This window comes from Luteibacter sp. NPDC104163 (assembly GCF_055584245.1).
The window spans coordinates 1-55,812 of record NZ_JBVJMK010000024.1 but is presented as its reverse complement, the minus strand read 5'-3'; the positions used below and the strand labels follow the sequence as shown (position 1 = coordinate 55,812).

Here is a 55,812-nt window from a genome sequence, read left to right as displayed (position 1 = left end):
GCCTGAGGTCAGTCCGGCATGGTGTTGTCCTCATCCGCCACCATGCCGGACGCCTCTTTTTTGCCCCGTTACCGCAGCCATGCTTTGGGCCTGTCTCCGTTTTCCCGGCCTGGCGTTCTCCGCCGCCTTCGCCGCGATACCGGAGGCAGGCCCCTCTGCACTCCTCGACAGCCACGCCCGCCAGCGGCTGATCGCCACCGCCAACGATGAAGCGCGCGCCCTCGGCATACGCCGTGGGCAAAGCGTGGCCGCCGCGCGAGCGTTATGTCCCGCGCTGGAAGTCCGCCCGCGCGATCGCGATGCCGAGCAACGCTTGCTCGGTGAACTCGCCGCCTGGTGCTACCAGTTCAGTGGGCATGTCAGCCTGGTGCCACCCAATGCCATCCTCATGGAGGTAGGCGCGAGCCTGCGCCTGTTCGATGGCTGGCCTGTGCTGGCCGAGCGCGTTAGCGCCGGGCTGCGTGAGCAAGGCCACGCACACACTTTGGCCGCCACGCCGTTCGCCTCGGCCTCGTGGGTCTTCGCCGCCACCGCCGATGGCATGGTGCTGCCTACGCGTGAGGGCGTCATCCGCATGCTCGGTGCGCTACCGCTCACGCAAAGTGGCCTGCCCTCCACGGCGGTCACCGCGCTGCATGCCATGGGCTTTCGCCGGCTCGACGATATCTTCCGCCTGCCGCGTCCCGAACTGACCCGGCGTATCGGCAAGGCCGGCGTGAACTGGCTCGATCGCATCCGCGGGCAGGCTTCGGATGCCCTGCCCGCCTGGCACCCCCCGGCCAACTTCCAGCAGAAGATCGAATTCGATGCCGAGCTGGATGGCAGCCAGCCGCTGCTGTTCCCGTTGCGCCGCCTTACCCGCGCCCTGGCCAACTTGCTGGCGGCGCGCGATGGCGGCGTGCAACGTTTCACGCTCACGCTCGAACATGCGCGGGGCGAAACCACGCGCATTGTGGTGGCCATGGCCGCTCCCCAGCGCGATGCCGAGCGCCTGTTCGAACTGGCCCGCACACGCCTGGAACGTGCCACGCTGCCCGCGCCGGCACGCGCGATCGAACTGCACGCCGATGAGCTGCCGGTCTTCCGGCCCCCGCTGCGCGACCTGTTCGAACCCATCCGTGGCGATGGCCTCGACTGGCCCACGCTGGATGAACGCCTGCGCGCCCGCCTGGGCGATGCCGCCCTGCGCCAGCTCACGGTGGTGAACGACCACCGCCCCGAGCGCGCCTCGCGTTACGGCACGCCTTCCGCCACCGTCAGCCTGCCGCGTGGGCGGCGCCCGCTATGGCTGCTGCCCAGGCCCATGCCCATGCGTCCCGAACCGGCGGCGGTACTGGCCGGGCCGGAACGCATCGAAAGCGGCTGGTGGGATGGCGCCGATACGCGGCGCGACTATTACATCGTGCGCACGGCGCATGGCCAGCAGGCGTGGGCTTACCTGCCGCCAGGCACGCTGGATGGGTGGATGCTGCATGGCTGGTTTGCCTGACCCGGCGGCGAATGACGGCGATGTCGAGCTCCCCGCCTACGCCGAACTGCATGCGCTGAGCGACTTCAGCTTCCAGCGTGGCGCATCGAGCGCGCGCGAACTGTTCGAGCGGGCGAAGGAGCTTGGCTATACCGCGCTTGCCATCACCGACGAGTGCTCGCTGTCGGGCATCGTGCGTGCGCTCGAGGCCTCGCTGGAAATGGAGTTGCCGCTCATCGTGGGCAGCGAGTTCCGGCTTTCCGACGGCACCGTGCTGATGCTGCTGGTGGAAAACCAGGCCGGCTACACCGAACTCTGCCGGCTGATCACATTGGGCCGCCGGCGCGCCCGCAAGGGCCACTACGAACTGCATCGCAGCGATATCGAAGCCCTGGGCGAAGGCCTGTGCCTGCTATGGGCGCCCGGCCCCTGGCAGGCCACGCCCGCCACCACCCACGACGAGCGCGCCGCCTGGCTGGCAACGCATTTCCCCGGGCGCGCGTGGCTGGCCGTGGAACTGCACCGCGGCCAGCACGATCTCGCCGAACTGGCCGCGCTGCGCGACCTTGCCGCGCGCCACGCCTTGCCTTGCGTCGCGGCGGGTGATGTCCACATGCACCTGCGCCGTCGACGCGCCCTGCAGGATGTCATGACCGCCATCCGCGTGAATCGCCCGCTGGCCGACGCGGGCGCCGCCCTGTTCCCGAACGGCGAGCGCCACCTGCGCCGTCGCGAAACGCTGGAGCGCATCTATCCCCGCGACCTGCTCGAGGCAACCCAGGTGGTGGCTGCGCGCTGCACCGGTTTCGATATCCGCGGCATCAATTATGTGTACCCACGCGAACTGGTACCCGAAGGCATGGATGCCACGGGCTATCTGCGCCAGCTCACCTGGGAAGGCGTCACCACGCGCTGGCCTGGCGGGATCGACGATGAACTGCGCGGGCGCATCGAAAGGGAGCTCACCCTCGTCGCCACGATGAAGTACGAAGCCTTCTTCCTCACCGTGCACGATATCGTCCGCTTCGCCCGTTCACAGGGCATCCTTTGCCAGGGCCGCGGCTCGGCGGCCAACTCCGTGGTGTGTTTCTGCCTGGGCATCACCGAAGTGAATCCCGACCAGATCAGCACGCTGTTCGAACGCTTTATTTCCATCGAGCGTGACGAGCCACCGGATATCGACGTGGATTTCGAACACGAGCGGCGCGAGGAAGTGCTGCAATACGTGTTCAACAAATACGGGCGTGAACGCGCCGCGCTGGCCGCCACGGTCATCAGCTACCGGCGCAAGAGCGCCGCGCGCGATATCGGGCGGGCACTGGGCCTTTCCGAAGACCAGCTCGACCAGCTGAGCCGCGCCTATTCGCATGCCCACGGCGAAGTGCCCATCACCGTGCGCCTCGCCGAGTACGGCTTCGACATCGCCAGCCGAACCATCCGCCAGCTGGTCGTGCTGGTCGAGGAACTCAACGGCATGCCCCGGCACCTTTCCCAGCATGTCGGCGGCTTCGTCATTTCCGATACGCCCCTGCATCATCTTGTGCCGGTGGAAAACGCGGCCATGGATGAGCGCACCATCATCCAGTGGGACAAGGATGACCTGGAAACCATGAAGCTGCTGAAGGTGGATTGCCTGGCGCTGGGCATGCTCACCTGCATGCAGAAAGCCATGGACCTGCTACGCCAGCATGGCATCAGGGATTACCCGCGGCTGGCGGATATCCCCATGGACGACAAGCCCACCTACACGATGATCCAGTCGGCCGATACCGTCGGCGTGTTCCAGATCGAATCGCGCGCGCAGATGTCGATGCTGCCGCGCCTGAAACCCGCGCGCTATTACGACCTGGTGATCCAGGTGGCGATCGTCCGCCCGGGCCCCATCCAGGGCGGCATGGTGCATCCGTACCTCCAGCGGCGGAAACTGCCGCCGGAAGAGATCACCTACGAACACGGCGTGCGGCCCGTGCTGGAACGCACGCTCGGCGTCCCGATCTTCCAGGAGCAGGTGATGCATATCCTGCAGGTGGTGGCCGATTTCTCGCCGGGCGAATCCGATGAACTTCGCCGCTCCATGGCCGCATGGAAACGCCGTGGCGGCCTGCAGAAATTCGAGCCGAAGATCCGCCGCAACATGTCGAAGAACGGCTACACCGCGGAGTTCACCCAGCAGATCATCGACCAGATCCAGGGCTTCGGCAGCTATGGCTTCCCCGAATCGCACGCGGCGGGCTTTGCCCTTATCGCCTACGCATCCTCCTATCTGAAATGCCATTACCCGGAGGTATTCACCTGTGCGCTGCTCAACAGCCAGCCGATGGGTTTTTATGCACCCGCGCAACTGGTGGCCGACGTGCGCCGCCATGGCGTTGAGGTGCGGCCACCGGATGTGACCGCCAGCGCCTGGGATTGCACGCTCGAGCCGCAGGCGAACAAACCCCGCGCGTTTGCCTTGCGGCTGGGGCTACGCATGATCGGCGGGTTGTCGTCCGACCTTGGCGCGCGCATTGCCGCCGCACGTGGCGACGCGCCGTTGCGTGACCTGGCCGACCTCGCCCAACGCGCGCAACTCAACCGCTTCGAACGCGAGCGCCTGGCCGATGCCGGCGCATTGCGTACGCTAAGCGGGCACCGCCATCGTGCGCGCTGGGAAAGCGCCGGCATCGAACGCACCCTGCCCCTGCTCGATGCCGTGCGGGAGGAACGTACGACGCTACGCCCACCCACGCACGCCGAAAACGTTTTCGCCGATTACGCCACGCACGGGCTTTCACTGAGCGGGCATCCGCTGTCGCTGGTTCGCAAGAACTTGCTGTCGCGCCGCGTGCGCCGCGCGCGTGACCTGGAAACGGCACGGAACGGTGCGTGGTTACGCCACGCTGGCCTGGTCACCGTGCGCCAGCGCCCGCAAACCGCCAGCGGCATCACCTTCGTCACGCTCGAGGATGAAACCGGCCAGGTCAACGTGATTGTCCGCCCAAAGGTGGCCGAGGCGTGCCGCCAGGCGTTGCTGGATGCGGTCCTGCTGGCCGTGGATGGGCAATGGCAGTCCATCGAGGGCGTGCGCCACCTCGTGGCGCACCGGCTGCTCGATTTCAGTGACCTGCTGCCCGCTTTTGGATCCGTCTCGCGGGATTTCCAGTGACACCGCAACGCTCACGCGCCGACTTCCTCGTCCTCACTTAACGACATGTAATTTCCACCTGAATGGATGCCTAGGAACCGCAGGACGAGATTCCCTTTATTCATCGAAAAAGGAATAGCTTCTGCACCGACCGCACGTATTCCGGTCTTCAAGCGACACGCCGCCGCGCCCGGCGTAGCCGCCATGAATCCAAGGCGCTCACACGTTCCAGGAGAGATTCGTCATGCGCAACACGAAACTGATCCTCGCCATGCTCGCCGGCTGCACCCTCATGACTGGCGCCGCTTTTGCGCAGGACGCTGCTTCGAAGGCTTCGCCGACGCCAGCCTCCACCGCTGCCACGCCGATGCATTCCAGCTCCGACTCGATGAAGAGCGACAAGACCGGCAATGAAAACGGCTCGATGAAGTCGACCCACAAGAAGCACAAGAAGGCTGCAAGCGGTACCGAAACGGCTCCGGCCAAGTCCTCGACCGCCGGCGGCATGTAATCGCCAGCGCATGAACGAAAAAAGCCGGCGCCGCGAGGCGCCGGCTTTTTCATGCACCACGACGTGGATCAGACCACGCGGATCGTTTCGCCATCGATCGCCACGACCTGCCCCGCCCGGATCTTGCAGGTCTTGCGCAACTCGACCACGCCATCGACGGTGACCAGGCCCTCGGCCACGAGGTGCTTGCCCTCACCGCCGCTGGCGGCGATCCCGGCCAGCTTGAGCAACTGGTTCAATTCAACGTACTCGCCTTCGAGTTCGAACGTTTGCGATGACATGGGTCGGGCATCAGGTAACAAGGGGGGCGCACATTAAAGCGCAATCCGGCCGCCGATGTTCAAAAGCATGAATTCGTCCGCCGCCATGCCCTGAGCGTCGAGCGCCTCGGCCAGCAACCGCGGCGGCTCGTCCAGCTGGTCGTCGGCCAGCTCGAACACACCCCAGTGGATCGCCATGGAACGGCGCACGCCAATCTCCCGGTGCAACTGCACCGCTTGCGCGGGATCCACGTGCTGCCCATGCATGAACCAGCGCGGGGCATATGCGCCAATGGGAATGGCGGCGAGGTCGATCGGACCGGCACGGCGTCCGATCTCGGCGAGCTTGTCGGAATAACCGGTGTCACCGGCGAACCAGAAGCGGAAGCCGGACTGGGCCATCACCCAGCCACCCCAGAGCGAACGGTTGCGATCCCAAAGGGTACGGGCACTCCAGTGCCGGGCAGGCACGAAGGTGAAGACCGCGCCGCCCACTTCAGTGGAGGCCCACCAGTCGAGCTCGCGTACATTCCCGATCCGCTCGCGATCGAACCAGCGTTTCAGCCCCAGCGGCACCAGGAACACGACACCCGGGAAACGCCGGGCGATGGCAAGCACGCTCGCGCGATCCAGGTGGTCGTAATGATTGTGGGAAATCACGACCACGTCGATGCGCGGCAACGCGGCGACTTCCGCAGGTGTCGGCGTACGCCGCAGCGGACCTGCGAACGAGAGTGGCGAAGCCCGCTTGCCCAGCACCGGGTCGGTGAGCACCGTGAGCCCCTGGTGCCGCACGAGCACGCTGGCATGGCCAAGCCACCAGGCGGCGTCATCGCTGCCGGCGAAATCCGCCGGCTGCCACCAGCGGCGGGCGAAGGCTTCGTAACCTTCCGTGGGAGGGCGCGGGAGCTGCTGTTCCTTGCGCTCGCGGCGCCAGCGCTTCAGGCCGCCGGGTTCGCGCGTTTCGGGTTCCAGGTTACGGAAGCCCTCGCGCGCGTGGTGCGCCTTCGTGGCGTCGAAGTACGGATTCGTCCAGGGCATGCCTTGCCTTGATGGTGGGGTCACCGGAAGACCTGCGGCCCCACCACCCCGGCTTCAAGGTCAGTCGACGTCGATGCGCCGTACCTGGGCCAGCCAGTCCTCGAGGTTGTAGTAGTTGCTGACGCGGGTGATCCTGCCGCCGGCGACATCAAAGAACGCCCCGCCGGGCAACACATAGCTCTGACCCTGGGCGAGCGGCAGCCCTTCATCGGTCGCCTTGTATTCGCCATGCACGACGTACTCGGCGGCGGCGCGGTTCCCCGCCTCGTTCGCCATGATCACGATGTTCTTCAGCTGTTCGGAATAACTCGTGTTCATTCGCTCGAGGAACGCCGCGAAGCGCTGGCGGCCGGTCTCGCGGCCGCCCTGGTTCACGTCGTGGGCCACCTGCTCGTCCAGCAGGTCCAGCATGCCCGCCCAGTCACCGCGATTGAACGCGTCGTAATAGCGGCGGATCAGGTCGATCGTCTCGTTCATCGCGGCACTCAATAGATAATGACGGAGCGGATGGCCTTGCCCTCGTGCATCAGGTCGAAGGCGCGATTGATATCGTCCAGCCCCATCGTATACGTGATCATGGGATCGATCTTGATTTCCCCACCCATGTAGCGATCGACATAGCCCGGCAATTCCGTGCGGCCCTTCACGCCACCGAATGCCGAACCGCGCCAGACGCGACCCGTGACCAGCTGGAACGGGCGGGTGCGGATTTCCTGGCCGGCGCCCGCGACGCCGATGATGATCGACTCGCCCCAGCCCTTGTGGCAGCACTCGAGCGCGGAACGCATCACGTCGACATTGCCGATGCACTCGAAGGAATAATCGACGCCGCCATCGGTCAGGTCGACGATCACCTGCTGGATGGGCGTATCCGGGTAATCGCGCGGATTCACGAAATCGGTGGCGCCAAGCATCTTCGCCATCTCGAACTTCGCTGGATTGGTATCGACGCAGATGATCCGGCCGGCCTTCGCCATGACAGCGCCCTGCACGACCGACAGGCCGATACCGCCCATGCCGAACACCGCCACGGTCGCGCCCGGCTCCACCTTCGCCGTGTTGAGCACCGCGCCGATGCCCGTGGTCACGCCGCAGCCGAGCAGGCAGACCTTGTCCAGCGGCGCATCCTTGTTGATCTTCGCCAGCGAGATCTCCGGCAGCACGGTGTATTCGCTGAAGGTGCTGGTGCCCATGTAATGCAGCAGGGTCTTGCCACCCATGGAGAAGCGCGAGGTGCCATCCGGCATCACGCCCTTGCCCTGGGTGACGCGGATCTTCTGGCACAGGTTCGTCTTGCCCGAACGGCAGAACGAGCACTCCCCGCATTCAGGGGTGTAAAGGGGAATGACGTGGTCGCCCGGCTTCAGCGACGTGACGCCCTCGCCCACTTCCTCGACGATGCCGCCACCCTCATGGCCCAGGATGACCGGGAAGGCGCCTTCCGGGTCCGCGCCCGACAACGTAAAGGCGTCGGTGTGGCAGACGCCCGTGGCCACGATGCGCACCAGCACCTCGCCCGCCTTCGGTCCCTGCACGTCGATCTCTTCGATGGACAGGGGCTTTCCTGCTTCCCAGGCAACAGCGGCGCGCGACTTCATGGGTCATTCCTCTAAACGGTGGCGTACGGTACCGGCCGGGGGCCGGATGGACCACGGAGTGTAGCCAGCCCGGGCTGCGTCCGCACGGACCCGTATGGAGACCCGCTCCGACGCCGTTGTCTCCCAACGGCTGGCGGACTTCGCGAACGAAATGTGAACGGAAGCAAACACCGCCATGGCAGCCATCGACCGATTGAGTTAAACTCTGGTTAACGGATCAGCACGCTTCTACGAACGAACGGCTGCAGAAAGGTGTTCGACAGGCCCGATCCATGGGTGCCATCGAAAAAATCTTTGAACCTTTTACTTACGTCCGCTGTCTAACTTTTTAAGCATTGCAGCCCTTGAAAGCGGCCAATAGGCCCCTACTAAGGGTGATACGAAACTCACGGGTTCAGTAATTCGGTACAAAAACCGGCATACGAAAGCCTAACGAGTCGATTGTTCACCAAATGAAACGGATAGGTACGATTTGGCCTTCTACCGGGATTTCCCAGGCCAGCGTAACGTCCCGACCACGCAAGAGACCGGCGGCGTGGTGTTGATTGAAGCAACCGGTCATACAAGAGACTGGGAGACAAGACCATGAACGAACTTCGCAACGATTACGGCATTACCACTTTCGAATACACCGCTGGCGGCCGCATGTCGGACGCGTCCAACGGCCTCGACCTCTTCGGCGGCGAGATGGATGGCTACGACTGGCTGGGCGAAGTCGCCAGCCGCCTCAGCTCCGACGCGCTGTAAGCCGCACCTCGCCGTAGGGCGAGCTGGGCACGCCGCTATCGCGGCACACTACCCAGTCCACGCCTGCCGAAGGCCGCGGCCCACCCCGCTCCTACGAGAGAACGCCACGCGACAAACGAAGGCCCGCCATGTGCGGGCCTTCTGCGTTTCTACGAGGCCTTGCGGGCCCGGGTCTTCGCGGCTTTCTTTGCCGCCGCGGAACGGCCGGCGGCGCCCTTGGTATGCGCGGCCTTCTTCGCTGCCGTCGATTTACTGGCCGACGTGCGCTTCGCCGCGCTCTTCCGGGCCTGGGTGGACAACGCCTTCTTCGACGCGGCCGCCGTGCCCTCGCGCTTGAGCGCCTTGGTCGTCGCGCGCTTGCGGGCCGCCGACTTCTTCGTCGCCGTACCGGATGAACGCTTACGCGCCGCAGCCGTGTCCTGGGCCGCCTTCTTCTTCGTCGCCTTGCTGGCGGTCTTCGATGGCGTGGCCTTTACGCCATCCCGGCGCGCCTTGGACAGGCCAATGGCGATCGCCTGCTTTGCCGAACGCGCGCCGTGCTTGCCTTCGCGAACGTGCTCGATTTCCTCGCGCACGTACTCGCCGGCCTGGGTGGACGCTGATTTGCCCTCGCGCTTGTCGCGGGCAGCCCTGGCAGTGGTTTTCTTCTCGGGCATGAGCGTGGCTCCTCTGGCATGAGGAGCCCGAGACTACCGGTGCGGGCCGTGATGCCCGTGTATGCCGGGCGTCACGCCAGGCCGAAGAACTGCGCCACCAGCCAGCCGTTCGCGGCCGAGATGGTGACGAAGAGTAGCCAGGCGGCGACCGACACGAGCCGCGTGTTGGCGAACGGCCCCATCAGCGCGCGGTCGTCGGTAAAGCGGATCAACGGATACATCGCGAACGGCAGCTGCACGCTGAGCACCACCTGGCTCGCGACGAGCAAGGCACCGATCGCCCGGTCGCCCATCACGACCACGCCAATGAACGCGGGAATGATGGCGAGGCCACGGGTGATCAGCCGACGCTGCCAGCAAGGCAGCTTCATCTGCAGGAAGCCATCCATGATCACCTGCCCGGCGATCGTGCCGGTAAACGTCGAACTCTGGCCGGACGCGAACAATCCAATCGCGAAAGCGATGGAAGCCACCGTCGTGCCAGCGATGGGCGCGAGCAGCTGGTAGGCATCGCCGATGTCCGCCACGTCATGGCGACCGGTCGCATGGAAGGCCCCTGCCGCCACGATCAGGATCGCTGCATTGATCAACAGCGCGAGGCTCAGCGAGCAGATCGTATCCACGCGCGTGAGCCGGATGGCGGCCCACTTGCCCGTCTCACCCGACACCGCGCGCGTCTGCACGATCGATGAGTGCAGGTACAGGTTGTGCGGCATGATCGTGGCGCCGAGGATGCCGATGGCGAGGTACAGCGGCTCGCGGCTGTCCAGCGCATGCAGCGACGGCACGAAGCCCGCCGCCACCGCATGCCAGTCCGGCCCGACCAGGAACAACTGCACGACGAAGCAGATGCCGATCGTGCCGACCAGACCAAGGATGATCGATTCGACGCGCCGGAAGCCCTGGCCCTGCAGGCCGAGCACGATGAAGGTATCCAGTGCGGTCAGCGCGACACCTACCGGCAGCGACACGCCGAACAGCAGCTTGAACGCCAGCGCGCTGCCCAGCACCTCGGCCAGGTCGCAGGAAATGATGGAGAGTTCGGCGAGCACCCATTGCGCCCGGCCCAGCGCTTTCGGGTAACGCTGGCTCGATAGCTGCGCCAGGTCCTTGCGCGTCGCGATGCCGAGGCGTGCGGCAAGGCACTGCAGCAGCATGGCGGCGAGGCTGGAAAGCAGCACGACGAACAGCAGCCGGTAGCCGAAGCGCGAGCCGGCCTCGATATCGGTGGCCCAGTTGCCCGGATCCATGTACCCAACCGAAACGAGAAGACCCGGGCCGGCGAAGCGAAGCGCCTTCTTCCACCACGGAAGATCCTGCGCAACGACGATGGAACCGGCGACTTCGGACGGACAGAACGGCGCCGTGGCCGTCTTGGGTAACGGAAAGAACATGCGACATCCTACCCCGCCGGACGGTAGCGGTGAATGCCACGTCGCGTTCGCTTCACGAAGCTGTAATGGCGGGAACGGGTACACCGTGGACGCTGCGAATGGCGCAGAGTAGCGAGGAAGCCACCATGGACAAGAACCGTACCGAAGGCATGAAACACGAGGTCAAGGGCGCCGTGAAGGAAGCCACGGGCAAGCTGACCGGTAACCACGCGAAAGAAGCCGCGGGCAACATCGAGAAGAACGCCGGCAAGGTCCAGAAGGAAGTGGGCAAGGCCGCTGACCACGCGCGCGATCGCGACCGTCACCACTAAGCAAGGATGGGCGGGGCCGACTGGCCCCGCCCCTTTCGCATCACGCCACGACCGGTGCAGGCGCGGGTTTGAGCAAGCGCCGCCGCAGCCAGTGGTTCGCCGGTTCGGAGAAGTACCGCGCGACCGCGTAGCCCAAAGCCCACGCAAGCAATAGGGCCGGCGCGTACCAGATCCAGCCCCATGCCTTGTCCGTGCCACTCATGCGCGCCACGCCGACCAGCGCGAACACCACGAACATGTGGGTGAGGTAGATCTCGTAACTCGCGCGCCCCATGGCCTGCAGCCAGCCCGTGCCACGCATGCCCGTGCCGCCCTCCGGCGAGGCAAGGACGAGGCACGCCGCGGCCACGATCAGCACGAGCAGGTATGGCTCCTGGATCAGCTGCCAGACCCAACCGCCGGAAAACATGATCGCCACCAGCGCGACACCGCCGATGACGGCGAGCATGCGGCGCACGTGCACGGGCGGGACGCCCCAGCGTGTCCGGGCAAGGGCCGCCAGCACGCCGGCGGCGATCGCCCCCATGCCTGGCAGGTAGGCCTTCTCGCTCCAGATTTCGTTATCGGTGATGGCCGCGCGGGTGAACGGTACCGAGAGGGCCAGCACCACCAGCGCAGGCACCAGCCAGCGCGTGCGGCCGAGGGTGAGGCAGACCAGCGGGAACGCGAGGTAAAACACTTCTTCCACCGATAGCGACCAGAGCACGTCCCAGCCGCCTGGCAACCAGCCGTTGCGTCCCTCGTACACGTTCAGGGTGAAAGTGAGCGCGGACAGGGTGGCGCCAGCCGGCGACTGGCCGGGCTTGTCGAAGACGTAGTTCGGCACGCCGGCCACATGGCAGGCCAGGAGCACGGCCAGCAGCGCCAGCAGGCAGGGCAGGATGCGCGCCACGCGGCGCAGGTAAAACGCGCGCCAGTCGATCTCGGCCAGCGACGTGTCGCGTTCAACGACGTGCCGGGTGATCAGGAACCCGGAGATCACGAAGAACAGGAAGACGGCCTCGTAGCCGTTATAGATGAAGCCCTTCAGCAGGAAGACCGGAAGCCACTGGGCCGCGTCGGTCTTGTGCAGCGGAAGGCGCAGGCCGAGGTGGTGCACGACCACCAGCAAGATGCTTATGCCGCGCAGCAGGTCGATGCCCGGGCTGCGCGGTAGGGTGCGTTGGGACACGGGGCGGCTTCCGTCCGGGAAGCCGCCAGCTTAGCGTCCTCAGGTGCAGCCACGCACCAGGAAAATCAGGATCAGAACCGGGATCGGCACGCCAAGGATCCACAACAATACGTAACCGATGCCACCCTTCTGCTTTTCAGCGACCGGCGTCTTCTGTTCTTCCATCTGCGTTTGCCTCAACACCTTGGGGTGAGGCCAGCGTCGGGTCCGTGGCGTGGAGTGCGCGTGAGTATTGCGCCAGTAACGCATTCGCAACGACACGCCCGTCGCACATCGTGCATTATCTGGGACGGGCTCCCACTGCCAGAAGGACGTCCCATGAAGCACCCGCGCCCGCTCCTGCTTGCCGCCGCCCTGCTCGCCGCCGCGACGGGCGCCCACGCCGCCACGGTGATCCGCGGGGCCCGGGTGATCGATGGCACGGGCGCGCCACCTCGCGACGACATGACCCTGGTGATCGACGGCGACCACTTCTCCCTGGTCGGGCCTGGCCTGCGGGCGAAGATGCCTGACGGCACGAGGGTCATCGACTACACCGGCAAGACGATCATCCCCGGCCTGGTCTCCGATCACGGCCACATCGGCCAGGTCGATGGCACGCAAGGTGGCGCGCCATCGCTCTACACGCGCGAGAACGCGTTGCGCCAGCTTCGCCAGTGGCGCGCGTACGGCGTCACTACGGTCACCTCGCTGGGCCTGAACGACCCCGCGGTGTTCTACCCGCTCAGGGCCGACCTGCATGCGGGCAAGGCCGAGGGTGCCGACCTGTACGGTGCAGACCATGGCATCGGCGTGCCCGACGGTGCGCCGCCGGCCAAGGCCAGGAAGTCGGGCTCGAACCAGCTTGATCGCCCGGCCACGCCGGATGAAGCGCGCGCGGCCGTCGATGCGGCCGCCGCGCGCGGCACGGACCTGATCAAGATCTGGGTCGACGACTTCAACGGCAGCCTGCCCGTGAAGATGAAACCGGAGATCTGGCGCGCGGTCATCGCCGAGGCCCACGCGAAGCACCTGCGCGTCGCCGCGCACATTTACTACCTCGAGGATGCGCGCCAGCTCGTGGAGGATGGCGTGGACATCCTCGCCCATGGCGTGCGCGACAAGCCGGTCGACCAGGGTTTCATCGACGCCATGAAACAGCACGGCACGTGGTACGTCGCCACGCTTGACCTCAACGAGTCGGCGTATATCTATGCGCGCCATCCCGCCTGGATGGACCAGCCCTTCTTCACCCACGCGGTCCAGCCCGCCCTTGCCACGCAGTTCGCAGATAACGCATGGCGCGAGAAAGTGGACAAGGATGGCGCCACGCCGGTCAACGAAGCGGCACTGAAAACCAACGAGCAGAACCTCAAGCGTCTCTACGATGCCGGCGTGAAAACCGGCTTCGGCACCGACGCCGGCGCGACGCCGTTGCGCATCCCGGGCTTCGCCGAGCATCGCGAGCTGGCGCTGATGGTGGATGCCGGCCTGACGCCCGTGCAGGCGATCAACGTGGCCACGCAACGCGCCGCCGGGCTGCTCGGCCTGGATGACCGCGGCGTCATTGCCAACGGCAAGCGTGCCGATTTCATCGTGCTTGATGGCGACCCCACGAAGGACATCGAAGCGACCACCCACATCCAGGCCGTGTGGCAACGCGGCGCGCAGGTGGCTGGCCCCGTGACGACCTTCACGCCCTGAGCCGCCGATGACCTCCCCCGCCGACACCTTCGCGTTCCTGCCGGTCGATTCGCCGACGGCCGCGGAGATCCGCGCGTTCGACTGGGCGACCACGCCGCTCGGCCCCGTGGAGGGCTGGCGGCCCGCGCTCAAGGCGATGCTTGCCACGATGTTCGATACACCGCGGCCCATGTTCATGTCGGTCGAACCCGGCCAGCAGTTCTTCTTCAACGACCCGTACCGGAGCATGCTCGGCCGCCGCGCGTCGGGCGCCATCGGCAAGACCTTCCGCGAACTCTGGCCGGAGGTCTGGGACGATGTTGCCGCGACGGTCGAGCGCGCGCTGGCCGGCGAAGGCACCCTGCACACCGACCTGCCCCTGCACATGACAAGGCAGGGGTTCGACGAGGAAACCTGGTGGACGTTCTCGTATGCCCCGCTGCGCGATGAGCACGGTGGCATCTTCGGGATGTACAGCATCACGAACGAGACCACCCGCGCGGTCCGGACCACGCAGGTGCTGCGCGAGCTGAACGCGTCGCTGGAAGTGGAGATCGACCAGCGCACGCGCGAGCGCGACCAGGTCTGGGCGATCGCCCGCGATCTCTACGTGGTGATGACCCGCGATGGCCACTACCGCGACCTCAACCCCGCCTGGCGCACCGAGCTCGGCTACGCACCCGATGAACTGGTCGGCCTGGGCTTCGAGGAACTCATCCACGCCGACGACCTGGACCGCGCACGTGATGCGGTCAGCCAGATGGTCGAAGGCGATGTCGTCGAAGACCTGGAACTGCGCCTGCGCGGCAAGGACGGGAGTTACCGCTGGTTCGCCTGGACCGGCGTGCCCGATGGCGACGTGATCTATGGGATGGGCCGGGACACGCAACGCCGGCGCAACATGGATGACCAGCTACGGCACGCGCAGAAACTCGAAGCGCTGGGCCGCCTCACCGGTGGTATCGCACACGACTTCAACAACATCCTCGGCGGCATCGGTGGCGCCATCGAGGTCGTGACCGAACGCCTCGAGCAGGGCCGTGTGGATGGTTCGAAACGCCTGCTCGACGCGGCCCGCGGCGCGGTCCAGCGGGCGGCCGGCCTGACCCACCGCCTGCTCGCCTATTCGCGCCAGCAGGCGCTCTCGCTTTCCGATGTGGATGCGAACGCGATCGTTCATGGGCTCGACCTGTTGTTGCGCCCGTTGCTCGGCGAACAGGTGCGCCTGCAGGTGGACATGGCCGATGTCTTGTGGCGCACGCTCTCCGATGCGAGCCAGCTGGAAAGCGCCATCCTCAACCTCGCGATCAACGGCCGCGATGCCATGCCGCACGGCGGCACGCTGACGATCGCGACGCGCAATGCGGTGGGCGCGGATATCGGCAAGGGGCCGGCGGATTACGTGGTGGTCGACGTCACCGACACCGGCACGGGCATGTCGGCGGCCGTCGTCGAGAAGGCGTTCGATCCGTTCTTCACCACCAAGGCCATCGGCCAGGGCACCGGCCTGGGCCTCTCCATGGTCGATGGCTTCGCCCGGCAAACGGGTGGCCGCGCCGTCATCACGTCCGCGCCCGGCAGGGGTACCACGGTGAGCTTGTGGTTGCCGCGGCATGTCGGCGCGCCGGCGGCGAAGCATTCGCACATCGAGAGCCCCGCGCGGCGGGGTGGCGGCGAACACGTGCTGCTGGTCGAGGACGAAGACATGCTGCGCTCGCTGACCCGCGAGGTGCTCGAGGAAGCGGGCTACACCGTCAGCGATTGCGCGGAAGCCAACGCGGCGCTGCTGTTGCTGGCCGCCGACGACACGCCGGACGTGCTCGTGACCGATGTTGGCCTGCCCGGCATGGACGGGCGGCGCCTGGCGCAGGCGGCGCGCGAACGGCAGCCGGGCCTCCCCGTGCTGTTCATCACGGGCTACGCGTGGGAAGCGTTTTCGGACAGCCCGGTGCTGCCGGAAGGCTGCGCCATCCTCAGCAAGCCCTTTTCGGTACACGCGTTGGTGGATGCCGTAGCCGACCTGCTCGACGGCACGCCCGCGTAACGCACGCATTCCATTTCCTTGACCCCGGCGCGCGGAGACTGCGAAGCATGAAGCCCGGAGAACCCATGAAGCGCACCCGCTACTACGCCTTGATCGCGTTGATCATCGCCATGCTGGCGATTTTCGTGGTCGGTGCGATCCGCAAGGGCGGGCCGAATGGCGACGTGCCCGATGATGGCCGGGCGCCGTCGAGCCAGCCCTCGGGGCGTTAGGCCGGTTCGGCTTCTTCGCTGGCGCGCATGGATGCCTGGGCAGCGGCGGCGCGCTGCATGGCGACAAGGAAATCGACCCCATAGCGCATGACGAACGGCGCGACATGACCCGGCATGCAGCCATCGGGTAGCGCGTTCACCTGGGTGTTATCGAGTGGCTCGGACTGCGACGAACGACTTGCCATGGCCTTGACGGCCCCCTTTCTGGTATTCCCCCGTCGCCCTTGTTAGCGGAAAGCCCCTGGCGCGTCAATAGCACCGCCCCCTGCGGCATTTGGGCGCACGCGACTGACCGCATCCGGCCCATGGCGTTCCCAGCCCTAAACTAGGCCTTGCGCGCTTGCTGCGCGCGGGAGGTCCAGCCGTGCATTACGCCCCCGATGTCGCCACGCCCCCGCCCGCCCTGCGTCGTGGCGCCGCCTGCTGCAATGACGCGTGCCGGCATGCGCACAGCTGCCAGGCCACCCGGGGTGGCGCCGCGGAACTGCTGGCCATGCGCGACATCGTCGAGCGCGTGGGCCCCTTCTCGGACGGCGACCGCCTCGTGCAACCCGATGCGCCCCACCTGGCCGCCTATGCGGTGCTCTCCGGCCTGGCCATGACCGTGGCCGGTGGCCGCGTGCTCGCGTTCCACCTGCCGGGTGAGCTTTTCGCGCTGGATATCGCCCGCCAGGGCCAGCACACGGCCTCGGTCGTCGCGGTGGGCAAGACGTGGTTCTGCCGCTTCCCGCGCGCGGCTACAGACGCCTTGTGCGAGCACGACGACGCCATCGCGAGCCACCTGCGTGGCTTGCGTCGGCAAGAGCGCCGCCTGGCCCTGCGGGGTGGCGATGCCCCTGCCCTCGCCCGCGTCGCGTCCTTCCTGGCAGACCTGCTTGCGCGGCGCCGCCAGGTGGAACCCGATACCACCTTCATACCCCTGCCGATGTCGCGCGACGACATCGGCTCGCACCTGGGGATGAGCGCGGCCACGGTGACGCGCATGCTGGCCCGCCTGCGCGCCGATGGCAGCCTGACGGTCAGGAACGACGGCGTCGGGATCACCGACGCCGCCGCCCTGGCCGGGCACGGCCTTACAGCTTGACCTTCACGCCGACGGTGAAGAACCGGCCCACCACGCCCGCCTGCGCATAGGTCGGGTTGTAGTTGAGCCCCGCATAGTTCAACGGATCGAACGGCGCCTTGCGGTCGAACGCGTTCATGATGGAGCCCGTGATCGATACCTTCTCGGTCACGTCGTAATTGCCGGTGAAGTCGACCTGCGTGTACGACGAACTGCGGCAGGAGGACGGGAAATCCGCGCCGGTCAGCGTGTTCGTCGACTGGCACCCCGGCGCGACATCCGGCGCGGTGAGCTTGATGCTGCTGGTGTAGTAGATCGTGCCGGTGAGCGTGAGCTTGCCCCACTGCACGCTGTTGGCCCACGAGCCGCGGTACCGCGGCGTGCCTGCGCCGGACGAGAGTCCGTACGGACCATGCGTGCCGACGAACTGCAGCTTCGAACCATCCTGGAGCGTCAGCACCCAGCTGATGATCTTCGTCAGGTTGATCTCGCTGGTGAAGCGGACGTTCTCGGCGAAGTTGAAACCGCCCTTCAGGTCGAGATCGATACCCTTCGTCTCCAGTGAGTTCTGGTTGACGTACGGGGCGACCACGACGATCGGCCGTGGCAGCGCATCCGGCGCCGCCGGGTCGGGTACGTCCTGCACGATGCTGGATGCCGTCGGCAACGGCTGGCCGGCGTAATACGCGGCAAGCACGGCCGACGGGCTCTGCTGGCCGATCACGCCGGTCTTCTTGATCCGGTAGTAATCGAGCGATGCGCTGATGTCGTCGGTGGGCTGGAACACGAGGCCGAAGGTCCAGCTCTTCGAGCGCTCCGGCTTCACCTTCGGGTTGGCCGCGGTCAGGAACGCCAGCGGGTAAGGCTGCACGTAACCGCTGTTGTTGTGCAGGTTCTGGAATTCCTCCGGCGGCGTGTACGTGGCGAACCCTTCCGCCTCGCTCGACCCGTTCTCGGCGAAGCTGGGCGCGCGGAATCCTTTCGAGAACGTGCCGCGCACCGCCAGCTGCCGGATCGGCTTCCACTTGATGCCGATCTTCGGCGAGAAGCTCTTGCCGAAGTCCGAGTAATGGTCATAACGACCCGACACATCGACCTCCAGCGATTCCAGGAACGGCGCATCCAGCTCCACGTACGCGCCGGTCACCGTGCGGTTGCCCTTGGTATGCGCGATGCCCAGCCCCTGTGCAGCCAGGTCGGGGTTGAGGTCAGGATCGTTCTGCTCCTCGTGGCGGACGTCGATACCCGTGGCAAGGCCGAGCGAGCCGCCCGCCAAATCGAGCAGCGGCCGGCTGACCCGGAAGTCGAACGACTGCAGGTCGCTCGTGGAGGTCTTGTGCAGCGCGGGCGCCAGCGCATCCAGGAACGCGCGCGAGTTCTGCGACGGATCCAGGAAGTTGTACGTGCCGTTGGTGATGGCCGCGATCAGCGAGTTGTAGTTGAGCAGGCCGTACGTATCGGTATCGAGCGATGAATGGTTGAACACCAGCGCGGTGTCATAGCTCCAGTCACCCCACGAACCGGTCACGCCACCGGTGATGCGCAGGTTGTGGTTCTTGTTCTGGCCACCGCCCGTCACGCCCGGGAACGTGTAGTTGATGAGCGCGGCCTTGCCATCCGCCGCGAACGGGTTGTTGGGGTTGAGCGAACCATCCGGCAAGGTCGCCGGCAGCGCGATCGAGTTGGTGTTGTTCGGCGTGCTCGCCTGGATCTGCGGCGGCGGGCCGCGGAAGTTCGTCTTCACCTGGTAGTAGCTGGTGTCGATGTACGCCTGCGTGGTGTCGTTGAGCTTCAGCGTGAAGCGGCCATACACGCCCGCGCGTTCCATCTCCGGTGCGATATCGAAGTACCGGGTGCGGTTATAGGCGCAGTAGCTCCCTGGGTTGTTTGGATCGTCGGTGATCAGCGTGCTGCCGGCGCCACATGGCACGAGTGGCTGCGAAACCGCGCCCGGGTCGGCGATGCCCGAGGTCACGTCGCCCGGCGTGCCGAGCGTGCCCGGGGTCACCGTGCCGTACAGCGAACCGGAGTTCTGCGACGGCTGGCCACCGATCAGGTTGTTGCCGCCGCTGCGCCGCGTGTCGTTGGTGTTGTACGGATAGCCACGATCGCCCACCTTGATCCGTTCGTCCTTCTGGTACTCGGCGCTGAAATAGGCGTTCCAGCCGTCCTTGCGCAAGTCGCCGCCGCCGAACAGCACGGTGCCACGCCGGGTGGTGCCGCCGCCCTTCTGCGACGTACCGACCTCGCCGCTGAACTCGGCACCCTTGAAACTGGGCTTGAGGATGATGTTGACGACGCCCGCGATCGCGTCCGCGCCGTACAGGGACGACGCGCCATCCTTCAGCACTTCGATCCGGTCAATCGCGTTCGAAGGGATCGTGTTGAGGTCGACGAAGGAGCGCTGGCCGTCGTCGGCCAGTGGGTAGTTCGCGGCGCGGCGGCCGTTGATCAGGACGAGGGTGGAGTTCACGGTCAGGCCGCGAAGCGCCACGCCCGAGGAACCCGCCGCAAAGCCGCCGGTGAACGCCGGCGGGATCGAGCCGCTGTTATCGGCGGAAACCGCGCGGATGACATCCGAAACCGTCGTGAGGCCGCTCTTCTGGATCTGGTCGGCGGTGATCGTGGTCACCGGCGATGGCGTCTCGACATCGATGCGTGGCAGTGCCGAACCCGTCACGGTGATCGCGGCCAGTTCGGTCGTGCCCTTCTGGTCGCCCTGCTGCGCCGGGGCGGGTGGCGGTGGCGGTGGGGGCGCGTTCTGCGCGTAAGCGGAGCCGCACGTGCAAGCCAGTGCGGTGGTGATGGACAAAGCGAGGCCGTGGCGCCGAAGCGCCATGTGTGCGTGCGTTTTCATTGTGAGTCTCCGGAGCCTTTAGGGGAGTGGGGCTGGGACTTTCGCGGCGGGGGAATATGCGAAAAACGCAACATTCACGGGGCCGCAATGAAAACCTACGCCGTGTAAACCGCGCGTACCATCGGCCATTCGGAATAGCTTACGCCGCGTTGCGCGGCGTTTTCTGGCACGACCTATGCAGCGTGCTGGCGCTGCCTACTCGTCTTCGCCGGGGTCGAAACCCTCGCGTTCCTTCATCAGCTCACGGGCCGCCGTGATGCCCAGGCGCAGGCCCTCGGCGCAGGCGTCTTCCTCATTGTCGTGCAGGGTGACGCACAGCTTTTCCTTCAGCTCGTCGCCGTCTTCGCTGATCACGTATTTGCCGCGCCAGCGGCCTGGCTTGGCCACGTAGCACGAGCCTTCGACGTCGAAATATCCAATCTTGCGATGTGCCATGGTCGGGTGAATCCTCCTCGATCCACCCCATCGTATGCATCGCGCATCAACGCAATGTGCAGCCGCTACTGCAGGCTCTGCACCGGTCGCTTGGCATTGGACTCGAACTCCCGCCAGACGCCATCGGCGCCCTCCACGGAAACCAGTACCTGGACCTGTCCCTGGGTACCCAGCAGCTTGGATTGCTGCACCGCGTAAGCGATGGCCGCCACGCGCGTTTCGAAATTTTCCGTGGGCACGCCGTTGAGCTGGACATGCCAGAGGCCGGCCAGGTCAGGGTGGAACGGGATGTCGTAAATCACCAGGGCCATGGGGAACGCGATTGCTCCAGCGCACATGCTTTGCCGCCGGTCCCATGGGGTTGGGTTCTTACGGTCGGACGGCGCAGCTTAGTCCTCCGGCGACCCGGCCACAACGGAAGATCGCTTGGCGAAACCTTCACGGCACCTACACCCGGGTGCGCGTCAGCGCGGCGCATCGTACGTACCCGGGCTCTGCGCCGTCGCCCGCCACGCCTCGGTGCGTTCCCGGCTCGCATCGAGCAAGCCCTGGCGCACGCCTTCCAGGTCACGGTCGGCGGTGTATACCGGGGTGCCGGGCTGTTGCCGCCATGAGTCGGCAAGCGGACCGGCATCGACACCATCGAAGCCGAGCTGGTCCACCAGCTTCAGCACGACGGCCTTGGCATTGTCATCGTCACCAGCCACCGGCAGGGCGATGCGGTCGCGCTCGGTGGCTGGCTTGCCCATGGCGCCGAGGTGCTCCGCGTAGATGTTGTTGAACGCCTTGATCACCGGCCGCCCCAGTTGCTGCGCCACCCACTGGCTCTCGGGCATCCCCTCCTCGATCGACGCGATGCGGCCGTCGCGCTGGCGCGGATAATAATTGCCCGTGTCGACCACGACGACATCACCGGCAACGTTCCCGAACAGGTTGGCCGGGAGGTCCGGAACGCGCGATTCGGGGATGGTGACGATCACCAGGTCAACATCGACGACCGCTTCGCTGGCCGCGACGGCGACCGCGCCGGTCTGGTTCTCCAGCTCCGTGAGGGTCTGCGGCCCGCGTGAGTTCGCGATCTTCACGTCGTGGTCGAGTTCGCGGAAGCGCCGCGCCAGCGTGCTGCCGATCTGCCCTGCGCCGATGATCCCGATCTTCATGCGTGCCCTCGCCCACCGTGGAAACTTTCGATCATCCGCCGGTGACGTGAATACAAGGCGAGCACCGGGTGAGCCTGTCGCCATCCCGTGCAGCGGCCTCCGCTAGACTCCGCGCATGACCCGACGCCCCCGCCTCCTCCTGCTGGCCCTCACCCTCACCCTGGCCGTCGGCGCCAGCGCCGCGACCGCCCAGACGCCTCCACCACTGCCCGCACCGGCGACCAGCGTCCCCACGCTCGAGGCCGTCACGGTCAGCGGCGTGCAGCCAGGCCCGGGCCTGTGGCGGGCCACGCGAGGCGACCATGTCCTGCTGATCCTGGGCACGCTGTCGCCCATCCCGGGCAACATCACCTGGAAGACCGACGACGTCGACGACGCGGTGGCGCACGCCGGCGCGCTCATCCTGCCACCGCACACCGAGGTGAAACCCAATGTCGGCTTTTTCGGCAGGCTGGCCCTGCTGCCGTCGCTGATCGGCGTGCGCAACTCGCCCGATGGCAAGACGCTGGAGGAAACCGTGCCGCCGGACGTCTACGCGCGCTGGCTCACCGTCAAGGCGCGTTACATCGGCGACGAACGCAAGGTCGAGCGCTACCGGCCGATCTTCGCCGCGATCGAGCTCTACAAGCAGGCCGTGAAGAAGTCCGGCCTGCGCAAGTCCGGCTACATCACCGATGCGGTGGTGGACATGGCGAAGCGGCACAACGTGAAGCAGGTGCCCGTGGAATACACCCTGCTCGTCGACGATCCCCGCGCGGTGGTGAAGGAATTCAAGCGCTCGACGCTGGACGACCTAAGTTGCTTCACCCAGAGCGTCGACAACATCGAAGCCCAGCTCGCCGCCATGCGCGAACGCGCCAACGCCTGGGCCACCGGCGACGTCGATGCGCTGCGCGATGAACGCCGTGCGAAGCAGATCTCGACCTGCCTGGATGCCGCTACAGAAAGCGGCCTCGCCCAGCGCATCGGGCTGACCGACGTGCCTGCCCAGGTGCGCACGCGCTGGCTGGCCGCCGTGGATACCGAAGTGGCCGCCAATGCGCAGACCGTCGCCATCGTGCCGCTGGATGACCTGATCGGCCCCAACGGTTACCTGTCGGCGCTCGCGGCGAAGGGCTTCACCGTCACCTCACCGGATGAGGGCGACGCCGCGGACAAGACCGCCGGCGGGACACCCTGACGGATCACCGCGGAAAAATCATCGTCCGGACCGCTCGCCCGTGCACGGTCCGTGACCCGGCCCAGCCGGCGCCACTCATCCACCGTCATGCGGTTGTCGAGGGCGCCGTTATCCATGAGGTATTCGGGCAGGTAGCCGGTCAGCAGCAGGCGGATATCCATCGGCAAGCCATCGTCGATGCGCCGTGCCATGCGGTAGACGATGGTCGTGCAGTTCGAGGTGATGGTGTTATAGAAGCGCGGCTTGTCGGCCAGCCGGTTCGCCGCCTCCACGTAGGACAGGAACAGCGACCGCATCGCTTCCGGCGGCATCCGCAGCGGGAACAGGTAGTCGTCCTCGCCGCGCACGTTGGTGCGGACCCGGATGATGTCCCGCTCGTCCGCCGCGATCAGCACCAGCTCGAACTGTTTGAAGAACCCGCCTACCTCGGAGAACGCTTCACCCTTTTCGCGGCGGATCTCCATCGAGAAGACGATGTGCCGGCCATCCTGGAAGCCGAACGAGAGCATGGCGTGGGCGATCGCCTCGCCGGACCAGTACGACAGCACCGCATCGGCGGAGACGAGTTGCGTCAGGTCGTACTCACGGGTCTCCCAGCGGCTGTCGTAGTCGTCCTCGGCGCGCCAGGTGAAGTTGCGGACGTTGTGCAAGGTGACCCGGTCGCCGTGCACCTCGCCCGAAAGCAGGCGGGCGACGTCATCCGACCAGAGCCGGTCGTTGCGCGGCGGAATGGTCATCCACCACGCGACCAGCAGCCCCAGCAGGGCGACGAGGCACAGCGGCGCCCACCAGACACGCCAGCCGAGAAACGCAACCAGCAGGGCCAGGTAGATCGCCGACCATGCGATAGCGCCAGCCAGGCGGACGCCCGGCGTGCCTGGCAGCTGGTAGCGCAAGGCGAGGGCGCCCCACGCGCCCGACGCGAACAGCAACAGGCCAGCGACTGCGCCGGCCACGCTGCGCGCGAGCATCCGGCGCTTCCTCATCGGGTAAAACGGTCGTGGTGGTCGCTCATCCGCCTAGCGTGGACGGAGCGGGACGCGCTTGCAACGTTTCCAGGCAGCTCAGGCGTTGCCGCCCATGCTCGCCTCGCGGATCGCCCTCTCGAGCTCCTGCGCACTGTAGGGCTTGCGCACCATCGGTGCGCGGTATTTTCCCGGTATATCCAGCGGCATGGCACCGGTGGCGATGACATACGGGATGCCGCGGCGCTTCAGTTCATCGAGCGCCGGGTACGCCATGATGCCACGCAGGTCCAGGTCCACCACCGCCACGTCACAGCGGGCGACATGGGCCACGCGCAAGGCTTCTTCGATGCAGCCGGCACATTCCGCGACGTCGTAACCGAGGCGGGCCTCGAGCAGGTCGGTCAGCGCGGACGCCAGTCCGCCATGGTCCTCGAAAACGATGGCACGTGGTGCGACTGAAGTAGTGGCCATAGCGAAGCTCACGTCAGCAGTTTCGGACTCCCCGGAGCAGAAACTACTACCGAATTTGCATGCGGGCCATAGTCCAACAGGCCGATTTGGAGCATTTGTACGTGCGTACTTTCACGTATGCGAAGGCGCGCACTTTTATTTCGATCCATACGCCGTGGCGTCACATAAAAACCTACGGGCGATCGTCTGGCTCGACAATAAAAGGCGGGGCCCCGCCCTCGCCTTTGCCCCGGGTGCCGACATCGTCGGCCACGCGGGCGAGGCGCTGCGCGATCCGCGCGCTGTCCCGCCGGAGGGTATCGCCCGGCTTGCCGGCCTGCGCACTGGCGATCATCGCCGCCTGGGCCTGCTTGAGCCGTACGACGCCAAGGTTGTATTCGGCCTGGGGGTAGCCGGGCCGGAGCTGGATGGCGCGCCCATAGGCGACCACCGCCTCGTCCGGCTGCTGCAGGCGGAACCGGGCGTTGCCCAGGCGAAACCAGGCGTCGGCGTCGTCAGGCTGGGCATCCACGATCGTCGCGTAGAGATCCGCCGCGTGGCGCATGTCGCCGGCGGCATAAGCCTGGTTCGCTTCCTGCGTGCTTTTCGCCACATCGAGGGTCGGCCGCGGCGGCGGGAGAGTCCCGTGGCTGGCGCAGCCCGCGAGCAGCGCTACCGCCATGCCCACGGACCAACCGGAAGTTACACGCTGCATCGGACGCACTCCTCTGGTGCAGGTTCGTCCACCCGACATTGCCCGTGCGGCTGCCCATCCGTCAATTCTCACAAAAGGTCGAAGGCCTTCAGGGCATTGCGTAAACGGCTTGAGACCAGGTCGAGGAGCTTGCGGCGCAGGTAGAAACGCCAGGCCAGCCAGGTCGCCAGCCGCGCGCGCAACCCGGCGGTCGCGGCGACGTACAGCGCCTGCATGCGGCCTTCCGCCAGCGGCATGATCGTCTCCACGTCAAACGCCGCCCGCGGCCACGCCGGCACGGGCTCGCGCAGCGAGCCGCAGCCACCGACCAGCGGGATGACCGGCGCGAAGCGTTCGCCATCGACCTCGCGGAGATATCCCGCCATGGCCGGGTCGTCGACCCAGCTGGCGAAGATCGGGTTGGCGGCGGGCACCAGCAGGCGCTCTTCGAGGAAGCGCTGGCAGTTGCGTCGGCCGAGCAGGAAATCGTGGTGGCGGTACGCCTCCGAGAGGAACCCGGAGAAGCCACCCAGCGCGCCGGCGGCCAGTGCGCGGCCACCGATCCAGCGCGGGCCCGGTTCGAGCGCCGGGCGGCTCGGCGCGATCATGAAACGGCTGTACACGGTGGCATCGAGCGCCAGCGCCACTTCCTCCGGCTTGAAGCGCGCCTGCTGCTTCCAGGCTCCAAACAGCGACGCCATCGACTCGATCAGGTTGGTCGCATCGGCTTCCACCGGGCCGGGTGCCTCGGCTTCAGGGAACGGGTCGAGCATGATCACGATGCGGTTGACCTTGTCACCGTCGCGCGGGTTGCGGCCCAGCGTGCCTGCCAGTTCGGTACGCGCCAGCTCGAACGGCTCGTTGTCCATGGCCCCGCCATCCACCGCGACGAACCGGTATTCACCGTCCTCGCCGTCACCATCGGCCCAGGCCGGCGGCAACGGCACCGGCGTGGCCATCCCGTCCTTGCCCGGGACCACCACCACACGCTGGTCGTAGTCGGTCCACGGCCGGCTCACCTGGCGAAAGCGCAGCCCCGCGGGGAACGCCGACGAAGCCAGGGCGGCCTGCATGAAGGCGCGCCACGGGGGCGTACGCGCGTGGCTGGGGCCGGTCACCAGCCGCTCGTCGGGAAACATCCACTCGCCCGCGCGATCGCCCTGCCCCGTATCCACGGCGAAGCGCAGCCAGTCGGCGTGGGCCATCATGCCGTGGCCCGGGATTTCCGGGTTGCCCTTGAACTGCACCATGTACGGCACGCCGCGCAGGTTCGTCACGGTGAAGACGCACTTCAGCGGATTGGCGACGTAAGGCCGGACGGCAGGCGTGCCCGTGTGGTCCAGCATGTCCGCGGCGATGGTGTCCAGGCAGGTCGAGTCGAGCAAGGAGGCGATCGGCTGGCCCGGATCGGCCAGATCGGCCTTGCCCAGCAGTTCGCGCACATCGATCCGCTTTACCCAGGCGTCGTAGAAGGGGTTGCCCGTCACGTCTTCCGGCGCAGGCCCAGCGTGCACATGGGGAAAGCGGTACGGCAGCGCGATGCCGGAGAGCACCCCGTTGATGCTGCCCGCGGAGGCACCGGAGATGACCCGCAGGAGTACGTCATGCCGGGGCACCGGTAGCCCGCGCGCCTTCGCCTCATACCAGTGGTCGAGCGCTTCGTAGAGGAAATCGAGCACGCCGGCGGCGTACGCGCCGCCCGATACGGCGCCGGCAAGCGCCAGCCCCAGCTCGAACGTCCCCGGCCGGCAGGCAGGGGTCTCCCGGGGCCGTGCCAGGGGTAACTCGTTGTCAGCCATCGATGGATCCCGTGGGGTCGCAGGATCGCGCCGCCCCCTCGGCGCGTCTCGTGGAACGCGGCGACCTTACCGCGCCATCCACTGCGCGGCCAAGGCCAGCGCTGCCGGCAAGGCCTGCACGTAGAGGATCCTGCGGCTGGCGGTGAGCGCGCCCCACAGCCCGGCGACCACCACGCAGCCCAGGCCGTAGAACACGAAGGCGGTTGCAAACGGCTCGCGCAGGGCCAGGCCGAGCACCAGCGCGACCACCAGGAAGCCGTTGTACAGGCCCTGGTTCGAGGCGAGGGCGGCGCTTTCATTGGCGAACGCAGGCGTGATCCCGAACACTCGCGGGCCGCGCGAGCGCCAGAGCAGCATTTCGAGCACCACGATATAGACGTGGATCAGTATGACGATGGCGGTCAACACGGTGGCGAGCAGGCTCATGGCGGTCCTTCGTTCGGTGGTAATCCGCCCAGCATAGCGACGGACGGCCGGATGTGAAGGGCCGTGGGTTTACGTAGGCCGATCGTTCGATTGCGCCACGCGGTCCGGACGGGTCAGATAGCGGGATGCGCAATGTCATGGCAGCCCAGGAGATATCGCTGGAGGCCCTCGGGCTGCTCCAGGCCCTGCTGCACCACGACTACGATGAAGCGCACTTCCGCGCGGGCCACGTGGCCCGCCACGCCGCGCTGCACGAGCACCTGTCCGTCGCCGATGCCGCCGAACGCATCGAGACGCTGTTGCAGGAGGGCACGCCGGATACCGACGCCCTGCACGTCGCGCTACGCAGCCTTGCACATTCGGTCGATCGCATGCAGCTGATTGCCCTGCGTCGCGCCGGCAAGCTGTTCTGAGCGCCCTGCTCGGGTAGGATCGGGATCTACGTCCCGGAGCCTGCCGCATGAGCCAACTGTCCAACTTCATCGATCCAAGCGCGCCACCCAGCGGGACCGGCTGCGTCGAATGCATGGCGGCGGGCGACTGGTGGTTCCACCTGCGCCGCTGCGCGAAGTGCGGCCACGTCGGCTGCTGCGACGACTCGCTCAACCGGCATGCGCGGAAGCACTTCGAGGAAACCGGCCACGAGATCATCCAGACCTTCGAACCCGGCGAGGACTGGTTCTACGATTACCGCACGGACGACGAAGTGCGCGGCGCCCCGCGCCTCGCCGATCCGCAGCACCACCCGCGCGACCAACCGGTCCCCGGCCCCGCGGGTGCCGTGCCGCGCAACTGGCAGGTGATCCTCATGCGCCGCAACGAGCAGGAACAGAACGAACGCAATGACTGAGCTTATCGAGTGGGATGACTTCACCCGGGTGGTGATGGTGGCTGGCACGGTCACCCGCGCCGAAACCTTCCCCGAGGCGAAGCGGCCCGCCTACCGCATCTGGGTGGACTTCGGCCCGCACGGCGAACGCAAGACGAGCGCGCAGGTCGCGGGGATCTACCAGCCGGATGAACTCGTCGGCCGGCAGGTCATTGGCGTGATCAATTTTCCCGAGAAGCAGATCGGGCCCATGCGATCGCAATTCCTGCTCACCGGTTTCCATACCGATGAAGGCGTGGTCATCGCGACCACGGAACGTAACGTGCCCAATGGCACGCGGCTGGCCTGAGATACCGATGTCCGTTTCCGACCCGTTTGAAAACCTCCCTGTCGACGAAACCCCTGCCAGTGTCGTGGCCTTCTGGCGCGATGCCGGCCCGGCGCGCTGGTTCGAGAAGGATGACGCCTTCGACCGCGAGTTCCGCCGGCGCTTCCTGCCTGCGCACATGGCCGCTTCGCGCCGCCGGCTCGATCACTGGATGGAGACGGCGGAAGGTTCGCTCGCGCTGGTGATCCTGCTCGACCAGCTCCCGCGCAACGCCTTCCGCGATTGCGCGCACATGTTCGCCACCGATGCGCTGGGTCATTACGTCGCCCGGCAGATGCTGGCGCGAGGGTTCGATCAGCAGATCGAAGGCGACATGCGCGTGTTCTGCTACCTGCCCTTCTCGCACGCGGAAACGCTGGCCGACCAGGACCTCGCCGTGGAACGCAACGAGCCACTCGGCGACCCGTACCTCAAGTTCGCGATCATCCACCGCGACGTCATCCGCCGCTTTGGCCGGTTCCCGCACCGCAACCACGCCCTCGGCCGCGAGACGACGGCTGACGAGCAGGCGTTCCTCGACGAAGGTGGCTTCGCAGGATGAGGGTATGGCTTTGAATATCTGGGTCGACGCCGACGCCTGCCCGAACGTCATCAAGGACATCCTGTTCCGTGCGGCCGAGCGTGAGCAGGTCGAGGTCACGCTCGTGGCGAACCAGTGGATCCGCACGCCCGCCTCGAAGTTCATCCGCTCGATCCAGGTCCCCGGCGGCTTCGACGTGGCGGATGACGAGATCGTCCGCCGCGTGCAACCGGGCGACCTGGTCGTCACGCAGGACATCCCGCTGGCCTCGTTCGCCATCGAGAAAGGCGCGCTGGCCTTGCATCCTCGTGGGGAGCTGTTCACCCGCGACACGATCGCGGCGCGGCTCTCCATGCGTAACTTCATGGAAGAGCTGCGCGGTGCAGGCGTCGATACCGGTGGCCCAGCGGCGATGCACCCGCGTGACCGGCAGAACTTCGCCAACGAGCTCGATAAATGGCTGGCGCGCCGGCGTAGCCAGGCGAGCCGCTAGGCCGGCACGACTCAGGCGGTAGCGGGAATCGACCGCGGCAGTTCGGCCGCGGAAACCGGGCTGCCCAGCAGGAAGCCCTGCAGGGCATTGCAGCCGAGCCGGGTCAGCAGTTCCTGCTGCTCCACGGTCTCCACGCCCTCGGCCACGATCTTGAGCCCGAGCGTCTTGCCCAGCGCGATGATCGCCGCGACGATCGCCTCGTCGTCATTGCCCTGGGCCAGTTCGGTCACGAAACCGCGGTCGATCTTCAACTCATCCGCGGGCAGCTGCTTCAGGTACAGCAGGCTGGAATAGCCCGTGCCGAAGTCATCGATCGAGATGCCGACGCCGAGCGCGGCCACCTGGTTGAGGATGGCGAGGCTGGTTTCGGCATCGCGCATGGCGGTGGATTCGGTGACTTCCACGGTGAGGTGACGGGCATCGATCCCGTGGCGCGCCAGTGCGTCGCGCAGCGTATCGACCAGGCCCACATGGTTGAGCTGGGCCGTGGAGACGTTCACCGCCACCGTCCACTCGGCGTGCCCGGCATCGCGCCACACACGCATCTGCCGGCACGCTTCGTCGATCACCCAGTTACCGATGGGCACGATGAGGCCGGTGCGCTCGGCCACCGGCAGGAACTGGTCCGGCGGCACCAGGCCCTCGCCCGGCTTGTTCCAGCGCAGCAACGCTTCCACGCCCACCATGGGACCACTCGGAGACACCAGCTTCGGCTGGTAATGCAGGGTGAACTCGCCGCGATCCAGCGCACGCCGAAGGTCCTGCTGGAGCTTCAGCTGCTGGTGCACGTTCGCGTTCATCGCGGTCTCGAAGAAGCGGAAGCCGCGGCGGCCCTGTTCCTTCGCGTGATACATGGCGGCATCGGCGTTGATCATCAGCTCGTGGCGTGAGCGGCCGTTCTCCGGATACAGCGCAATGCCGACGCTGGCGGACACATGCGCCGTCACGCCGTTGATCAGGTACGGCTCGCTGAGCAGATCGACGAGTTCCTCGGCCAGCATGGCCGCATCCTCGGGGCCGCGGATATCGAAGGCGACGACGAATTCGTCGCCGCCCAGGCGTGCAACGGTTTCTTCCTCGCGCTTACAGGCGAGGATGCGCCGCGACACATCACGCAGCAGCTCGTCGCCGACATGGTGGCCGTAGACGTCGTTGACCGCCTTGAACCCATCCAGGTCGAGGAACAGCACGGCGAAGCGACGACCGCTCCTCGAGGCATTGTGGATCGCCTGGTCCAGGCGGTCTTCGAGCAGCACGCGGTTGGGTAGGCGGGTCAGGTTGTCGTGCATGGCCAGTTGCAGCAGTTCGCTGTTGGCGCGGTCGAGCGAGTTGGCCAGCATGTTCGCGCGGGCATCCAGCATGGCCACGGTGAGCGCGATGGCGAACACGGACAGGGTCACGACGATGACCACGACGGCGAGGTACTTCACATCGATGCCACCCGCCACGGCCGCACCGCACCAGCTGCCCTCGGGAAAGCTCGCGGCCGCCATGCCGGTGTAATGCATGCCGACGATGGCGCAGCCCATGACCAGGGAGGCGCCGAAACGCGCGACCCATACCCGGCCGGTATCACGACGCAGGCGGAAAGCGATCCACAGCGCCGCGCCGGAAGCGAGTACGGCGAACAGGACGGAAAGGGAAAACAGCAGCGGGTCGTAGAGCACGCCCGGCATCATCCGCATCGCGGCCATGCCGGTGTAATGCATCGCGGAGATACCGGCACCCATCAGCAACGCGCCCACCGCCAGGCGGCGCTTCGGCAACTCGCTCTGGCACACCAGCCAGAGGGCGAAGGCTGACGAGGCCACAGCAATGACCAGCGACAAGGCGGTCAGGTCGATGTCGTAACCGAGGGTAATCGGGAGGCTGAAAGCCAGCATGCCCACGAAGTGCATCGCCCAGATACCCAGGCCCATGGCGAACGAGCCGCCCGCCAGCCAGAGCAGCGAAGCCCGCCCCCGCGTGCCGGCCACACGGCCAGCCATGTTCAGCGCCGTGTACGAGGCCAGGATGGCCACCACGAACGAGAACACGACGAGGACATTGCTGTAGCTGCTGACGAGCATCACTGCCTTCCACACTCTGCCCGTACGTGGGCCATAGATAACAATTTCGGTAGTTATGACGAAATCTTGAGCACTTTGCCGAATTTGCCGTCGGTTTCTTTCGGGCACAAAAAAACCCGCTTTCGCGGGTTTCTTTGCGATCCGGTTGAGGTTGTCCGGATCTCTGTTGGTGCCCAAGGGGGGACTCGAACCCCCACGACCTAAGCCGCTACCACCTCAAGGTAGTGCGTCTACCAATTCCGCCACCTGGGCATAACTTTTAAAACTGGGGTGTTGCTCTTTTACTTCTTGGCCGTCGAAGCGGGTGCCGGGTTGGCTGCCTGCTGCGGGGCCGGAACATCGTTGTTCGCCGCCGGGGCCGTGGCCGCCGGGACATCGCCGTTGACCGCGGGGGCCTTGGGCACGTCGGTGGCCGGAGCCGCCGCGTTGTTTGCCGGAGCCGCCGGTGCCGTGGCGCCAGACATCACGCCGAGATCCGCGGTGGGCTGGGGGTTACCCGTATGGCCAAGGTAGATACCCATGCCAAGGCTCAACACGAAAAACAGTGCGGCGAGCACTGCGGTGGCACGGGTCATGAAGCTCGACGAGCCGCGCGCACCAAACACGGTTGCGGAAGCACCGCCACCGAAACCGGAACCTGCCTCCGCACCTGCACCGCGCTGCATAAGAATCAGCACGATCATCGCTGCGGCGATCAGGATATAGAAAACGCTGAAGAGAATGAACATGTCTTCTTGTTTGCCGTGTCGCGAATTATCGACGCGCCGCGGCGCATTTGCATATATCCAGGAAATCGGAAGCCACTAAAGCCGCGCCTCCGATCAGTCCCCCGTCTACATCCGGCTGGGCGAAAAGTTCGGCCGCATTGGCCGGCTTGACGCTTCCGCCGTAAAGCACCCGGGTCAGGAGCGAGATATTAGCATCCTTTTTTGCCAATTGGCTACGGATGAACGCATGAATTTTTTGCGCCTTGTCCGGCGTGGCCGTCAGGCCCGTTCCGATCGCCCAGACCGGCTCATAGGCGATGACGGCTTCGCGGAACGGCTCGATGCCGTTATGCTCGAGCACGACGCCCAGCTGGCGGGCGATGACCGCCTCGGCCTGCCCCGCCTCGTGTTCTTCCTTCGTTTCGCCCACGCAGAGGATCGGGGTGAGCCCCGCCTGGCGCGCGGCCTCGAACTTCTTGGCCAGCAGCGCATCGGATTCATGCTGGTACTGGCGGCGTTCCGAATGGCCCACCAGCACCCACGTGGCGCCTACGTCGTGCAGCATGGCGCCCGAGATTTCCCCGGTGAAGGCGCCCTGGATGTGGTGTTCGGACAGGTTCTGCCCACCGAAACCCAGGCCCCGGTCGCCGTAGCGGTCGGTCAGCTCGTTAAGGAACACATCGGGGGGAAACACCAGCACGTCGGTGCCATCCGGCAGGTCTTCCACGATATCGCGGACGAGCTTGTCGGCCATGGCCCGCGAGCCATGCATCTTCCAGTTTCCGGCGACCAGCTTCTTGCGCATGGCTTGGCTTCCAGGCGGTGGCAAAGGGGCGGCAGGATAGCGGCGGGGCCGTAGCTGGCAAAGCTGCATTGCCGCATCGGCCCGCCGCATGCGGCGTTCACCGAGGGTAACGCATGCTTCGGGCATTTGAGCTTGTCGGATCCGGCCTATCATTGCCCCATGCGTATTGTGAGAATTCTCTTCATCGCCCTGCTCCTCATCGGCCCGGGGCTCGCCGCCGCCCAAGACACGGACGCAGCGCCTACCCCGGCCCAGCAGCTGGACGACCTGCGCGGGCGCCTGGATGCGGCCGAAAAGGCCATGAAGGCCGCCGACATCACCGATGGCCAGATCGACGATCTCCGCGGCCAGGTCAGCGACATCAACAGCCAGTCGCAGAAGCTCTCGGGCTCCCTGCAGCCGAACCGCGACGCCGCCAAGGCGCGGCTCGACCAGCTCGGCCCCGTGCCGACCGGCGGCAACAAGGAGCCGCCCGAGGTGGTTCAGGCCCGCCGTGATGCGCAGAAGGCGTTCGATGCGGTGGATGGCCAGATCAAGCAGGCCGACGCCATGGCCCTCGAGGCCAGCCAGACCGCCAACGCCCTCTCCGACCTGCGGCGTACCCGCTTCCAGGAACGCATCTCGCGGCAGAGCTATTCCCCCCTGTCGCGCCCGTTCTGGTCGGAGCCCGCCAAGGCGTTTCCGCGCGATGCCGCCAACGTGCGGGACTTCGTCAGCCAGGCGCAGGCGGATATCGCGAACAGCTGGAGCAACGGGAACCGCACCGCGCTGGTGAGCTGCGTGGTGCTGGGCCTGCTGATGATGACCGGGCTGCGCTTCTGGATCGAATCACGCGTGCGCAGCCTCACGGCCAACCGCATGCCACCGGGCCGCCTGCGCCGCTCGGCCCTGATCGTCGGTATCACCCTCACGTCGGCACTGACGACGGGTATCGGCACGCAGCTGTTCTATGTGGGCCTCAACTGGCGCGACACGTTCAGCGACGAGACCAACGAAGTCGCCAGGGCGATCGTGCGCCTGGTGTTCTTCGGCGCATTCGTCGCCGGCCTCGGGCGTGCGCTGATTTCCGCGAAGCGCCCGTCGTGGCGTCTCCCCGCCATTTCCGATGAGACCGCGCTGAGCCTGCGTCGCTTCCCGATGCTGTTTTCGTTCGCGGTCGTGGTGTTTTATTTCCTACGCATCCTCAACCGCGTCATCGGCACCAGCCTTGCCGCCGAGGTGCTCACCAGCAGCCTGCAGGCGCTGGTGCTGACGGTGTTGACCGCCCTGGCGCTCATCCGGCTCAGCCGGACCCACCACGTCGTGGAAGAAGGCAGCACCGAACCGCCGCGGCCCATCTGGGCCAGCCTGTTCATCGCCGCGGCATGGGTGGCGATCGTCGCCTCCTGGATCGCCCTGCTCACCGGCTTCATCGCCTTCGCGTCCTTCGTGGCGGGCCAGGTGGTGTGGACGCTGATCGTTATCTCGGCGACGTACCTTGCCATGCGGCTGGTGGATGACCTCTTCGAAACCCTGCTCTCCGAGAAGGGCCCGATGAGCGCACGTGCGCAGGCGATCTTCGGAACCCACCCCAAACTGCTCGACCAGGCCGGCGTGCTCCTGTCCGGCGTGTCGCGGCTTGCGCTGTTCCTGTTCGGCCTGACCGCCGTGATCTCGGGCTTCGGTGCCGGCACGTCCGACATCATCGATCTCGCGAGCAAGCTGCAGCAGTTCAAGGTCGCGGGCGTCACGCTGCAACCGGGACAGATCCTCGGCGGCATCGGCGTGTTCTTCGTGGGCCTGCTCGCCGTACGCGTGGTGAAGAGCTGGATGGCGGAACAGTACCTTCCGCGCACCAACCTCGATCCCGGCATGCGGACCTCGCTGACGACGCTGCTTGGCTACGTCGGCATCGTGGTGGTCGTGTCGATCGCCCTGCTCTCGCTGGGCCTGTCCCTGCAGAACATCGCCTGGGTCGCCTCGGCGCTCTCCGTGGGTATCGGCTTTGGCCTCCAGGCGATCGTGCAGAACTTCATTTCGGGCCTCATCCTGCTGGCCGAACGGCCGGTCAAGGTAGGCGACTGGGTCGTGCTCGACGATGCCGAAGGCGATATCCGCCGGATCAACGTGCGCGCCACCGAGATCCAGGTGGCCGACAGGTCGACGATCATCGTGCCGAATTCTTCGTTCATCACGAAGCCCGTGCGCAACATGACCATGGCGAACCCGCAGGGCCGCGTCCTGATCAAGCTGCCCATGCCGCTGGATTCCGATCCGGTGGCCGTGCGCGATCACGTCCTCGACGCCATGAACCATCACCAGGGCGTGGCGGAAACACCCGCGCCGTCGGTCACGCTGGATAGCATCGACCGCGCCGCGATGACCTTCGCGATCACCTGTTACGTCGGCAGCCCGCGCGACGTGGGTGGCGTGAAGAGCGACCTGCTGTTCGAGATCATCGCGCGCCTGCGCGGCGCGGACATCCCACTGCTGCGGCCGCAGGACCTGGTACTGCGCTCAGGCGGGAACATGGGCGACCTGGTCGGGCCGACAGGGGCTGGGGCGCCGAAGGCGTCTACTGATCCCGAAGGGTGAGGCCAGATCCATCGCGCGCAAGCGCGCTCCCACAAGGCTGGCGCCAACCTTGTGGGAGCGCGCTTGCGCGCGATAAAGGTTGCCTCACCCTTGTGGGAGCGCGATTGCGATGAATTAGTCCTTGACCGGTGCCAGGCGCAGGTCCTGGAAATCGAAGCTGAAGTCGGTCAGCGGCGACACCGGCTCCATGCGCACCTCGCGCACCTTGCCGTCCGGATCGAGCGAGAAGTTGACGAACGCATCGCCGTTGAGCGAGCGGTCGTTCCAGTGCGCGATGAAGGTATCGTGCTGCCACGGCTCCAGCGTGCCGGTGAGCTGCGCGGTCTTCGTGAAGCTCATCACCAGCTTGCCACCCTGCTTCGTCACCTTGACGTCGCCATACCACGGGTCGCGAAACGTGCCGGCGTAGCCATCCAGCGGCAGCGAGGGCTTCGCGCCCTTCATGCGCGCCGCCTCGTGCTTCTTCATGCTGTCGTCGGCGTTGCCTTCCTGCTTTTTCACGGAAGCCGCATACGCCGCGATCCAGTCGGTCTTCGGCGCATCCATGTATGCATCGAGCGCGCGCATCGTCACCGCCTGGAACGCTGCGCCGCTTTCCTGGTTGGTCAGCACGACCACGCCGAGGTTCAGGTCCGGCACCAGAGTCAGCCGCGAGACCATGCCCGGCCAGCCGCCGGTGTGCCACACCAGCTTGTGCCCGCGGTAATCGGATACGAACCAGCCCTCGCCATAACCGGAGAAGTTGGGCACCGCGGCCTTCAGTTCCGGCACGCTCGGCTCGGAGATGCGGATCGGCGTGAGCAGCGACCACATTTCCTTCTGCCGCGCGGCGGAGAACAGGCGCTGCTGGTTGCCGTTCGCATCGGTGTACAGGCCGCCGGCGAGCTGCATGTTCATCCACTTCGACAGGTCATGCACGCTCGAATAGATGCCGCCGGCCGAAGGATTGTTGTTCCACGACATCGGCTCGACCGGCTTCAGGTCCTTGAAGTCGAATTTGGCGTGGCCGATCGCGGTGTCGTCGCCTGGGTTGATATGGTCCGGCGCGCTGGTGATCGATTCAGTCATGCCCAGCGGCTGGAAAATGCGATCGCGGACGAAATCGGCCCACGAGTGGCCGGACACCTGCTCGATGACCAGGCCGGCCACGGCGAACAGGATGTTGTCGTACGCGTACTCGGCGCGGAAGCTGTTGGTGATCGGCACGTAGCGCAGGCGCTCGACAACTTCCTTCGTCGTGTACGTGGTCGCCGGCCAGTACAGCAGGTCGCCCGCGCCGAGGCTCAGGCCGCTGCGGTGTGCCAGCAGGTCGCGCACGCGCATCTCGCGAGTCACGTACGGGTCCGACATCTGGAACCACGGCAGGCGGTCGACCACGCGGTCGTTCATGTCGAGCTTCTTCTGGTCGGCGAGGATCGCCAGCGAGGCTGCGGTGAACGCCTTGGTATTCGACGCGATGGCGAAGCGCGTGTGCGCATCCACCTTCGCCGGCTCGCCCAGCTTGCGCACGCCCGAGCCCATCTCGAGCACGATCTTGCCGTCCTTCACGATCGCCACGGCAATGCCCGGCACATCGAACTGCTTGCGGGTGGCGTCGACGTAGGCATCGAAGTCCGCGAGGGCCACGGGGCGTGCTTCGCTGGAAGCACTGGCGGCTGCCGGCGGCGTGTCCTGCGCCTGCGCTGCGAGCGCGAAGGCGAACGACGTGACCCCGAAGGCGAGGAGATGGCGAAGACGCGGCATTGGGTGACCCCTGCTGGAAAATCGGTGTTCCAGACTATGCCGCGCCGCGGGCGCCGAAGGAAGGGACCGCTTAGGCCTTGCTTTTCTGGCTGAAGAGGACACTGCCCAGGATGATCGCGCCGGCCAGCGCCATCGTCGGGGTGAGCGCCTCGCCGAGGAACATCCAGGCCCATGCCACGCCGAACAGCGGCACAAGGTAGGTCGAGGTCGCGGCACGCGGGGCGCCGATCTTCTGGATCAGGCGGAAGTAGAAGGCGTACGCAAGGCCGGTCGACAGCACGCCGAGCGCCACGACGCAGATCCACGACTTGGCGGGGATGGGTGCGTCGGGCCAGGTGGCCCATGCCAGTGGCGCGGTGAGCAGCGTCGCCCCAAGCAGGCAACCGGCGGCGACCGCCGTCGGCGCGATATCGGAGAGGAACTTCTTGATCAGGTTGGCCGCGAGGCCGTAGCAGAACGAGGCCGCGGCACCGGCGGCCGCCGCCATGCCCACGTTCTCGCCGGCGGTCTTGCCGCTGGCCAGGATGACCACGCCGACGAAGCCGGTGATGAGCGCGATGGCCTTGCGGGTGCCGATCTTCTCGCCGAAGCCCACGAACGCGACCAGCGCCGCGAACAGCACGGTCATGCTGTTGGCGATGGCGCCGATCCCCGCCGGCGCACGCTCCGCGCCCCAGGCGAACAGCGTGAAGGGGATCGCCGCGCTGAGCGCGCCGAGCAGCAACATCTTCCACAGGTGCGACACACGGATGGTCGCGCGGGCACGCCACAGCAACGGAAGCAGGATCACGGAGCCGAAGGCCAGCCGCGTGGCGACCATCGGGAACGGGCCGAAATCCTTGGCCGCAACGCGCATGAAGAGGAACGAGCCGCCCCAGATGGCGCCCAGGGCGACCAGTTCAGCGCCCGTGCGCCAATCGCGCTCGGCGGCGACGGGCGTCATGGGTTCGAGGGGAGCATCGGCGGCGGTCGACATACGAACCTCATGGGGGACTGGCAGTCCATTGTCGCCGGAACGGCCCGCCGGACAAGCGCTTTGTTTACACGCCAGCCTTCAAATCCGCTCAACCCCGTTGTGGGAGCGCGCTTGCGCGCGATGGGGCCTGCCGCAAGCACCCATCGCGCGCAAGCGCGCTCCCACAACGGGGTGGTCAGTCGACGCCGACGAAGCCGCCGGTCTGGTGGGCCCAGAGGCGCGCGTACAGGCCGCCATGGGCGATCAGCTCGGCGTGCGTGCCGGTTTCCACGATCGCGCCCTTCTCCATCACCACCAGCCGATCCATCCGGGCGATGGTCGAGAGGCGGTGGGCGATGGCGATGACCGTCTTGCCCTGCATCAGCGTCTCGAGGCTCTCCTGGATGGCGGCTTCGGCCTCGGAATCGAGCGCCGAGGTCGCTTCATCCATGATCAGGATGGGGGCGTCCTTGAGCAGCACGCGCGCGATGGCGATGCGCTGGCGCTGGCCGCCGGAGAGCTTCACGCCGCGCTCACCCGCATGCGCGTCGTAACCCGTGCGCCCTTCCCCGTCGGATAGCGCCGGGATGAACTCATCCGCGCGCGCCTTGCGCACGGCCTCGGCCATCTCGGCGTCCGTCGCGTCGGGACGGCCGTAAAGGAGGTTGTCGCGGATCGAACGGTGCAGCAGCGACGTGTCCTGGGTGACCACGCCGATATGCGAGCGCAGCGATTCCTGGGTCACCCGCGAGATATCCTGGCCATCGATCAGGATGTGGCCTTCTTCCAGGTCGTACAGGCGCAGCAGGACGTTCACCAGCGTCGACTTGCCAGCACCGGAGGGGCCGACCAGGCCGATCTTCTCGCCCGGGCGCACGATGAGGTCGAGCCCGCTGATGATGCCGCCGGCTTTGCCGTAGTGGAAATGGATGTCGTCGAAGCGGACTTCACCCTTCGTCACCCGCAACGGCACGGCATCGGGCCGGTCCACGACGGTGCGCTCCTGCGAAATCGTGGTGATGCCATCCTGCACGGTACCGACGTTGTCGAAGATGCCGTTCACCACCCACATGATCCAGCCGGACATGTTGTTGATGCGGATCACCAGGCCCACGGCCAGCGCCACCTGGCCCGTGGAGACGCTGCCCCGCGACCACAGCAGCAGCGCCAGCGCGCTGGTGCCGGCGATCAGCAGGCCGTTGATCGAGGTGATCGAGAAATCCATCGCCGTGACCATGCGGTTCTGCGCGCGCAGCTTGTCGGTCTGCTCGTTCAGCGCTTCCTTCGCATAGAGCTCTTCGCGGTTGGTATGGGCGAAAAGCTTCAGCGTCATGATGTTGCTGTAGCCGTCGACGATGCGGCCCATCAGCTTCGAGCGCGCCTCGGAGGCATGCCACGAGCGGTCCTTCACGCGCGGCACGAAGTAGACGAGCATGCCGATGTACGCGGCGATCCACAGCACGAGCGGAAGTGCGAGCAACAGGTCCGCCTTCGCGAACAGGTACACCGAGGTACCCGCGTACACGGTGACGTACCACATGGCGTCCGCCACCTGCATGGCGGATTCGCGCAGCGATGGCGCGGTCGTCATGATCCGGTTCGCCACGCGGCCGGCGAAATCGTTCTGGAAGAACGACAGGCTCTGCTTCAGCACGTAACGGTGGTGCTGCCAGCGCATCATCGCGGTCATGCCGGGGTTGATGGCCTGGTTCACCAGCAGGTCGTGCAGCCCGAGGAACAACGGGCGCAGGATGACCACGACGAACCCCATCCAGAGCAGGGTCCGCCAGTGGGTCTGGAAGAACACCGCCGCAGGCGTCTTCTGCGCCATGTCGACCACGCGGCCGAGGAAATCGAACAGCGCGACCTCGATCAGCGCGACGACCAGGCCGACCAGCAACGCCACCACGAACAGCTTCCACACCTGGCGCAGGTAATAGATGTAGAAGCGCGTAACGGTCTTCGGCGGCGCACTATCCGGCGCGTCGCGGAAGATATCGATCAGGGATTCGAACCAGCGGAAGATCATGCGGGGCATTGTACGCCCACTCCCTTGTGGGAGCGCGCTTGCGCGCGATGGGGGGCTCGCGGCAAGGCCTATCGCGCGCAAGCGCGCTCCCACAGGAGCACCACAGGCGCTTCTACAGTTTTCGGTCGATTGCGACGAAAATCAGGCCGAGGATCAGGAACAACGCGCCGACGATGCCGGTATTGAGCAGCACCTGGCCGTATCCCAGCTGGTTCACATCCATGAAGGGATACGGGTATTCATGGACGACCGCGCCGCGCGCGAAGGTCCACGCGGCGAACAGGCCGGGGAACGCCATCCAGCGCAATGCATCGCTCCACGCGAGCGCGCCATGCGGCAACAGCGCGAGCCACCAGGCCAGGTAAAGCACGGGCACCGCGTAATGCAGCGACCGGTCGGCCAGCAACGCCGGGCCCTGCGGGTGGAACTGGCTTTGCAGCACCGTGGCGTAAACAAGGCACGTCACGGTGATCGACAGCGCCGCCAGGCCGCGGATGCGCGGGCCGCGCCAGACGCGGAGGAACGCCCAGTTACCGCCCGTGGCCGCCGAACCGGCGACCAGGGCGACAAGCAGGTTGGACAGGATCGTGAAAAAGCTGAGGAAGCGGACCGTCACTTCCAGGGCCGGCCCGGACCAGAGCATCAGCCAGTACTGCAGCATCAGCGCCGGCCAGGCGACGGCCGCGACGATCACGGCGAACAGGTTGGCATAGGCGGCACGCGTGGACATGCCGCGCAGTATCAGCGAGGCCAGCCGTTATTGGAACGGTCGCGATCGGGCACCTTGTGGTCGGGATCGATGACGGCCGCGACGACCTTGTGGCTGCCCGGGACGGTCAGGTCGAAGGTCTTGTGCTGCTGCCAGGTCTCGACCGGGATGCGGATATCCTTCGTGGTCTTGTCATCCAGCGTGACGCGCAGCGTGGCCGGCATCACCAGCTGGTCGCGGTTCTCGAGGGTAACGACCTGGCCGTTCACCTTCGTCACCGCGAGGTCGAGCTGCCAGTTGTTGGCATACCAGCCGCGCCAGAACCAGCCCAGGTCCTCGCCGGCCTCGCTCTCCATCAGGCGGAAGAAGTCGGAGGGCGTCGGATGCTTGTAGGCCCAGGTGGCGATGTACTTGCGGAACGCGGGATCGAAACGCTCCGGCCCGATGATTTCCTCACGCAGCAGCACCAGGCCCAGCGCAGCCTTGTAGTACGTGGCCGGGTGGCGGTACTTCTCCTTCACCATGTCCGCGCCCATCAACAGGCTCGGTGCGTCCTGGTCGGCCAGCAGCGGCAGGATGCCATCCACCGGGTTACCGCCCTTCGGCGCGTACTCACCGTCGCGCTTCGGGCCGAACTCACCGTGGTTGAACGCGTCCATCTCGTACACGTCGATGAAGGTGTTGAAACCCTCGTCCATCCACGCGTTGCGGCGCTCGTCGCTGCCCACGATCATCGGGAACCAGGTGTGGCCGATCTCGTGCGCCGTCACCATGTGCAGCGGCTTGGCCGGCGCCTCCATCGGGTCGAACACGATGCCCGGGTATTCCATGCCGCTGGCCGCGCTGCCACCTTCATTGATCGCCACGGGGTACGGATACGGATACCACTTGGTCGAGAAGTGCTCGACCGACGCCTTCAGGAACTCGGTGGAACGCCCCCAAAGCTTTGCCGTGGCGCTTTCCACGGGGTAGACCGACATGGCCAGCGCCTTCCTGCCTTCCGGCAGGTTGATGCGCGCAGCATCCCACACGTACGCGGTGGACGCGCCGAAGGCGACATCGCGCGTGTTCTGCATGCGGAACTTCCAGGTCAGCGTGCCGCCCTGCTTCGGCCGGCTGGCCGGGTCGGTCACTTCCTGGGCCGTGCGGATCATCACCGTGGCGTCGCTTTCGCGGGCCTTGGCCAGGCGCTCCTGCTGCGTCTTCGTGAGCACGTCTTCCGGGTTCACCAGTTCACCGGAGCCCGCGATGATCATGTTCGAGGGCACGGTGATCGCGTAGTTGAAATCGCCGTACTCGAGGTAGAACTCGCTGTTGAGGTACGGCGCCGTGTCCCAGCCACGCTGGTCGTCGTACACGCACATGCGCGGGTACCACTGGGCCATCTCGTAGATGTTGCCGTTCTTCGACGGATCGAAACCCGTGCGGCCGCCGAAGTCGCCCGGCAGGTCGTAGGAGTATTCGATGGTGACATCGACCTTGCCGCCCTTCGCGTCGAGCGCATGGGCGAGGCGCACCTGCATGCGCGTGTCGGCGACGACGTATTCGGCCTTCGCCGACTTGCCGCCCTGCGTCACCGTGACCGATGCGATGCGATAGCCATCGGTGAACTGCTTCGGCGTCTTGTCGCCGGTGAAATTGCCGCGGGCCGTCTCGGTGAAGCGGTTTTCGTCGAGCTGCAGCCAGAGCACGTCGAGGGCGTCGGGGCTGTTGTTCGTGTAGTGGATGGTGGCCTTGCCCACCAGCGTGTTCTTCACCGGATCCAGCGTGGCCGCCAGGTCGTAGTCGGCGCGGTTCTGCCAGAACAGCGGACCCGGCATGCCGCTGCCCGAGCGGTAGGCGTTCACCGGCTGCGGGTAGGTGAACGGGGCGAAGGTCTCGCGCGGATCGTAAGTTCCGGCGGCGGCACCCAGGGTGGTGGCCAGGGCCAGGCCGGCCAGGGTGAAGCGGAAGGTGGGGTTCATGGGAACGCTCGTGGGACGACCGGAGGAGACTACCCGCGCCCCCGGCGTGGCCCCAACCGTGCCGGAAGTCAGGGGTGCCCCGGCCGATATGACGAAATCTTCCCACCGCGGGCGGCATCATGGCCCGATCTCCACGCGAAGGCGGGCCGATGGGACTGCTGACAGACGGGCACTGGACGGACAAGGGCTATGACACCGCGAGCAGCGGCGGCCGCTTCAAGCGCGAAACCACGCGTTTCCGCCACTGGATCACGCCGGATGGCGCACCCGGCCCCACGGGTGAAGGCGGCTTCGCCGCCGAGCCCGGGCGCTACCACCTGTACATCGCCCGTGCATGCCCCTGGGCGCACCGCACCACGATCTTCCGCGCACTGAAGGGCCTCGACGAGATGATCGGGCTCTCGGTCACCCACTGGCTCATGGGCGAGCACGGCTGGACGTTCGAGCCGGCCGAGGGCGTGATCCCCGATGACGTCAATGGCGTCGAATACGTCTACCAGCTTTACCAGCTGGCGGATCCGGCCGTATCCGGGCGCGCTTCCGTGCCCGTGCTCTGGGACAAGCAGCGCCGCACCATCGTCAGTAATGAGTCGGCCGATATCATCCGCATGTTCAACAGTGCGTTCGACGGCGTCGGCGCGCGCCGTGGCGATTACTATCCCGAAGGGCTGCGCAGCGATATCGATGCGTTCAACGAGCGGATCTATGACACGCTCAACAACGGTGTTTACAAGGCCGGGTTCGCCAGTACCCAGGAAGCGTACGACGAAGCGATCGGCCCGCTGTTCGCCACGCTCGACTGGCTGGAACTGCATCTCGCCGAACATCGGTACCTCTGCGGCGACCAGTTGACGGAAGCCGACTGGCGCCTGTTCACCACCCTGCTCCGTTTCGATCCGGTGTACCACGGGCATTTCAAATGCAATATCCGCCGGATCATCGACTATCCGGCACTGTGGGCGTATACGCGCGCGCTTTATCAGGAGCCCGGGATACGCGAAACCATCGACTTCGGGCACATCAAAAAGCACTATTACCTGAGCCACCCGTGGCTGGACCCCACCGGGATCGTTCCCGTGGGCCCGGATATCGATTTCGAGGCGCCGGCCTGAGCCGGTCTCATCCATTGGTATACCTTGCATCCCGCCCGGCTAGCCGCATATTCCCCACGATGTTTCCACGAGGACCCCACGCATGAAAATCGGTTTGATCGGTCTGGGCCGCATGGGCGGCAATATCGCCCGCCGCCTGATGAGGGATGGCCATGAGACAGTCGTTTACGACGTCAGCGCCGATGCCCGCGCCGCCCTGGCGAAGGATGGCAGCCAGGCTGTCGAATCGGTCGAGGCCATGGTCCAGGCCCTGCCCTCGCCCAAGGCCGTATGGGTCATGCTGCCGGCCGGCGAAATCACCGAAGCCACGGTCCAGCAGCTGGCTGGCCTGATGGGCAAGGACGACATCATCATCGACGGCGGCAACACGTTCTACAAGGACGATGCGCGCCGCGGTAAGGAACTGGCCCAGAAGGGTATCCACTACGTCGATGTCGGCACCTCCGGCGGCGTGTGGGGCCTCGATCGCGGTTACTGCATGATGATCGGCGGCGACAAGGCCACGGTCGACCACCTCGATCCGATCTTCAAGACCCTCGCCCCGGGCGCCGGTGACATCCCGCGCACCGAGGACCGCGATGGCCGTGACCCGCGTGTCGAGCAGGGCTACATGCATGCCGGCCCGGCCGGTGCCGGCCACTTCGTCAAGATGATCCACAACGGCATCGAGTACGGCATGATGCAGTCGTTCGCGGAAGGCTTCGATATCCTGAAGAACCGCAACGCCGATTTCCTGCCGGAACACGAACGTTACGACCTCGACATGGCCGACATCGCCGAAGTCTGGCGTCGCGGCAGCGTGGTTTCCTCGTGGCTGCTCGACCTCACCGCCAGCGCGCTGGCCAAGGGCGCCGAGCTCGACAACTACTCCGGTTACGTCAACGATTCCGGCGAAGGCCGCTGGACGGTGAACGCCGCGATCGAAGAAGCCGTGCCGGCCGAGGTCCTGACCTCCGCGCTGTTCGCCCGCTTCCGCTCGCGCCAGGACCACACCTACGCGGAGCGCCTGCTCTCGGCGATGCGCATGGGCTTCGGCGGCCACGTCGAAGGCCGCGGCAAGCCGCCGAAGGAAGGCGAGCACTCGTAAGTCACGCAAATACGCCCCGGAAACGGGGCGTTTTTTTGGCTGGGCTCTGGCTTGCGCGCGGCGCCTTGTGGGAGTGAGCTTGCGAACGATGCTCTTCCGCAGCCCCATCGCTCGCAAGCTCGCTCCCACGACCAGGGTGGATTCAAAGGGTCTGCCAGTCGCCCGCGTCCATGCGCTTCGTCCGGTCCTTCCACTGTTCGGGCGTTTGCGGCTTCACGAACAGCGCCACGATGGGCAGCTGCGCATCGCGCGTCGCCGCTTCCATCCGCCGCACGCACTCCTCGATCTGCACGGTCGTCAGGCCGTCTTCAAACTCGGTGGATAGCGCCACCATTACCTGGTCCGGTCCCAGCTGCAGCGTCAGCATGCCGTTGACCTTGCGCACGCCAGGCACGGTCGAGGTGATCCGGCAGACCTTCTCGAGCAGGTGTGGCGTCGCGGCCTCGCCGATGAGCAGCGCCTTGCTCTCACGCGCCAGCAGCGCGGACGCCAGCGCCAGCACCACGGCAATGCCGATCGAAGCCCACCCGTCCAGGCGCGGCTCGTTCAACGCGTGCGATAGGTATATACCGATGCCCGCGATGGCGAGGCCGAGCAACGCGGCGCTGTCTTCGAACAGCACGGTGAAGGTGGTCGGATCCTTCGAGCCGCGGAACGCCTCGAAGTAACCCATCCGCCCTTTCCTTCGCTGCACGCTCTTGAGCGACAGGTACCAGGAGCTGCCTTCAAACAACGCGGCAATGCCGAGCACGATGTAGCTGGCCGTGGGATCGCGCAGCGGTTCCGGCGCCAGGATGTGGTTCACGCCCTCGTACAGCGAGAAGCCCGCGCCGAGAGCCAGCACGAGCAACGCGACGATGAAGCTCCAGAAGTAGAGTTCGCGGCCGTAGCCGAGGGGGTGCTGGCGGTCCGGCGGCTTGTGCGAGCGGCGCAGGCCGTAGAGCAGGAGGATCTCGTTGACGCTATCGACGAGCGAATGCACGCCCTCGGAAAGCATGGCCGCACTGCCGGTCAGCGCCGCCGCGATGAACTTGGCCACCGCGATGCCGACATTGGCTGCCAGCGCGACGTAGACGATGAGTTTCTTTTCGGTGGCCATGGCTGATGCTGGCCAGCATGGCGTGTGCGCCATGTAAAAACTTGCAACGACGCACCCCAAAAACACTGTGGGAGCGTGCTTGCACGCGATGGGGCTAGCCGCAAGACCCATCGCGCGCAAGCGCGCTCCCACAGGGGGTATCAGCTACCCGTGCCGCTTATTTCGCGAACAGGTGCTCGACGCCGGCGCGCTCTTCGCGCAGTTCCTTTTCGGTCGCGTCGATGCGCGCCTGCGAGAACGCGTTGATCGCCAGGCCCTGGACGATTGCGTACTTGCCATCCTTCACGGTGACCGGGTAACCGAAGATCACGCCCGGCTCGACGCCGTACGAACCATCCGACGGGATCGCCATGGAGACCCAGTCGCCTTCGGCGGTGCCGAGGGTCCAGTCACGCATGTGGTCGATGGCGGCCGAGGCGGCCGAAGCGGCCGACGAGGCGCCACGGGCCTTGATGATCGCCGCGCCGCGCTGCTGCACGGTCGGGATGAAGTCGCTTTCGTACCAAGCCTGGTCGACCTGCTCCAGCGCCGGCTTGCCCTTCACCGTGGTGGTGTGCAGGTCCGGGTACTGGGTGGAGCTGTGGTTGCCCCAGATGGTGAGCTTCTTGATGTCGGTCGAGTGCGTGCCGGTCTTCTCGGCCAGCTGCGACAGCGCGCGGTTGTGGTCCAGGCGCACCATGGCGGTGAAGCACTTCGGATCGAGGTCCGGGGCGTTCTGCTGGGCGATCAGCGCATTGGTGTTGGCCGGGTTGCCGACGACCAGCACGCGCACGTCGCGCTTGGCGTGGTCGTTCAGGGCCTTGCCCTGCGGGCCGAAGATGGCACCGTTGGCTTCGAGCAGATCCTTGCGCTCCATGCCCGGGCCACGCGGACGCGCGCCGACGAGCAGCGCGTAGTCGACGTCCTTGAAAGCGACGTTGACGTCATCGGTGGCGACCACGCCAGCGAGGGTCGGGAACGCGCAGTCATTGAGCTCCATCACCACGCCCTGCAGGGCCGGCAGCGCCGGGGTGATTTCGAGCAGGTGCAGGATGACCGGCTGGTCCGGGCCCAGCATGTCGCCGGCGGCGATACGGAACAGGAGGGCATAGCCGATCTGGCCGGCTGCGCCGGTCACGGCAACGCGTACGGGTGCTTTCATCTTTCGACTCCTCAGGGATATCGCGTGGGACAGACGATTACTTCAGCTCGGCGAAGAACTCGACGATGCGGGCCATGCCCTTGTCGAGCGCCTCATCCGGGCACGAATAAGAGATACGCAGCGCGCGCGGCTCGCCGAACGCCGAGCCCGGCACGCAGGCCACGCCCTTGGCTTCGAGCAGCACGGCGCAGAAGCTGACGTCGTCGGTGATGGCGACGCCGTTGTGCGACTTGCCGAAGGCCACCGAGATATCCGGGAACGCGTAGAACGCGCCCTGCGGACGCGGGCAGACGACATCGGGGATCGAGACCAGGGCGTCGTAGACGCGATCGCGCTTGGCGGCGAACTCCACGCACTTCTGCGCGGGCACATCCTGCGGGCCTGCGAGCGCGGCGACGGCGGCGGCCGTGACGACTTCCGGCAGGCTCGTGATGTGGTTCGAGTTGAGCGTGGTGACGGCCTTGGCGACCACTTCCGGCGCGGCGATGAAGCCCACGCGCCAGCCGGGCATGCCATAGGTCTTCGACAGCGAATCGACGAAGATCACGCGGTCCTTCAGCTCCGGGCGCACGTGCACGAAGTTGTGGTAGCCCACGCCATCGAACACCATGGTGTTGTAGATGTCGTCGGTGATCACCCAGGTTTCCGGGTACTTCGCGATGACATCGGCCAGCGCGGCGATTTCATCGCGCGTGTAGACCATGCCGGTGGGGTTCGAGGGGTTGTTGAAGAGGAACACGCGCGGCTTGCGCTGCAGGGCCTCTTCGAGCTGTGCCGGGGTGAGCTTGTAGTGCTGCTCGGGCGGGCACGGCAGGATGTTGATCTTCGCGCCGACGATCTCGGCGATGTCGAGGTAGCTGGTCCAGTACGGTGCCGGGAACGCGATTTCATCGCCTTCGTCCAGCAGGGCCTCGGCCAGGTTGTACAGGATCTGCTTGGCACCGACGCCGGTGCTGACGTTCTCCGGCTTGTAGCCGGTGAGGCCAAGGGCCTCGATGTGCTTGAGGAAGGCGTTGACCAGCGCATCGGCGCCACGGTTGCTGCCGTACTGGCCGGAATCCTTCGCCAGCGCCTCGCGGGCGGCGGCGTAGACGTGCTCGCCGGGGAGGAAGTTGGGGACGCCGATCGAGAAGCTGACGATGTCGCGCCCCTCGGCTTTCAGGCGCTTGGCCTTCTCGGCAATGACCATGATCGCACTGGGCTTGGCGCGACCCATACGCGTGGCGAGCTGCGGCATCGTTTCCTCGTCTTGGGGGCGGAACAAAGGCCGCCACTTTACCACGCCCCGGGCAGCCCCTGTGGGAGCGCGCTTGCGCGCGATGGGTGCTCGCGGCAAGACCCCTCGCGCGCAAGCGCGCTCCCACAAAAGGAAAAGCCGCCCAGTGGGCGGCTTCCTCGGATCACAGGGTCCGAAACACCTCAGCGGGCGTCGAGCACCGTGTTCCATTCCTTGACCTTGGCGGCCTGCTTCTCGAGCAGGGCGTCCACGTCGCCGGAGACTTCCACCTTGTTGATGGTGTCATCCTGGCGGATGGCGTCGACCACGGCCTGGTCTTCCGCACCCAGGATCTCACCGAAGACGCTGTGCTTGCCGTCCAGCCACGGGGTCGGGCCGTGGGTGATGAAGAACTGCGAGCCGTTGGTGCCCGGGCCGGCATTGGCCATGGACAGGATGCCCGGCTTGTCGTGCTTCAGGCTGCTGTCGAACTCGTCACCGAAGCGGTAACCCGGGCCGCCGCGGCCCGAACCTTCCGGGCAGCCGCCCTGGACCATGAAATCGGCGATGACGCGGTGGAACGACAGACCGTCGTAGTAACCACGCTTGGCCAGGTTCACGAAGTTGGCGACCGTCATCGGGGTCTTGTCGTCGTGCAGGCGCAGGTGGATGTCGCCCTTGTTGGTCTTCATGGTGACGTTGATGGTCATCGTAATTCCTGTAACTCGTTGATAGTCGGGCCGAACGCCTTCTGCGCCCGGCCCAGGGGGGAGCAAAGGCTACCGAAGATGGCGCCCCGTGCCCAATAACTCAAGCGGCGGGGCGTGAAAGGATTATCCGGGCGGCAGGGCCAGGGTCTTGGCGGTGACTGCCCCGGGCCCGCGCGCCTGGGTGTCGCGGACCAGGGCGTCCTCGGGCAGCGGGCGCCCGCCCGTGATGTGCGCCCAGGCCCGGTCCAGTGCCGCATAGCCGAACGGCAGCAGCGGCGCGTGGCGGTCGCCGAAATCCGGGAAGGCGAGGAAAGCGTCGAAGTGCTGGGCGTGGGGGACCTTCCAGAAGACCGGGGAGCGGCCGTGGGCACGGAGCCAGGCGACATAGGGTTCGGAGCTGAACGCGACCGGGATCAGGCCGTCTTCGGCGCCATGGACGACAAACACGGGCAGGCCCTCCCGGGGCAACGCCGCGGCGGTAGCCGCTACGTCTTCCCGCAAGGTCAGCGCGTCACTCCCCTGCCCGGTCCAGAGTTCCCGGAGGCACATGCAGCCCGGGAGTGTCGGATCGAGCGAAAGATCGGTACCACCCTCGAGGGCGAGCCCGGCATGCGGCGGCACCCCGGAGCCATCGGCCCACCAGGCGGCGCGGAGCACCGTGTCGATGGGTGAAGGCACCGCCGCCGCCCGCTGGATCCGGTATGAGAAGCCGCACGGCATCTGGCCCGCTTCCCGTCTCAGGTACGCCGAGGCGTAGGCCACGGACACAGCGCGCCAAAGGTCGAGCGAGGCGGATGAGGCGGCGACCTTCAGCGCCTCATCGCGCCAGCCGTTGGCGCGGAGCAATGCAAGGGCTTCGGCGGCCTGGGCCTGCGGCGTGTTGCCGGAGAGCTTGCCGTGGGCGCGCAGCGCCGCGCCACGCAATGCCCATGCCGGGGGCGAGGCGATGCCGACGCGGGCGAAAGGAACGTTTTCGAACTCGGAAGCAGCCAACGCCGCCGGCAAGTACACCGCCGCCTCGGTCGCATAGTCATAGAAGGCACGGCCATTACCGTCCACATGGATGTTCGGTTCGAGGGCAACGACCGCATCCAGCAGGCCTTCCGCATCATCACCCGCCGCGCGCAACACCGCGCCACCGCCGTTGGAGATACCGGTCGCGATGATCCGCGTGTTTTCCGGAGTGAACGGAGCCTCGTCGGGAAATGCGCGATCAAGCATGGCCAGGCCGAACCGCGCCGCCTGCAGGACATGCCTGCCCCAGTCCGCCTCGGGGTTATCGCCGGAATGCGCGTGCTTGGTCGCGATACCCGCGTCGACGGGGATGCCCTTGGGCTCGAACTCGAGCGGTACTTCGCCTGCCCTGGCCCGAGTGCCGTCGAGCGCGACGCCGGTTCCATCCGCCGGATCGAAATAGCCGGCACCCGTGCCCTTGTCGGTGTACGCGACCGCGAAACCCCGCGGAAGACCCCACGCACCCGCCAATGCGATCGGGCCATAGATGCCGCGCGAACCGGACGAAGCCGTGACGACGAGGCAGCGCGCCGCGCGATCGAACGCATCAGGCACCTGCGCCAGCACGCGATGCGGCTGCCGTGCGCCGGGCAACCAGGCGAAGGTCGTGAACTCACGGCCCGGTACATCGGGCACCGCGCCGTAGACGGTGCCGAACCCTCCGAGCGGACCGAGATCCGCGATGCCACGCCAGCTGCTTTGGATCGCGCGCCGGCGCAATTCATCCGGGGTCGGCGCCGCCGGATTCATGAACTTCGCCGGCGCACCGGCAAGCGCACGCAAGCCAAGTCCCGCGCTCAGCAGATCATCGCCATCGCGGTGCGCTGTCACCCGCACATCGCCGAACGTATCCATAGGCCACTAACCCGAATCCGTGATGGGCCACGATAACCCGCAGGCTGCGACAGGACCATGTGGGAGCGCGCTTGCGCGCGATGGGGCTAGTCGCGAGCATCCATCGCGCGCAAGCGCGCTCCCACGACGGTGTGGCCGCACCACGGCGGGCCTTGCGCACGCTATGCTCCGGCTTTCCCGGCAGGAGCCGGACGAACCCAGGGGATACCGAGCAATGATTGCCCGTCGTACCGTGCTGCTTGCCGCAGCCATTTCCGCCGCGCTGGGCCTGGTGGCCTGCCATAAGAAAGACGAAGCGCCTGCTGCCGATCCGAAGGCTATCGCCGCCGCCCAGGCCGCGCTGTCGTCGCCCGCATGGCTGCGCCAGCACCTGCCCGCGCAGACCGTCGCCTACGTCCGCATCCCTTCGCCATGGGGCATGGTGAATGCCGTGCCGAATGGCCGTCCGCTCGATGCGGCGCTTTCCGCGAAGGCGAACCTCGATGCGGTGGCCGGCGTGCGCGACGCGCTCGCAAAGGACAAGGTGCTGGCCGACCTGAAGATCGCGCCGGCCGTGAACCTGCTCCTGGGTGACCTGCGTTCGCCGCTGGAGATCGCGGTGATCGATCCGGTCGGCATTCCTTCCCCCGCATCCCATGGCCTGGTCACCGCGGTGCTGGATTTCCCGAACGTCGAGGCGTTCAACGCCCGGCTCGCCGCGCTCTCGCCGAGCAGCCCGCTCCTCGCGGCGCCGCTGGATGCCCAGGGCAACGGCCAGCTCGCGAGTGGCACCGGCGCGGTGCACTACGACGCGGGCCAGCGACGCGTCTGGATCAGCGTCGGCGTGCCGATGCCGAAAGGCCCGGCGCCCGGCGACCCGGCGACGCTCGCCAGCCTCATCGCGGACGTCGGCAAGGCCTCGGCAACCACCGCCCCGCCCCTGCTAAGCGCCCTCGAAGCCCGCATCGACACCTCGGGCGAAGGCCTGTTCGGCTGGATAACGGTGCGTGGCGTGGGCGCCGTGGCCGCGGCGCAGGCCGGCGATTCGCCGCTCGGCAAGCTGCCGGCCGATTTCGCCGCCAAGGCCGATGCCATCGCCTTCGGTGCCGGCACGGTCAACGGCCGCGGCCAGGCCCAGTTCCTGATCCATTCGCCACAGGCGCGGCTGCTCCAATACCTCGCCCCGTCGTCCTTCGCGCCCACCTTCAAGACCGTGGGTGAAGCGCACTGGGCCTTCACCTTCGCGGCCCCCACCGCCGATGCGTGGAAGGCCATGGCCGGCAACCTCAACCTCGACTTCGGCCCGGAGGGGGCGAAGAAGATCGGCGAGTTCGGCGACAAGATGCAGAAGCGCCTGCACATGGCGCCCACGGATTACTTCAGCTGGTTCGGCCCGGAATACGTGTTCTTCGCCGATGACGCGGGCACCTACACCGCCGTGCGCGTGCGCGACTGGAAGGCCTGGCGCGATCGCATCGCGCAGAACGCCCAGTTCGGCTGGAAGACCGGCACGACGAAGGTGGACGGCGCCGAGGTGCACTGGATGACCGCGCCGACCGCGATCGACGACCAGATCGAGCCGAATACGCCGCCCGAGGTGCAGGGCATCATGCGCCTGTTCGCGCGCACCGGCGGCCGCGCCTGGTGGGTCGAGGAAGGCGACTGGGCCATCTTCGCCAAGGTGCCGCAGGCCCTGTCGGATCGCGTCGCCGCGGGCCCGGACGCCTCGATGGAGGACTGGTTCAAGGCCCACGCCTTCCCGGGCCAGCGCACCGTCATGGGCTTCACGGCGACCAGCCATGGCGCACAGCGCGATGCCTATTACACCTACCTGTCGATCCTCCAGGCCGTCCAGGGCGTCTCGGGCTCCGACGCCAACTTGTCGGCGCTGCCGTCCGCCCACACCCTCGGCCTGCCCGACAAGGGCGTGGTCGGCGCCGGGCTCGAGATCGACAAGGAGACCCTGGGCTTCTCGGTGACCTATGAGCAGTCGCCGGTGGAAATCGCGGGCATGGGCGGTGGCGCCACGGGCATGGCCGCGGTGGCCTCCGCGGCGATCATCGCCGCGATCGCGATCCCCCAGTACCAGGTCTATACGATCCGCAGCCAGGTCGGTGCCGCCGAGACCTCCATGGCGGCCGTGAAGGCCGCGGTCGCCGAACACCGCCTCACGACCGGCAAGTTCCCCGCGAACAACGCCGCGGCCGGCCTGGGCAAGCCCGAAACGCTGGGCGACGACTATCTGGGCAGCATCGAGATCGGCCCGGGCGGCGAGATCGTGGGCGCCTTCGATACCACCCCGCCCCACAAGGCCGATGCGAAGCTCGAAGGCGGCGTGCTGATCATGACCCCGGCGGTCGAGGGCAAGTCGGTCCAGTGGCGTTGCTCGGCCGAAGGGATCGACCCGAAGTACCTGCCGGCGGCCTGCCGGGATGAGCCGATCGAGCCCTGAGCCGACCGGTCGCGCCGGGGCCCGAGACCGGGCCCCGGCGCCGTCATGCGAAAGTTTGAAAAAGTCTTTATAATCGGCGGCTTCCCATCCCAAAGAGGCCGCCCGGCGAAAACGCCGGTGCACGACGCATGTCCATCGAATTCCTGCGCAACATCGCCATCGTCGCCCACGTCGACCATGGCAAGACCACCCTCGTCGACCAGCTGCTGAAGCAGTCGGGCACGCTCAACGAGCGTACCGTGCTCGCCGACCGCGTCATGGATTCGAATGACCAGGAAAAGGAGCGTGGCATCACGATCCTGGCCAAGAACACGGCCATCACCTGGGAAGACAAGAAGAAGGGCGTCAAGAACCGCATCAACATCGTCGACACCCCGGGGCATGCTGACTTCGGTGGCGAAGTCGAGCGCGTTCTGTCGATGGTCGACACCGTGCTGATCCTGGTCGATGCGATGGACGGCCCGATGCCGCAGACCCGCTTCGTCACCCAGAAGGCGTTCGCCATGGGCTTCAAGCCCATCGTCGTCGTCAACAAGGTCGACCGTCCGGGTGCGCGTCCGGAGTGGGTGGTCGAGCAGGTGTGGGATCTCTTCGCCAAGCTCGGCGCCACCGATGAGCAGATGGAATTCCCGATCGTTTACGCCTCGGCACTGAACGGTTACGCCTCGCTGGACGAGAACGCCCGCGAAGGCGACATGACCCCGCTGTACGAAGCGATCATGCAGCACGCGCCGAAGCCGGACGTCGATCCGGAAGGCGCCTTCCAGATGCGCATCAGCCAGCTGGACTACAACAACTTCGTCGGCGTCATCGGCATCGGCCGCATCCAGCGCGGCACCCTGAAGAAGGGCATGCCGGTCGCCGTGATCGACCGTGAAGGCAAGAAGCGCCAGGGCAAGGTCGTCCAGGTGCTCGGCTTCCTCGGCCTCGAGCGCATCGAGCAGGATTCGGCTGAAGCCGGCGACATCGTCGCCATCTCGGGCATCCCCGAGCTGACCATCTCGGACACCGTCACCGCCCTGGAAACCCCGGAAGCGCTGCCGGCGCTGAGCGTCGACGAGCCGATGATCAGCATGACCTTCCAGGTCAACAACTCGCCGTTCGTCGGCAACAAGGATCTCTCGGGCGGCAAGTTCCTCACCAGCCGCCAGCTGCGTGAGCGCCTCGATCGCGAGAAGGTGCACAACGTGGCACTGCGCGTGGAAGACGGTTCCGACGCCGACAAGTTCCTGGTCTCGGGCCGCGGCGAACTGCACCTTTCGGTGCTGATCGAAAACATGCGTCGCGAAGGCTACGAGCTGGCCGTGTCGCGTCCGGAAGTCATCATCAAGGAAATCGACGGCCAGAAGATGGAGCCGATCGAAGAGCTGGTCATCGACGTCGAGGAAATCCACCAGGGTGGCGTCATGGAGCGCCTGGGCATCCGCAAGGGTGACCTGAAGAACATGGTGTCGGACGGCAACGGTCGCGTCCGCCTCGAGTATGAAATCCCGGCGCGTGGCCTCATCGGCTTCCAGAACCAGTTCAAGACCCTCACCCAGGGTTCGGGCCTGCTGTTCCACGTGTTCAAGCACTACGGTCCGTATACCCCGGCCCCGATCGCCAAGCGCCAGAACGGCGTGATGATCGCGAACGCGGGTGGCACCACCCCGGCCTACTCGCTTGGCCCGCTCCAGGAGCGTGGCAAGCTGTTCGCCGCCGAAGGTGATTCGGTGTACGAAGGCCAGCTGATCGGTATCCACGCGAAGGACAACGACCTGACCGTGAACGCGATCAAGCCGAAGCCGCTGACCAACATGCGCGCCTCCGGTAAGGACGATGCGATCCAGCTGACCCCGGCGACCAAGTTCACGCTGGAGCAGGCGCTGGACTTCATCGACGACGACGAGCTGGTCGAAGTCACGCCGAAGGAAATCCGCATGCGCAAGAAGCACCTGACGGAACAGGACCGCAAGAAGGCATCCCGCGGTCAGTAAGCAAAAAGCCCGGCGAAAGCCGGGCTTTTTTTATGCCTGAAGGTTGTGGGAGCGCGCTTGTGAGGTGACCCCCAGAAGTTGGACATCTTCTCCCACCTGAGATGTCCGACATGGCCAAGTACCCGAAGCGCTTCAAGCTCAAGATCGTCAAGCAG

52 protein-coding genes and 1 tRNA gene (1 of these 53 only partly in view) are annotated in these 55,812 nt (G+C 66.4%); 21 read left to right on the top strand and 32 right to left on the bottom strand.

Annotated features, from left to right (window positions below; translation table 11 throughout):
* The 4 genes from imuA to ACZ6YI_RS20370 form a co-directional block, all read left to right on the top strand.
* Positions 1-6, top strand: the final stretch of a protein-coding gene (gene imuA, locus ACZ6YI_RS20385) for a translesion DNA synthesis-associated protein ImuA (RefSeq protein ID WP_331644014.1). 633 nt of this gene lie to the left of the window's left edge; the window shows 6 of its 639 coding nt (coding positions 634-639); its start codon lies off the left edge, out of view; the stop codon is at positions 4-6.
* A gap of 73 nt (positions 7-79) precedes the next feature.
* The gene (locus ACZ6YI_RS20380; RefSeq protein ID WP_465780219.1) at positions 80-1,489 is read left to right on the top strand and encodes a Y-family DNA polymerase; all 1,410 of its coding nucleotides are present in this window, start codon (positions 80-82) and stop codon (positions 1,487-1,489) included.
* Positions 1,473-4,613 carry an error-prone DNA polymerase gene (locus tag ACZ6YI_RS20375; RefSeq protein ID WP_465780218.1) on the top strand — a complete coding sequence of 1,047 codons (3,141 nt, stop codon included), beginning with the start codon at positions 1,473-1,475 and terminating at the stop codon, positions 4,611-4,613. Before ACZ6YI_RS20380 ends, ACZ6YI_RS20375 begins: the two co-directional genes overlap by 17 nt.
* A gap of 223 nt (positions 4,614-4,836) precedes the next feature.
* Positions 4,837-5,103, top strand: coding sequence for a hypothetical protein (locus tag ACZ6YI_RS20370; RefSeq protein WP_465780217.1), 267 nt, complete (start codon positions 4,837-4,839; stop codon positions 5,101-5,103).
* Positions 5,104-5,171: 68 nt separating this feature from the next.
* Here ACZ6YI_RS20370 and ACZ6YI_RS20365 read toward each other — a convergent pair whose 3' ends face one another.
* From ACZ6YI_RS20365 to ACZ6YI_RS20350, 4 genes are read right to left on the bottom strand one after another with little or no spacing between them, the layout of a single operon-like run.
* Complete coding sequence (locus ACZ6YI_RS20365; RefSeq protein WP_465780216.1) at positions 5,172-5,384, bottom strand: RNA-binding S4 domain-containing protein; 213 nt, start codon at positions 5,382-5,384, stop codon at positions 5,172-5,174.
* Positions 5,385-5,417: 33 nt separating this feature from the next.
* Entirely contained in the window at positions 5,418-6,404 is a 987-nt protein-coding gene (locus ACZ6YI_RS20360) for an MBL fold metallo-hydrolase (RefSeq protein WP_465780215.1), read from the bottom strand.
* A gap of 60 nt (positions 6,405-6,464) precedes the next feature.
* Entirely contained in the window at positions 6,465-6,881 is a 417-nt protein-coding gene (locus tag ACZ6YI_RS20355; RefSeq protein ID WP_440325961.1) for a ketosteroid isomerase-related protein, read from the bottom strand.
* An 8-nt stretch (positions 6,882-6,889) separates the two neighbouring features.
* Entirely contained in the window at positions 6,890-8,002 is a 1,113-nt protein-coding gene (locus ACZ6YI_RS20350) for an S-(hydroxymethyl)glutathione dehydrogenase/class III alcohol dehydrogenase (protein WP_465780214.1), read from the bottom strand.
* Between the two features lie 585 nt (positions 8,003-8,587).
* Between ACZ6YI_RS20350 and ACZ6YI_RS20345 the strand changes: the two genes are divergently transcribed.
* A complete protein-coding gene (locus ACZ6YI_RS20345) occupies positions 8,588-8,749 on the top strand; it encodes a hypothetical protein (RefSeq protein ID WP_440325957.1) in 162 nt (53 codons plus the stop codon).
* A gap of 149 nt (positions 8,750-8,898) precedes the next feature.
* On the opposite strand, the gene ACZ6YI_RS20340 is transcribed toward ACZ6YI_RS20345, so the two are convergent.
* A complete protein-coding gene (locus ACZ6YI_RS20340) occupies positions 8,899-9,405 on the bottom strand; it encodes a DUF6496 domain-containing protein (protein WP_465780213.1) in 507 nt (168 codons plus the stop codon).
* 71 nt (positions 9,406-9,476) lie between these two features.
* Positions 9,477-10,799, bottom strand: a complete 1,323-nt coding sequence (locus tag ACZ6YI_RS20335) for an Nramp family divalent metal transporter (RefSeq protein ID WP_465780212.1) — start codon at positions 10,797-10,799, stop codon at positions 9,477-9,479.
* A gap of 125 nt (positions 10,800-10,924) precedes the next feature.
* Between ACZ6YI_RS20335 and ACZ6YI_RS20330 the strand changes: the two genes are divergently transcribed.
* On the top strand, positions 10,925-11,110 hold the full coding sequence (locus tag ACZ6YI_RS20330) for a CsbD family protein (protein ID WP_440325952.1): 186 nt from the start codon (positions 10,925-10,927) through the stop codon (positions 11,108-11,110).
* Between the two features lie 40 nt (positions 11,111-11,150).
* On the opposite strand, the gene ACZ6YI_RS20325 is transcribed toward ACZ6YI_RS20330, so the two are convergent.
* Together ACZ6YI_RS20325 and ACZ6YI_RS20320 are read right to left on the bottom strand one after the other, a co-directional pair.
* Positions 11,151-12,281 carry an acyltransferase family protein gene (locus tag ACZ6YI_RS20325; RefSeq protein WP_465780211.1) on the bottom strand — a complete coding sequence of 377 codons (1,131 nt, stop codon included), beginning with the start codon at positions 12,279-12,281 and terminating at the stop codon, positions 11,151-11,153.
* A gap of 39 nt (positions 12,282-12,320) precedes the next feature.
* A complete protein-coding gene (locus tag ACZ6YI_RS20320; protein ID WP_440327210.1) occupies positions 12,321-12,446 on the bottom strand; it encodes a hypothetical protein in 126 nt (41 codons plus the stop codon).
* A 153-nt stretch (positions 12,447-12,599) separates the two neighbouring features.
* On the opposite strand from ACZ6YI_RS20320, the gene ACZ6YI_RS20315 reads away from it, so the two are divergent.
* The 3 genes from ACZ6YI_RS20315 (at position 12,600) to ACZ6YI_RS20305 (ending at position 16,199) form a co-directional block, all read left to right on the top strand.
* Positions 12,600-13,964 (top strand): amidohydrolase family protein, encoded by a 1,365-nt coding sequence (locus ACZ6YI_RS20315; RefSeq protein ID WP_465780210.1) that lies wholly within the window; start codon positions 12,600-12,602, stop codon positions 13,962-13,964.
* Between the two features lie 7 nt (positions 13,965-13,971).
* The gene (locus ACZ6YI_RS20310) at positions 13,972-15,987 is read left to right on the top strand and encodes a hybrid sensor histidine kinase/response regulator (RefSeq protein WP_465780209.1); all 2,016 of its coding nucleotides are present in this window, start codon (positions 13,972-13,974) and stop codon (positions 15,985-15,987) included.
* A 65-nt stretch (positions 15,988-16,052) separates the two neighbouring features.
* On the top strand, positions 16,053-16,199 hold the full coding sequence (locus tag ACZ6YI_RS20305; protein ID WP_440327205.1) for a hypothetical protein: 147 nt from the start codon (positions 16,053-16,055) through the stop codon (positions 16,197-16,199).
* Here the strand turns inward: ACZ6YI_RS20305 and ACZ6YI_RS20300 are convergent.
* Complete coding sequence (locus tag ACZ6YI_RS20300; protein ID WP_465780208.1) at positions 16,196-16,384, bottom strand: hypothetical protein; 189 nt, start codon at positions 16,382-16,384, stop codon at positions 16,196-16,198. The genes ACZ6YI_RS20305 and ACZ6YI_RS20300 overlap by 4 nt on opposite strands.
* A 179-nt stretch (positions 16,385-16,563) precedes the next feature.
* Here ACZ6YI_RS20300 and ACZ6YI_RS20295 point away from each other — a divergent pair, with 179 nt between their 5' ends.
* Positions 16,564-17,283 carry a Crp/Fnr family transcriptional regulator gene (locus ACZ6YI_RS20295; protein ID WP_465780207.1) on the top strand — a complete coding sequence of 240 codons (720 nt, stop codon included), beginning with the start codon at positions 16,564-16,566 and terminating at the stop codon, positions 17,281-17,283.
* Here ACZ6YI_RS20295 and ACZ6YI_RS20290 read toward each other — a convergent pair.
* The 4 genes from ACZ6YI_RS20290 to ACZ6YI_RS20275 form a co-directional block, all read right to left on the bottom strand.
* Entirely contained in the window at positions 17,273-20,119 is a 2,847-nt protein-coding gene (locus tag ACZ6YI_RS20290) for a TonB-dependent receptor (protein WP_465780206.1), read from the bottom strand. The two genes, ACZ6YI_RS20295 and ACZ6YI_RS20290, sit on opposite strands and share 11 nt — an antisense overlap.
* Before the next feature lie 195 nt (positions 20,120-20,314).
* Positions 20,315-20,554, bottom strand: coding sequence for a hypothetical protein (locus ACZ6YI_RS20285; RefSeq protein WP_440327197.1), 240 nt, complete (start codon positions 20,552-20,554; stop codon positions 20,315-20,317).
* 65 nt (positions 20,555-20,619) lie between these two features.
* Positions 20,620-20,865: a DUF2188 domain-containing protein gene (locus ACZ6YI_RS20280; protein ID WP_465780205.1), complete on the bottom strand. Its 246-nt coding sequence runs from the start codon at positions 20,863-20,865 to the stop codon at positions 20,620-20,622.
* Positions 20,866-21,018: 153 nt separating this feature from the next.
* Positions 21,019-21,798 carry an NADPH-dependent F420 reductase gene (locus ACZ6YI_RS20275; protein ID WP_465780204.1) on the bottom strand — a complete coding sequence of 260 codons (780 nt, stop codon included), beginning with the start codon at positions 21,796-21,798 and terminating at the stop codon, positions 21,019-21,021.
* Between the two features lie 31 nt (positions 21,799-21,829).
* Here ACZ6YI_RS20275 and ACZ6YI_RS20270 point away from each other — a divergent pair, with 31 nt between their 5' ends.
* Positions 21,830-22,894 carry a TraB/GumN family protein gene (locus ACZ6YI_RS20270; protein WP_465780203.1) on the top strand — a complete coding sequence of 355 codons (1,065 nt, stop codon included), beginning with the start codon at positions 21,830-21,832 and terminating at the stop codon, positions 22,892-22,894.
* On the opposite strand, the gene ACZ6YI_RS20265 is transcribed toward ACZ6YI_RS20270, so the two are convergent.
* The 5 genes from ACZ6YI_RS20265 to ACZ6YI_RS20245 form a co-directional block, all read right to left on the bottom strand.
* Positions 22,804-23,865: an Lnb N-terminal periplasmic domain-containing protein gene (locus tag ACZ6YI_RS20265; protein ID WP_465780202.1), complete on the bottom strand. Its 1,062-nt coding sequence runs from the start codon at positions 23,863-23,865 to the stop codon at positions 22,804-22,806. The two genes, ACZ6YI_RS20270 and ACZ6YI_RS20265, sit on opposite strands and share 91 nt — an antisense overlap.
* A 93-nt stretch (positions 23,866-23,958) precedes the next feature.
* On the bottom strand, positions 23,959-24,333 hold the full coding sequence (locus tag ACZ6YI_RS20260) for a response regulator (protein ID WP_440327189.1): 375 nt from the start codon (positions 24,331-24,333) through the stop codon (positions 23,959-23,961).
* A 172-nt stretch (positions 24,334-24,505) separates the two neighbouring features.
* Positions 24,506-25,027, bottom strand: coding sequence for a tetratricopeptide repeat protein (locus ACZ6YI_RS20255; RefSeq protein WP_465780201.1), 522 nt, complete (start codon positions 25,025-25,027; stop codon positions 24,506-24,508).
* 68 nt (positions 25,028-25,095) lie between these two features.
* Entirely contained in the window at positions 25,096-26,805 is a 1,710-nt protein-coding gene (locus ACZ6YI_RS20250) for a patatin-like phospholipase family protein (RefSeq protein WP_465780200.1), read from the bottom strand.
* Between the two features lie 66 nt (positions 26,806-26,871).
* The gene (locus tag ACZ6YI_RS20245; RefSeq protein WP_440327185.1) at positions 26,872-27,231 is read right to left on the bottom strand and encodes a DUF1304 domain-containing protein; all 360 of its coding nucleotides are present in this window, start codon (positions 27,229-27,231) and stop codon (positions 26,872-26,874) included.
* Positions 27,232-27,368: 137 nt separating this feature from the next.
* On the opposite strand from ACZ6YI_RS20245, the gene ACZ6YI_RS20240 reads away from it, so the two are divergent.
* The 5 genes from ACZ6YI_RS20240 to ACZ6YI_RS20220 are packed head-to-tail and all read left to right on the top strand — an operon-like array spanning position 27,369 to position 29,461.
* On the top strand, positions 27,369-27,644 hold the full coding sequence (locus ACZ6YI_RS20240) for a hypothetical protein (protein ID WP_465780199.1): 276 nt from the start codon (positions 27,369-27,371) through the stop codon (positions 27,642-27,644).
* Between the two features lie 47 nt (positions 27,645-27,691).
* Complete coding sequence (locus ACZ6YI_RS20235) at positions 27,692-28,081, top strand: UBP-type zinc finger domain-containing protein (protein ID WP_465780198.1); 390 nt, start codon at positions 27,692-27,694, stop codon at positions 28,079-28,081.
* Positions 28,074-28,409: a tRNA-binding protein gene (locus tag ACZ6YI_RS20230; protein ID WP_440327180.1), complete on the top strand. Its 336-nt coding sequence runs from the start codon at positions 28,074-28,076 to the stop codon at positions 28,407-28,409. Before ACZ6YI_RS20235 ends, ACZ6YI_RS20230 begins: the two co-directional genes overlap by 8 nt.
* Positions 28,410-28,416: 7 nt before the next feature.
* Positions 28,417-28,989 carry a DUF924 family protein gene (locus ACZ6YI_RS20225; RefSeq protein ID WP_465780197.1) on the top strand — a complete coding sequence of 191 codons (573 nt, stop codon included), beginning with the start codon at positions 28,417-28,419 and terminating at the stop codon, positions 28,987-28,989.
* A gap of 4 nt (positions 28,990-28,993) precedes the next feature.
* Complete coding sequence (locus ACZ6YI_RS20220) at positions 28,994-29,461, top strand: YaiI/YqxD family protein (protein WP_440327177.1); 468 nt, start codon at positions 28,994-28,996, stop codon at positions 29,459-29,461.
* Positions 29,462-29,472: 11 nt separating this feature from the next.
* Here ACZ6YI_RS20220 and ACZ6YI_RS20215 read toward each other — a convergent pair whose 3' ends face one another.
* The 4 genes from ACZ6YI_RS20215 to tpiA form a co-directional block, all read right to left on the bottom strand.
* Entirely contained in the window at positions 29,473-31,530 is a 2,058-nt protein-coding gene (locus ACZ6YI_RS20215) for a putative bifunctional diguanylate cyclase/phosphodiesterase (RefSeq protein ID WP_465780196.1), read from the bottom strand.
* 167 nt (positions 31,531-31,697) lie between these two features.
* A tRNA-Leu gene (locus ACZ6YI_RS20210) sits at positions 31,698-31,782 on the bottom strand.
* A gap of 29 nt (positions 31,783-31,811) precedes the next feature.
* Positions 31,812-32,258: a preprotein translocase subunit SecG gene (gene secG, locus ACZ6YI_RS20205; protein WP_465780195.1), complete on the bottom strand. Its 447-nt coding sequence runs from the start codon at positions 32,256-32,258 to the stop codon at positions 31,812-31,814.
* Between the two features lie 25 nt (positions 32,259-32,283).
* On the bottom strand, positions 32,284-33,042 hold the full coding sequence (gene tpiA, locus ACZ6YI_RS20200; protein ID WP_465780194.1) for a triose-phosphate isomerase: 759 nt from the start codon (positions 33,040-33,042) through the stop codon (positions 32,284-32,286).
* 159 nt (positions 33,043-33,201) lie between these two features.
* On the opposite strand from tpiA, the gene ACZ6YI_RS20195 reads away from it, so the two are divergent.
* Positions 33,202-35,616, top strand: a complete 2,415-nt coding sequence (locus tag ACZ6YI_RS20195) for a DUF3772 domain-containing protein (RefSeq protein WP_465780193.1) — start codon at positions 33,202-33,204, stop codon at positions 35,614-35,616.
* Between the two features lie 114 nt (positions 35,617-35,730).
* On the opposite strand, the gene ACZ6YI_RS20190 is transcribed toward ACZ6YI_RS20195, so the two are convergent.
* The 5 genes from ACZ6YI_RS20190 to ACZ6YI_RS20170 all read right to left on the bottom strand — a co-directional run bounded on the left by ACZ6YI_RS20190 (position 35,731) and on the right by ACZ6YI_RS20170 (position 43,016).
* Positions 35,731-37,359, bottom strand: a complete 1,629-nt coding sequence (locus ACZ6YI_RS20190; protein ID WP_465780192.1) for a serine hydrolase — start codon at positions 37,357-37,359, stop codon at positions 35,731-35,733.
* A 70-nt stretch (positions 37,360-37,429) separates the two neighbouring features.
* Positions 37,430-38,335: a DMT family transporter gene (locus ACZ6YI_RS20185; RefSeq protein ID WP_465780191.1), complete on the bottom strand. Its 906-nt coding sequence runs from the start codon at positions 38,333-38,335 to the stop codon at positions 37,430-37,432.
* A gap of 175 nt (positions 38,336-38,510) precedes the next feature.
* Positions 38,511-40,343, bottom strand: coding sequence for an ABC transporter ATP-binding protein (locus ACZ6YI_RS20180; protein WP_440324427.1), 1,833 nt, complete (start codon positions 40,341-40,343; stop codon positions 38,511-38,513).
* A gap of 112 nt (positions 40,344-40,455) precedes the next feature.
* The gene (locus tag ACZ6YI_RS20175) at positions 40,456-41,073 is read right to left on the bottom strand and encodes a Pr6Pr family membrane protein (protein ID WP_465780190.1); all 618 of its coding nucleotides are present in this window, start codon (positions 41,071-41,073) and stop codon (positions 40,456-40,458) included.
* A gap of 11 nt (positions 41,074-41,084) precedes the next feature.
* On the bottom strand, positions 41,085-43,016 hold the full coding sequence (locus ACZ6YI_RS20170; protein WP_465780189.1) for a M1 family metallopeptidase: 1,932 nt from the start codon (positions 43,014-43,016) through the stop codon (positions 41,085-41,087).
* A gap of 149 nt (positions 43,017-43,165) precedes the next feature.
* Here ACZ6YI_RS20170 and ACZ6YI_RS20165 point away from each other — a divergent pair, with 149 nt between their 5' ends.
* Positions 43,166-44,128 carry a glutathione S-transferase family protein gene (locus ACZ6YI_RS20165; protein WP_465780188.1) on the top strand — a complete coding sequence of 321 codons (963 nt, stop codon included), beginning with the start codon at positions 43,166-43,168 and terminating at the stop codon, positions 44,126-44,128.
* Positions 44,129-44,210: 82 nt separating this feature from the next.
* Positions 44,211-45,215 (top strand): phosphogluconate dehydrogenase (NAD(+)-dependent, decarboxylating), encoded by a 1,005-nt coding sequence (gnd, locus tag ACZ6YI_RS20160; protein ID WP_440324419.1) that lies wholly within the window; start codon positions 44,211-44,213, stop codon positions 45,213-45,215.
* A gap of 142 nt (positions 45,216-45,357) precedes the next feature.
* Here gnd and ACZ6YI_RS20155 read toward each other — a convergent pair whose 3' ends face one another.
* From ACZ6YI_RS20155 to ACZ6YI_RS20135, 5 genes are all read right to left on the bottom strand, one after another.
* Entirely contained in the window at positions 45,358-46,314 is a 957-nt protein-coding gene (locus tag ACZ6YI_RS20155; protein ID WP_465780187.1) for a cation diffusion facilitator family transporter, read from the bottom strand.
* A 157-nt stretch (positions 46,315-46,471) separates the two neighbouring features.
* Complete coding sequence (locus tag ACZ6YI_RS20150; protein ID WP_429246058.1) at positions 46,472-47,455, bottom strand: malate dehydrogenase; 984 nt, start codon at positions 47,453-47,455, stop codon at positions 46,472-46,474.
* Positions 47,456-47,492: 37 nt separating this feature from the next.
* Positions 47,493-48,692 (bottom strand): aminotransferase class I/II-fold pyridoxal phosphate-dependent enzyme, encoded by a 1,200-nt coding sequence (locus ACZ6YI_RS20145; RefSeq protein ID WP_465780186.1) that lies wholly within the window; start codon positions 48,690-48,692, stop codon positions 47,493-47,495.
* A 182-nt stretch (positions 48,693-48,874) separates the two neighbouring features.
* Positions 48,875-49,381, bottom strand: coding sequence for a peptidylprolyl isomerase (locus tag ACZ6YI_RS20140; RefSeq protein ID WP_465780185.1), 507 nt, complete (start codon positions 49,379-49,381; stop codon positions 48,875-48,877).
* A gap of 123 nt (positions 49,382-49,504) precedes the next feature.
* Positions 49,505-51,250 (bottom strand): 3-hydroxybutyrate oligomer hydrolase family protein, encoded by a 1,746-nt coding sequence (locus ACZ6YI_RS20135; RefSeq protein WP_465780184.1) that lies wholly within the window; start codon positions 51,248-51,250, stop codon positions 49,505-49,507.
* A gap of 214 nt (positions 51,251-51,464) precedes the next feature.
* On the opposite strand from ACZ6YI_RS20135, the gene ACZ6YI_RS20130 reads away from it, so the two are divergent.
* Positions 51,465-53,681: a pilin gene (locus tag ACZ6YI_RS20130; RefSeq protein ID WP_465780183.1), complete on the top strand. Its 2,217-nt coding sequence runs from the start codon at positions 51,465-51,467 to the stop codon at positions 53,679-53,681.
* A gap of 128 nt (positions 53,682-53,809) precedes the next feature.
* Complete coding sequence (gene typA / locus ACZ6YI_RS20125) at positions 53,810-55,657, top strand: translational GTPase TypA (protein ID WP_465780182.1); 1,848 nt, start codon at positions 53,810-53,812, stop codon at positions 55,655-55,657.
* Positions 55,658-55,812 lie beyond the last annotated feature (155 nt).

Coding starts and splice junctions, on each gene's coding strand:
- ACZ6YI_RS20150 (WP_429246058.1), bottom strand. CDS start 47,455: ATGAAAGCACCCGTACGCGTTGCCGTGACCGGCGCAGCCGGCCAGATC.
- gnd (WP_440324419.1), top strand. CDS start 44,211: ATGAAAATCGGTTTGATCGGTCTGGGCCGCATGGGCGGCAATATCGCC.
- ACZ6YI_RS20185 (WP_465780191.1), bottom strand. CDS start 38,335: ATGTCGACCGCCGCCGATGCTCCCCTCGAACCCATGACGCCCGTCGCC.
- ACZ6YI_RS20175 (WP_465780190.1), bottom strand. CDS start 41,073: ATGTCCACGCGTGCCGCCTATGCCAACCTGTTCGCCGTGATCGTCGCG.
- ACZ6YI_RS20230 (WP_440327180.1), top strand. CDS start 28,074: ATGACTGAGCTTATCGAGTGGGATGACTTCACCCGGGTGGTGATGGTG.
- tpiA (WP_465780194.1), bottom strand. CDS start 33,042: ATGCGCAAGAAGCTGGTCGCCGGAAACTGGAAGATGCATGGCTCGCGG.
- ACZ6YI_RS20330 (WP_440325952.1), top strand. CDS start 10,925: ATGGACAAGAACCGTACCGAAGGCATGAAACACGAGGTCAAGGGCGCC.
- ACZ6YI_RS20225 (WP_465780197.1), top strand. CDS start 28,417: ATGTCCGTTTCCGACCCGTTTGAAAACCTCCCTGTCGACGAAACCCCT.
- ACZ6YI_RS20365 (WP_465780216.1), bottom strand. CDS start 5,384: ATGTCATCGCAAACGTTCGAACTCGAAGGCGAGTACGTTGAATTGAAC.
- ACZ6YI_RS20380 (WP_465780219.1), top strand. CDS start 80: ATGCTTTGGGCCTGTCTCCGTTTTCCCGGCCTGGCGTTCTCCGCCGCC.
- ACZ6YI_RS20135 (WP_465780184.1), bottom strand. CDS start 51,250: ATGGATACGTTCGGCGATGTGCGGGTGACAGCGCACCGCGATGGCGAT.
- ACZ6YI_RS20355 (WP_440325961.1), bottom strand. CDS start 6,881: ATGAACGAGACGATCGACCTGATCCGCCGCTATTACGACGCGTTCAAT.
- ACZ6YI_RS20165 (WP_465780188.1), top strand. CDS start 43,166: ATGGGACTGCTGACAGACGGGCACTGGACGGACAAGGGCTATGACACC.
- ACZ6YI_RS20180 (WP_440324427.1), bottom strand. CDS start 40,343: ATGATCTTCCGCTGGTTCGAATCCCTGATCGATATCTTCCGCGACGCG.
- secG (WP_465780195.1), bottom strand. CDS start 32,258: ATGTTCATTCTCTTCAGCGTTTTCTATATCCTGATCGCCGCAGCGATG.
- ACZ6YI_RS20140 (WP_465780185.1), bottom strand. CDS start 49,381: ATGACCATCAACGTCACCATGAAGACCAACAAGGGCGACATCCACCTG.
- typA (WP_465780182.1), top strand. CDS start 53,810: ATGTCCATCGAATTCCTGCGCAACATCGCCATCGTCGCCCACGTCGAC.
- ACZ6YI_RS20245 (WP_440327185.1), bottom strand. CDS start 27,231: ATGAGCCTGCTCGCCACCGTGTTGACCGCCATCGTCATACTGATCCAC.
- ACZ6YI_RS20195 (WP_465780193.1), top strand. CDS start 33,202: ATGCGTATTGTGAGAATTCTCTTCATCGCCCTGCTCCTCATCGGCCCG.
- ACZ6YI_RS20320 (WP_440327210.1), bottom strand. CDS start 12,446: ATGGAAGAACAGAAGACGCCGGTCGCTGAAAAGCAGAAGGGTGGCATC.
- ACZ6YI_RS20235 (WP_465780198.1), top strand. CDS start 27,692: ATGAGCCAACTGTCCAACTTCATCGATCCAAGCGCGCCACCCAGCGGG.
- ACZ6YI_RS20360 (WP_465780215.1), bottom strand. CDS start 6,404: ATGCCCTGGACGAATCCGTACTTCGACGCCACGAAGGCGCACCACGCG.
- ACZ6YI_RS20190 (WP_465780192.1), bottom strand. CDS start 37,359: ATGCCGCGTCTTCGCCATCTCCTCGCCTTCGGGGTCACGTCGTTCGCC.
- ACZ6YI_RS20155 (WP_465780187.1), bottom strand. CDS start 46,314: ATGGCCACCGAAAAGAAACTCATCGTCTACGTCGCGCTGGCAGCCAAT.
- ACZ6YI_RS20220 (WP_440327177.1), top strand. CDS start 28,994: ATGGCTTTGAATATCTGGGTCGACGCCGACGCCTGCCCGAACGTCATC.
- ACZ6YI_RS20370 (WP_465780217.1), top strand. CDS start 4,837: ATGCGCAACACGAAACTGATCCTCGCCATGCTCGCCGGCTGCACCCTC.
- ACZ6YI_RS20255 (WP_465780201.1), bottom strand. CDS start 25,027: ATGCAGCGTGTAACTTCCGGTTGGTCCGTGGGCATGGCGGTAGCGCTG.
- ACZ6YI_RS20265 (WP_465780202.1), bottom strand. CDS start 23,865: ATGCTCGCGCGCAGCGTGGCCGGCGCAGTCGCTGGCCTGTTGCTGTTC.
- ACZ6YI_RS20375 (WP_465780218.1), top strand. CDS start 1,473: ATGGCTGGTTTGCCTGACCCGGCGGCGAATGACGGCGATGTCGAGCTC.
- ACZ6YI_RS20350 (WP_465780214.1), bottom strand. CDS start 8,002: ATGAAGTCGCGCGCCGCTGTTGCCTGGGAAGCAGGAAAGCCCCTGTCC.
- ACZ6YI_RS20285 (WP_440327197.1), bottom strand. CDS start 20,554: ATGGCACATCGCAAGATTGGATATTTCGACGTCGAAGGCTCGTGCTAC.
- ACZ6YI_RS20345 (WP_440325957.1), top strand. CDS start 8,588: ATGAACGAACTTCGCAACGATTACGGCATTACCACTTTCGAATACACC.
- ACZ6YI_RS20240 (WP_465780199.1), top strand. CDS start 27,369: ATGGCAGCCCAGGAGATATCGCTGGAGGCCCTCGGGCTGCTCCAGGCC.
- ACZ6YI_RS20310 (WP_465780209.1), top strand. CDS start 13,972: ATGACCTCCCCCGCCGACACCTTCGCGTTCCTGCCGGTCGATTCGCCG.
- ACZ6YI_RS20130 (WP_465780183.1), top strand. CDS start 51,465: ATGATTGCCCGTCGTACCGTGCTGCTTGCCGCAGCCATTTCCGCCGCG.
- ACZ6YI_RS20280 (WP_465780205.1), bottom strand. CDS start 20,865: ATGGCCCTGGTGATTTACGACATCCCGTTCCACCCTGACCTGGCCGGC.
- ACZ6YI_RS20335 (WP_465780212.1), bottom strand. CDS start 10,799: ATGTTCTTTCCGTTACCCAAGACGGCCACGGCGCCGTTCTGTCCGTCC.
- ACZ6YI_RS20270 (WP_465780203.1), top strand. CDS start 21,830: ATGACCCGACGCCCCCGCCTCCTCCTGCTGGCCCTCACCCTCACCCTG.
- ACZ6YI_RS20340 (WP_465780213.1), bottom strand. CDS start 9,405: ATGCCCGAGAAGAAAACCACTGCCAGGGCTGCCCGCGACAAGCGCGAG.
- ACZ6YI_RS20215 (WP_465780196.1), bottom strand. CDS start 31,530: ATGCTCGTCAGCAGCTACAGCAATGTCCTCGTCGTGTTCTCGTTCGTG.
- ACZ6YI_RS20275 (WP_465780204.1), bottom strand. CDS start 21,798: ATGGCGACAGGCTCACCCGGTGCTCGCCTTGTATTCACGTCACCGGCG.
- ACZ6YI_RS20260 (WP_440327189.1), bottom strand. CDS start 24,333: ATGGCCACTACTTCAGTCGCACCACGTGCCATCGTTTTCGAGGACCAT.
- ACZ6YI_RS20305 (WP_440327205.1), top strand. CDS start 16,053: ATGAAGCGCACCCGCTACTACGCCTTGATCGCGTTGATCATCGCCATG.
- ACZ6YI_RS20170 (WP_465780189.1), bottom strand. CDS start 43,016: ATGAACCCCACCTTCCGCTTCACCCTGGCCGGCCTGGCCCTGGCCACC.
- ACZ6YI_RS20315 (WP_465780210.1), top strand. CDS start 12,600: ATGAAGCACCCGCGCCCGCTCCTGCTTGCCGCCGCCCTGCTCGCCGCC.
- ACZ6YI_RS20145 (WP_465780186.1), bottom strand. CDS start 48,692: ATGCCGCAGCTCGCCACGCGTATGGGTCGCGCCAAGCCCAGTGCGATC.
- ACZ6YI_RS20290 (WP_465780206.1), bottom strand. CDS start 20,119: ATGAAAACGCACGCACACATGGCGCTTCGGCGCCACGGCCTCGCTTTG.
- ACZ6YI_RS20250 (WP_465780200.1), bottom strand. CDS start 26,805: ATGGCTGACAACGAGTTACCCCTGGCACGGCCCCGGGAGACCCCTGCC.
- ACZ6YI_RS20300 (WP_465780208.1), bottom strand. CDS start 16,384: ATGGCAAGTCGTTCGTCGCAGTCCGAGCCACTCGATAACACCCAGGTG.